We start from the raw sequence: 55,587 nt of genomic DNA on the forward strand, positions 1-55,587 counted from the left end.
TCTGCAGCGCTTGTTGCAGGTAGGTGACGATGGGCAGGGCATTCGACAGCAATTGGTCGTTGCTCGGGCCGCTGTAGAAAAAATTGCAAAGCAACTTGGCAGGATCACTGAGGCATTGCTAGATGATGAGAGTGGGTCTGCGCCAGTTGCATTTGTTCGCAAGGCACGCGAACTGGAGTCTCAGCAAACCGCGGCTCAACAGAAAGTCGCGCAGTTGGAATATGAATTAGCAGCAGTGTCCGGGACTTCTCAACCCGCCCAGGCAGGGCGATGGGAAGAACTGGCGGAGTTGGTGGAAGCAGGCGATTACAGCGCCAGAGAGAAGGTTCGTCAGTTGGTCATGGATACGTTTGAACGGATTGTCATCTACATGAGGGGCCTTGAACCTGACGGACGAAAAGGCCGCCTGATTGATGTGCAGTTGCTTTCTCGCACGGGACAACATCGGCTGATACAGATTGATCGGCGTAGTGGTCAATGGGTGTCAAGTGAGGATTGGGAATAGATTTAGGCTGTGATACTGTATACCCATACAGTAATGGCTAGGTGCTTTTATGCTTGTACATCCAGTTTCCTTTTCCCAATCGTCCACATCGTTTGAACAACTGAGTCAACGAATTCATCGTCAAGTTAACAGCTCTGTTGCACAGGCTAATCGGCGGACAGTGATTATGAGGCTGCCTGGCGAGGACACGGAAGATTGGGACAAGCTGATGGATCAGTTGGATGTTGAAGAAAGCGTGCGCGCAACGCGATTGATGGATGGCTCTGTTCAGTTGATTTGGACGAATCAGCATCTTAGTTAAATGCTCAAATGATCTTGTGGTTGAATATAAAAATTAACTAGCGGTATTGATAAAAATAATTACCTGCGGTTAATATGCTTTCATCAGTTCAGGTCTGCCTCGTCGGCTGGCCTGATCGCAAATGGAGGCTCACCACATGAACACCCTCATTCTTTCCCCTGATTCCCGGTCGAAATTGGCTGGGCAAGTCTCCCTCAACGGTGCATTCATTCACTCGCTACAAAGTGGCAATGGGGTGATTTGTGCTATGGCCAATGTTGTGATCGAGCAGTGCGACAGCGCTGTATCGGTACGAGTCGAATTGGGAGACAGCGTCAACAGCATCACCCTCAAGCGTCAGGAAAATACAGCTGAACGAATTGCCGTTCTCCTAGAGGAGCTGGCGAATGGGATTTCCCCCAGCAGCGTGCCCGAGGTTGAAGAATATCTGTTGGTGAGCGACATGGAGTCAATGCTGCGTGATGCAGTCCGGCAGCGTCAGGGAACGTATTACCTGCCAGCTGATGGGGTGGAGCAGCTTTGCCTGTCTTTGCGTACCAGTCGTAGCGACTCAACTCGGACAGTCTTTCGCTTTGAGTTGGACAGTGTCGGCCTGACCCTGCCGCTGCTATTGCCAAATGATGAGGAACTGGCCTACGACCTGCTTTCGGGGTGTGTGCAAGAGCTTATTGCAAACTACCGCTGTGCGGCATAAGGGGCAAGGCAATGGCGATTAACATCATAATTTCAGAACCAGATACCAAGCGATTGTTTGACCGGAGCATTACCGGTTACAGAGCCGCAAATGTTGCGCTTGATGCCGCCATAGATGGCGAAAACTGGAGCGCGATAAACCTGGCACAGAGCAATAGAGAATTGCACGCCAACACAATCGCTTTAATCGTAAATATGTACGCAGACACCACAGCAGGCCAAGGAGCGCAGTCATGATCGGCATTCCCAAGACAGGTACTCTGGAAAACGGTTGCATCAGTGCCAACGTTACCAGTGGCTACAAGCTCACTACCGCCGACGGTCGTTCTGCGCGGCTGGCAATTATCGATGACCAGGGCAACATCATAGAATCCGGTGATGCCGTAGCACGTGAGGCATGGAACGTGTGTATTGCAGTGATCAAGAACTTCAAGATTGGCCAAGGCCATATTGTGGTTCATAGCGAACCGCCTGGTTTGGTAAGGTCGCGGATAGCACCCACCACGACCCAGGCGCGTAATAACAGAGATTGATAATGCGCACCTACACACTGCTGCCGTGTCCTTGGTGCAAGTCGCCGGCCAAATTGGATCAAGATTGCAATGCTGGCTGGTATGTGAGCTGTTCCTTTGTGCGTTGTCCGGTCCTGCCGATCAGTGCCGACTACAAGTTTGCGCACATGGCGGCTATGGCCTGGAACTGTTGCGGCCAGTCCGACCGGTTGCCCGCATTGATGCCTGCGCCGACTGAAAAGCATGGCTCTTCGAACTAGTGCGTTACGAATAACGCGCTTAACCGAGAAGAACCCGCTGCCATTGCTCTTCACCAATGATGGCGATGGGAATGCCTTCCTCACGCAGCTCGACCGCGCGGAGAATTTTGGCGCCGTAACTGCTGTGAAGCCATTGCTCATTGCCGATGCTGCCGACTACCAGGTAGTCAACTTTCTTGCTCACGCCTGGGGCGATATTTGCACCAAGCTCGCGCACTAGGCGCTCACATTCCTTCCGCGGTCCAAAGGCCATGGTTCCGGTAAATACGAATGCTCGGCCCTCACAGACTATATTGGGTTCAGGACGGTTTAGAGGCAGCGGGTTAGGTGCACTGTAGGCTTCGGGTGTGGAACCTTTGGTGCTGAGACCGGCAAAGCCACGGAGGGTATCAAGAAGTTCGGCAGATTCTTCTTGGTCCAGTTCACCGTCCTGTAGCATCAAGTTGATGCGTTGATATAGCAAATTGATCACTGGATCATCTAAATGTGCAACTTGTGATTCGATCCATTGACGCAGGAACTTGGCCTCGTCAAGTGTGACTACGCCGTCAGCAGCGATACCAGCAGCCAGACCTGCCAGCACGTCTGCACTGCGACGATCCATGCGAGCGGCATTGAAAAAACGGCTGTTTTTAAACTCGTTATGGAGATCAGACATTATTCACTTTCCTTGTTAGGAGTTGAGCTACATGCCGGTTATCTTGGCGTCAATAGCCCGGCCGGTAATTTCCCAAGTGCCATCTAATGGGACGGTATCGTAATTAGGGTTAAGTGGTACCAAATAACCGACACCAGCGTCCCTAACGTATTGCTTAAAAGTATGCTCGCCGCTGATGGTGTGCTGCGCTATGTAGAATTTACCGCTGATAAGGTCAAAGCCCTCAGGCTGAATCAGAATCGGGGTGCCTTCCGGGAAGCTTGGCGGTGTATCCGATGTCATCGACCTGCCTTTGACTTTCAGCCAATAGCCATTCGGCCCGGCATTTTCGGTAGAGCTCAACCATTCTTCGGCAATGCCAGTTGGGTAGCTGTTCGCAGATTCAAGTCTTTCACCCGCAGCAACCCAACTGATGAGTGGGTACTCCCGGGCTTTCCGATGCGGCTGAAGCATTGGGACGACATTCGAGTGGTCGGTGAATGTTGCCAACTCAGCAATTTCGGCAGCTAAGCGCGGGCTAAAGCTATCGATAGACACGTTGATGAGCTTAGCTAGCGCCGATGCGAATTTGGCATTTAACGCGTTCGTGCCGTTCAGGTAATGAGCCACTGCTGCCGGAGAGATACCTACTGCGTCAGCAATTTTCCTTTGGTTCAGTTTGAGTTCGTTCTTTTTTGAAAGGAAAAGCTCATTAGCAGCCTGGCATTCAGCTAAAAGTTCGGGAGGGAGAGTTTTTTTCTTAGTCATTGGATGACTATAAACCGTTGGTTAATACAGTTCGTTTACCTGCGGTATTGATATTTACATTACCTGCGGTTAATATTCTCTGGTCTAGCCAGAGATTTCTCGTTATGAATCAATTCAAATTGCCTGACCTAGTCGTTCAGAAGGGTCAAGCATCAGTTGCTGAAGCCCTTGGCATTAGTCCTGCGGCCATTCATAAAGCGCTCCGATCTGGCCGTCAGATCATCGTGACAATCCATGAAGATGGTTCTTACACGGCCCAAGAGCTGCGACCTTTTCCGTCGCAAAAAACGTTACATGACCCAAAAGCAATAGGGAGGTGTATCACGCCCGAAAGGGTGAGTGCTCAGAGTATGAGCAGCCGCCTAACATGACTATGTCCAGCTCAGGACATAGATCCATTTCCCGTGACCAAGTGCTGGTGGCCCATGCTGCCGCCATGATTGCGCGCACGGGATTTAGCCAAGATGACTTCGCTCAATCACTGAGCAGCCATTTGCATCGTCTGATTCCAGAGAGGGCAGTCTGCAAGGATGTGCCCGACTTCAAAGCGATAGCCAAGGGTAACGACACCGCTGCCTTCCTGAGAGCGTCAGGGGCTTGGTTACGTCGCGTGAACCGCTGGTTAATTGGTGAGGTCGACTTGCCAACCTGGATCGAGGAGGCCTGGGTAGATTCATTGGAAGGTGACTTCCAAGAGTGCTGTCTTAACGAGCTGGCCAGCCGGCATGGCCTTACGGGTGCGCGAGCGCTGATCGGTGATGCCAATCCACTAGGTGTGTTTGGTGCACTGGTTGCCCGGCTGGGCCATACCGTCGTTCTGGGTAGTGAGATTCTGGCGGATGGTCGAATCGATAGAGAGGACCTGGACAAGCTCCCTGAATTTGTCGATCGCCTGCGTTCGGTTGAAGCGCGCTGCAGCGAACTGCGTTCGCGAGCAGAGGAAGTCCTGCGCGAGATGCCAGACGCTCACAGGGTGAATACGCCCCTGTGACTCTCCAGGATAAGGACATCAAATCTCGATCGGCAATAAGCCGTACGGACAGCCCCAAGAAGGGCCGGCCTACTGCCGTCCATCGCGATAAGAAAAATCCTCACGCCGCACTCAAGGCGCCAGTCCGTGCGCCTCGGTATTCAGCTCCGCGCCGATTGACAAGCCAGCAGCTAAAAAACCCGCTCCTGCGCATGGCCTTCTCACGACTGAGCACGATCGGCGACCTGCGCGGGCAGTACCTGCGCGACCTCGACACTATCCATGGCGGCCGCCGTACTCGCTCCGAGAAGTTCGACGCGTTGGCCAAGGCTTCTGAGCAACTGTTGCTGCGTTTGGATTTGGCCACCGGTGTGTTGGGATGGCTGGATATCGAACGCGGGCAGTACTTCTTAAATACCCAATGCGGTGTGGCCGAAGATAGCGGTATGTCACCAGCATCTCTTAATCGGCTCATGCATAGCCTTGAGTTGGCAGAATACGTTTACCGTCGTATCGAGAAGGTGCGGCTGGATGAAAAGGACGAGGCGGGGCTTAACCTGGTTCGGACACGTGTCCTGGTGCGGTTCACTGAAAAATTCTTTGCGGACCTTGGGGTCCGCTACCTTTGGTATAGGGCGAAGAAGGCCGCTTTAAAGCGCCGGGAAAGGGAACTGCGTGAGGTCACTGGGCTGCGTGCTGCCCGCCAAGAAAAGGCGTCATTGGAAGAGTTCCGTAGGCAGCAATCCCGTAGCAATTGGGAAAAGAACGAGGCGCGCAAGGCGTCTGACGCCCATAGAGAGTCACAAACACTGAACCCTTTTCGCTGTTCTGCCAGGGGCGCAAAACCTGCCCTTGAGCCTGACAAGAGCCCTGGCGGGCTGGGTGAGTCCATGGCACGCCTACTGCACAACGTCCAGATCAAGAAAGACATCTCCCCGAAGTAATCGCATCCCCTGCGAGGTCAGGCTACGCCTGGCGGTCGAAAAAACCTCCATCCCTCAAGTGAACCCTGTCGGCATGCTTCTTTTTGCATGCTCGCGGGCTCGTTAGCGCCCCTATTCTGACCTCATTTAGCACCTCCGCCGGCGTACGGGCTGGGCATCCTGAAGCCCCTTGAATTAAATGGAATTTTATACCCCCCTCAGCATCCCCAAAGGGTAAAAAAAGAGATTTTCGAGGTGTCCACAAGGTCTGTGTGTTGGGTACCAGATGATGCCTCGCGCACTTCGCGCCAGGGCGCGGCGCGAGCACACATCGCGGGCTACGCGCCCGCCCAGCGGCAGGGCAGTGCCCTGCACCCAAGCTGGATACCCGGCACAACGTGCCGGAGATCCAGCTGTCAACAAAGCGGTAATCGGGCGCGCCGAGGCGAGGTGCAAACTTCACTGAATCTACCCGCGAGCGTGATGGGGCGGTGCGGCCAAAATTTTTTGGTGTGATGTTGTCGGACTACCGGCCGCTTCGCGGGTACCGCCGCGCAGCATTTCGGGCCACACAGTTGAGATTGTGCAGGCGGCTTTTATGCCTGCGTTGCAGGCATGTGGAGTGGCGACATTAGATGCTGCGGTGCATAAGTCACACAGTTGACTGTGCCCCCAGTTGCTCAAACATTTCCTGCAACTGTGCCTTGGGCAGCTCTTTCAATCGGCCAAACAATAATTGGTCGACCATTTTTGCTGACGGGTGGGTCGTATGAGAAAAGGTCAGATGTGCTGCCCATTGGTGACCGCAGTTAGGGTCTAAACAAAAGCAATACAGTGTTCTGAAATCCGGTGATGTCTTGATGCTGGTTTTGATTTTTCCCTTGTGCCCGCATTTGCATGTAACTCGCATTGTTGTCCCTCCCCAGGGGCAAATAATCGCCATTATTTTGCCATAAATAGTAGTGTTATTTGCCGTCTGTTGAGTGTTTCTAAGTGTTTTCGCCTTACTTTCTAGCTTCCTTCCAGTTAAATCGTCTGTCTTCGCGTAGCAATGAGTTGACCTGGTCAAACAGCTGGCAGATCGGACGTATCTCGTTGCTGGTGTAGACCTGGTCGATCTTTTGGATATCGCCAAAGCCGGCGCTGTTTTCCGGGATGATGCCCGCCAGTGCCGGGTTCATTCGCCAAGCGGCTATCACGTCGTTGCGGGTGATGTTCTTGACCTTCTCCAGCTCGTCTTTGGCCTGAAAGTCGCCCACCGGGATGATCTGAATGGCGTTCTCTTTGCCGTTGGGAATGTTGACGAACATCGAGCGGAAGTTACCCACACCTTTGCTTGAGCTGATTTGTTCGCGCAGGTTGTCTTCGTCTTCTTCCGTCAGATCCGGGTCGTTGGTGTAGAAGATGTAGCCCGCGTGGGCGCCGTTGCTGTAGTAGCGGCGGCGGAACAGGGTCGCGGCTTCGTTGAGCAACAGCGCCTGCAGCCCGCCGAGGTAGTCCGGTATGCCGTAAATTGTCTGTTCGACGTCGTAGTCCATAACGTGCGCGATCTCGTCCTGGTCAAAGTCGATAAACTTGTTGTCTGCCTGCAGCATGCGATACCCACCGTCGACCTTTACCCGCATGTTGATCGCGGGCAGGTGCTCAAGCTCCAGGCATTCGCCGAACGCGTTGGGGTGGCGGTAGAAGAACGCATCGCCAAACACCATGTAGTCCAGCGCAGCACAGCCCATAGTGTGCGCGCTGCAGCCCGCTGACGGGATGAACTCACGCAGCAGCAGGTTGCGTTTGAACTTCGGAATGGCGCCGTGGTGCGCGTTGGCACGCAGCAGCTTGGCCAGGCCGGTACGCGACACCGGGGGCTTGTAGATATCGCCGTCGTCGCTGGGAAACACCCCTATGTACTCGCCGATGTTGCCGCTCAGGACCTGTTCCGGCTCGCCGAACGTGAACGCTCGCATGGGCTGCTTTTGCCCCTGCGGCTGAGTGACCTGGTGCTTGCTGCGTCGTTGTTTGGGCATTGTTTTCGCTCGTCACGTAGCGGCTGCGGCGCCGCCTGTTCGTATTCAAGGGTTCGTTGGCCAGGGCGTGCATGATTGCCCAGGCTATGTCGGCGTGGCCGGTGGCCTCGGTGCGCGAAGCGCTGTAGGTGATTTGGCCACTGCCGGTGGTGCCGCGCTTGATGGTCAGGAAGGCTTGGGCGACGTCCGTCCAGCCAGCATCCCACTCAATACGGCTGCCTTGGATCGTGTCCTGTGCCTTGAGAACCAGCGTGTTTTTGGCCTCAAGGCTGTAGTGAATCGGCGTTGCGCGCGGGTAGAAATCGCGCACCAGGTCGAACACGCCGTAACCGATGCCGGTGATATCGATCCCGATGTGCTGCACGTTGAAGCGCTCGGTGAGTTTCTTGACTTCCCCGGCCTGGAACTTGAACGACTGGCCCCGCCAACTGTGCTTTTCCAGGATGCGGAATTTCGCCCCTGGTTCCAGTGGCGGGGCAATGACCACACAGGTGGCGTCGTCGCGGGTTCGGCTGGGGTCGTAGCCAATCCATACCGGGCTGTTGCCGAAGGGACGATCCTCATCAGGCTTGTAGTCTTCCCACAACGTCAGGTCGGAATAGCAACGCTCTAGGTCTTTGAGGCCGAACGCGCTCTGCGTGCTGTCGATGAACTTGCAATAGAACAGCTGCTGGAACTTGTCTTCGTCGTACTCCAGCTGCAGCTGCTCAAGGTCGAACAGATCGCAGCCCCCGTCGATAGCATCCTGAATGGTGATGGTCTTGCGCCACTGGCCGTCCGGGCACAGCGCGCCTTGGGTGTAGGCCGCTTCGGTCGGCCAGGTACCGCCGGCCTTTTTCCCGCGCTTGCTGTTGCGGAACTCGTCGCCTGACCAGAACGGGTACGCCTGGTGCGACACCGCGCTGGGCGTTGAAAAGTAGGTTTTGCGCCACTTCTTGTGGGTGCCCATGGCGCTGGCCACGGTGCTGAGTTTTTCAAAGTCGCGGATCCAGAAGTACTCGTCCACGTAAACGTGGCCGTGGTAGCCCTGGGCGGTGCTGCTGTTGGTACTGAGAAAGCGCAGTTCGGCGCCGTTGCTGAGCACGATCGGGTTGCCGGTCAGCTCGATGCCAAACCACTCCTGGGCAAACTGAATGATGTAGCTGCGGAAAATTTCCGATTGCGATCGGCTGGCCGACAAGAACACCTGGTTGTCACCGGTTAACACCGCGTCCATGAACGCTTCGCCGGCGAAGTAGTAGGTCAGACCGACCTGTCGACTTTTGAGGATGTTCCGGATCCTGCAGGTCAGCGGGTTTTGCTTGGCCGCGAACAGTTCTTTTTGGTAGCCGTACATGCTACCGATGAACTGATCCAGAAAGTCGACCTCAGTCAGGCCGCTGATGTCGTTTTTGGGCTTCTTTTCCCGTCTCTTATCGGCGCTATCCCTTCGGCCTTGGCGTTCGCCACGCGGGCGCTGAGAGCGTTCCCGTGGGGCGTCCGGTTCGTCTGCCGTAGCCGCCGGTACTGCTGCCGGTTTGGCAGCCTGCTTAAGTAGGCGCTCACGTACGGTTGTCAGGCGGTCCAGCTCGTTCAGTTCGTCTTTGGTCAGGCTGCTGGCTTTGTCCAGTAGGAGGGTGATCCGCCGGCCAACCGCTGTCAGCGGTTCTTCGTCCGACAGCATGTCTTCCCATCCGCCCTGACGGATCCAGTAGTAGACGATCCGGATGTTAGGCAGGTGGAGTTGCGCCTGAATTTCCTTGGCCTTACAGCGGCGCAGAAACAGGCGTTTGGCGGCTTCTTTAACTTCGGTTGAATAGAACATGGGCCGCAGTCTATGCGGCGAAAACGTGGCTAACGCGCAGTTAAATTCCTCTTTTCTCCTAGATCGTGAAAATAGGAGGAAAGCGAAAGTAAACCGTTTGTTTGAGGGGTATCGGCTCCCTATCGTGTGGGCTACTTCACCGATTGAGCGCAGTTATCACTCATGCCCCGTTCCCTTGTTTCGTACTGGAAACGTGTCGCTGTCAGCGGCCCGACCGTCGATGGCCGCGAGATCCTTCCCCAGGAACTGCGTGATATCGCTGAGACCTACAAGCCTTCGCTTTACACCGCCGTAATCTGGTGTGACCACGAGCGCTGGTCCGGTTCATTTGGCACGGTGTTCGCCGTTCGCCTGGTTGAAGAAGACGACGAACTGGAACCTGGCCAAATCGCACTGGAAGCACAGCTTAAGCCAAATGATCGACTTCTTTCGCTCAACGACCAAGGTCAGAAGCTGTTCAGCAGCATTGAAATTTATCCGAATTTCCGTGGCACCGGCAAAGCGTACATGACCGGCATGGCCGTCACGGATGAGCCTGCCAGCACCGGCACTCAAGAGCTGTATTTCTCGAAAAAAACCAACAAAGCCGCGTACTACGCAGCCTCTATCGAGCTGGGCAACTTGAGCGAAGAAAAGCCACAAGGCGAGATGGGCAAGCTGATTGGTTTGCTCACCAACCTGTTCAAGCGTTTTTCCCTGGACAACAAACCCGCCGAAACCCCCTCAACTTTCACTGAGAGCAAAACCCCTATGGATGAAGCTACCGCAACGGCTCTTGCAGCCCTGCTGGAGCAGCTGTTAATCGTCGCTGCCGGTATTAAGGCAGTCATCGAACCAGCTGTTGAAGAAGCACCCGATCCCGACCAGGAACCGATCGACGACGTGAGCGATGCGGTAGGTGACATCGTGGCCACTGTCGAAGAAGAGCGCGAGTTCCGTCGCAACGGTGGCGGGAACAAGGCTGTGCTGTCTGCTCTGGCAGACCTCAAAAAGCAGTTCTCAACTCTGCAAAACACCCCAGCAGGTCGTCAGTTGCCACGCAACACCGGCCCGCAAAACCCTGCCAAAAAGCGGGTGCTCTAACATGGCCCAGCCACTGAGCGCTAATGGCGCCAAAAAATACAGTGCATTGCAGGCCGCTATCGCCGAGTCATACGGTGTTCAGCAGGCCAGCGAGATGTTCTCGGTCGAGCCGTCGATTGCCCAAGAACTGAACGACGCGATCACCGCCAAGGCTGACTTTCTGGAACGAATCAACATCGTTCCTGTGAGTGAAATCAAGGGCGAAAAGGTCTTTATCGGTGTGAACGGCCCGGTCACGGGTCGAACCGACACCAAGGAAAATGACCGTGTTGCCAAGGATGCATCGGCACTCGGCAACTCGCTGTACGAGTTGTTTTCAACTGAGTCCGATGTGGGCATGCCTTACGCCAAGATCGACGCCTGGGCGAAGTTCCCGGACTTCCACGATCGTTATTCTGCAGCCGTGCAAAAGCGTATTGCCCAAGACCGTATCGTGGTCGGTTTCCACGGCACGCATGCGGCGGTACAGACCGACATCAAAAAGTACCCGCTGCTTCAAGACGTCAACAGAGGCTGGCTGCAGCAATTGCGCGAGTTGGCGCCGCAACAGGTGCTCAAGGAAGGCAAAGAGCCGGGTAAGGTCACGCTGGGCGAGGGTGGAGACTATGCCAACCTCGACGCACTGGTGCATGACACCAAGCAACTGGTTGACGAGATCTTGCGTGAGGATGGGGATCTGGTCTCAATCATCGGTTCTGACCTGCTCGCCGCTGACAAAGCCAAGCTCTACACCAAGCAGGGCGCTACTCCAACCGAGAAAGAACGCATTGAAGACGCCCAGGTCATCGCGACCTATGGCGGTCTGCCGGCGTTCAGTGTGCCGAACTTCCCGGTGAACGCCGTGCTGGTCACCAGTTGGGACAACCTGTCGCTGTACTACCAGGATTCCAGTTGGCGTAAGCAGGCTGTCGATAACCCGAAACGTTCCCGCGTTGAGGATTACAACAGCCGCAACGAAGGCTACGTGATCGAGCAGATCGAGAAGATCGCTCTGACCGAAAACGTGGAGCTTCTGCCGTGAGCCTGGCCCTGGCGCACAAGCGCCGCCTGTTGGCAGCAGGCGCAGCCGCATTAGTCGCAGCAGCCAGTGCGCCGGTGGCCTATTCGCCGGAATCCGCCCTGACCAGCCCAGCCAATGCCCGCAAGAATCTGATGCTGCAGGAAGCAGCCTTGGATCAAGATCTTGAACGCCTCAGTGCAATCAATGGGTTGGCTGGTAAGCAGGCACTCAAGCGTGACGAGTTACTGCCCAAGTACCAGGACTATGTACAGCGCTATTGCGAGTCGGGTTTGAACTTCCCGAATCGCGTCCTGGTACAGGTGATGATTTGGCTGTTCGACACGGAAGAATTTGACGACGGCATGGAGCTGGCCCACTTCGCGATCGGGCAAGGGCAGCAGATGCCCGAGCTATTTAAGCGCGACATCCAGACCTTTGTTGCGGACGCCGTGTGCGATTGGGCCTATGCGGAGTACAAGGCCAATCGCAGCCCGGAGCCTTACCTGTCCGACTTGTTGCCACTTGTTGACGGTGAATGGCAACTGACTGAGCAGATCCCGGCCAAGTTTCACAAGTTGATCGGCATCCGGGCTATGGAAGGCAAGGAATGGGCAACTGCGCTGCTGCATTTCAATCGTGCCACTGAGTTGTATTCGAGCATCGGCGTGGGTGTTCGCGTCGAAAACTGCCTGCGTGCCCTGAACAAAAAACAGGCCAAACCGGCCACCGAATAACCGACTACCACCCCCGGCGAGAAACTGTGGATGTGAGCCAACCATTTATGGCCATGCCCCACTGAAACAGTTTCCTCGCCCCTATTTGAGCGGCCAGCGATGAGCTTTTCAGGCAACCCCACCACGTTTGTGGAGCGTCAGATCGAGAATGACGGCTTTTGGCCCGATCTCTCTCTGACTGAGTTTCAGAAGGCCTACCGCCTTCCAGGGGAATACCTGGTCGAAACGCTGGTCGTTGGCTTGATCTCGGCAATGACCGAGGTCAACGCAGACCTGGCCAAGTGCAAAGGCAAATGGCAGGCCGCAGGCGTGTCCTGCTTGAAATCTGCTGACCCTATGGTGCTGCCGGAGCGCACATTTCAAGCAGAGACGTACAAGCGCGCCGTGTATTGCCGCGCCAAAGCCGAACTGCTGCCCCAGTTCGCCACCATCACCCGCCGCGAGAGCGCCGAAAACACCGGCAAGGAAGCCCCTGAGCGCGCCGAAACCTTTTTGGCATTCAGCCAGGCCGCTGTCCGCTCGCTGCAGGGCCGTGGCCGCATCACGGCGGTGCTGCTGTGATCAAGCTTATTGCCCTGACCAAGTTCCTCAAAGAGTGCCAGTTAGTGTTGCCCGAACAGCTCGACAGCTGGACCGACCAGGTCACGCTCGATCTGATCTGGAAACCTGACGTTGACGGCTTGCACATGGGCGACATGCGCTACAGCGCAACGATCATTTTCGAGCGGTTCGCGGATCACCCGGGGCGCCTGATGGCGCTGGTGGGCAGTTGGCTGGAAAACAACGACTCCGATCGCGATCGCCGCTACGACCTGCCAGCGCCGAAGTTTGACGTCTCGATGCTGGACAACGATCTGGCTGACGTCGAAATCACCCTGGAATTCGTCGAGCCGCAGTATCTGGCTGAGGATCCCAACGGCGAGATCGAGGCCTTCGAAAAGACCTGGGCGTTTGTTCCATTCGATCTTTGGGTTGCCGAACACGGCGAGGTAGCCGCTCATGGCCACTAATCCGCTAAACCTCGATGTCCGGGGGCTGCTCAGCGTTGAAGCCCAAATGGCCTTGCTTGAGCTGTCGCCCCAGTTGCGCCGCCGCCTGCTGAACAACGTCAGCAAGCGCGTACGTACGCAGAGCCGCAAGCGTGTGCGCGAGCAACAGAACCTGGACGGCACCCCCTTCGCTGAGCGCAAAGGCTCGTCCAAGGGCAAAAAGAAGATGGAAGCCGGGTTGGCCAAGCTGCTGCAGGTGACCCGTGTCAGTTCCGATGAAGCCGAACTGGGCTGGAAAAACGCCCTGACGCGCTGGGTTGCCTCACAGCAGCACAACGGTGTCAGCGAACGCCGTACGGCTGCGCAGATGCGCCGCTGGAACAAAGTCCCGCCCGGTATTGCCTGCACCGATAAACAAGCCAAGCGCCTGCGCCAAGTGGGTTTTCGTGTGCACGTGAAGGGCAAAAAGGCCATGGCCAAGCCCTCTGTGGCGTGGATTCAAGAGCACGTGAACTACGCGAAGGCGGGGCTGCTGATCCGCATCTTGAACGATGAAAGAAAAGCGTCCTCGGGTGCGCAAAGCTGGGACATCACCTTGCCCAAACGCCAGTTCTTGGGCGTGAACACCGGCAATGAAACCAGCGATCTGGTTAACCAGGTCTTTCAACAAATCCTTAACTCACCCCGCTAACGAGGCACTGTATGGCACTCGGCCAAGTCACCGTTAACAATCTCAATCTTGGCCAGGGTGCCGTGACTGAGATCGAACGCTATTTCCTGTTTATCGGCCCCGGCGCGAAGAACGTCAACGAGCTGATCCCGTTGAACACCGACAGCGATCTGGAAAACGCCCTGGGCATTCCGGCCAATGACCTGAAAACCCAGATCACCGCCGCCAAGCTGAACGGCGGTGATCGCTGGGCCTGCCTGGCGGCGCCGATCGCTGCAGACGGTGACTGGGCCAAAGCGCTGGAAAAGGCTATGCAACAAGGCCATTCAGTTGAGGCTGTGGTGATCACCAAGCCGGTCAAAGCCGCCGCCGAACTGTCGACTATGCATGACGCGGCCATTGCGCTCAACAACACGTATGGCCGCCGGGTGTTCGTGATGGCGGCCAGTGTTGGCATCACCGCGCTGCAGACGTGGAATCAGTACCTCACTGAGCAGCGTGCCATCACCACGGGCCTTGTCGCGCCGCGTGTCCTGGTCGTACCTCAGTTGCACGGCAATGACCTGGGCGTGCTGGCCGGTCGACTGGCCAATGCTGCAGTAAGCGTTGCTGACAGCCCGATGCGTGTCGCATCCGGCGCGCTGCTGGGCTTGGGCGCTGTTGCTGTGGACAAAGACAGCGTGCCGCTTCCATCTGCGATCCGTGCCGAGCTGGACAAGGCCCGTTTCTCGGTTTCGCAGACCTATCCGGATTACCCGGGCGTGTACTGGGGCGACGGCAACATGCTCGATGCACCGGCGAGCGACTTCCTAGTGGTTGAGTACCTGCGCTTGGCTGACAAGGCTGCGCGTCAGGTACGCCCACTGCTGATCCGCCGTGTGGGTGACCGTCGCCTGAACAACACGCCCAACAGCATGGCCGCTGCTGTCAGCGCCTTCATGAAACCACTGCGCCTGATGGCCAAGTCCGTGACGTTCGCCGGCCAGGTGTTCCCGGGCGAGATCGAATCGCCCAAAGACGGCGACATCGTGCTGGTGTGGCTCAACAAAACCAAGGTTGAGATCTACATCAAGATCCGGCCACTCAACTGCCCGAAAGACCTGACGGCCAACATCGCCCTCGATCTTTCCACCGACGACTAGGAGTCACCCTTATGTCACGTATTGGCGGCAAGAACTTTGACGTGAACCTGGGCGATCTGCTGGTCCACGTTCAAAACTGCACCCTCGATATCACCGACAACACAGCCGTGGCCAAGAGCCGTGGCGTTCCCGATGGGCACGTGGACGGTGAAGTTTCGGCCAGCGGTGAAATGGAATTCGACACCAACAATTTCAACCTGTTGATCGAAGCGGCGCGCACTGCCGGCAGCTTTCGCAAGCTTGAGCCATTTGACAGCGTTTTCTTTGCCAAGGCAGGCGAAGAAGAACTGCGCATTGAGGCCTTTGGCTGCAAGTTGCGGATCTCCAACCTGCTCAGCATTGACCCCAAGGGCGGTGAAACTTCCAAGCACAAGGTGCCGTTTGACGTCACCAGCCCGGACTTTATCCGCATCAACGGCGTGCCGTACCTGGACGCTACCGAGATCGAGGGCTTGAGCTGATGGTCTGCCCGTTCGATCGCGCCCAAGCGCTGGAACAACGTGACCGTGACCGGGCGATTGCCCACCAGTTGGCCAAGTCGCGATCGGCCGGGCCGAGCCTTAGCGAATGCCTGGACTGCGGCGGCGATATCCCCAAGGCGCGGCAAGCGTTTGGCGGGATTGAGCGTTGTGTGGGATGCCAGACCATTTTCGAGAAAAGGACTACCCGATGAGCACAAATCAGGCCGCTCAGGACACGGCTATCGCTATCGCGAAGGCAGCGCCAGCCATTGGTGTGGCGGCGACCGGCGCAACTGGGACGGTCGACTGGACGTCAGTCGCCTACATGCTAACGGCGCTCTACATGGTGCTGCAGATCGTGCTGTTGGTGCCCAAGTACCGCCAGATGCTGCGCGATTGGAGGAATAAGTGATGAGCCTGCGTAACAAAATCGCGATCGGCGCGCTGACCGGCGTGCTGGGCATGACTGGTGCAGTGGTTGCCTGGTTTGAGGGGCGCTCGTTGGTGGCCTACCTCGATCCGGTGGGCATTGCGACTATCTGCGAAGGCGTCACCCAGGGCGTGAAGCTGGGCGATCGGGCGACACACGAGCAGTGCGACGAGCTGCTGCAGCGTGAATTGCGCATCGCGTTGACGGCTGTTGATCGCCAGGTACGCGTGCCGCTGCCTGAAACACGCCGCGCTGCCCTTGGGTCGTTTGTTTACAACGTGGGGGAGGGCCAGTTTGCCAGCTCAACGTTGTTGCGCCTGCTGAACGCGGGTGATGCACGTGGTGCCTGCGCCCAGTTGTCGCGCTGGACCTATGCCGGGGGCAAGCAATTGGCCGGACTGGTCAATCGCCGCGCCGCCGAACGTGAGCTGTGCGAGGTCGGCCTATGAATTGGCTCACTGCTGCCTTGTCGTGTCTGGTTATTTGGTTTGTTGCTAACGGCCTCATCGATGAGCGCGACAGCGCACGCATTGAACGCGACACCGCTCAACAGGAGGTGGCCGGACTGCGCGAAGCCGCCCGTATCAGCGGCGAAATGCTCGCCGATCGCGACGAGATAGATCGCACCCGCACCCAGGAGTTGAACCATGCACGTTCTGAAATCGCTGACCTGCAGCGCGCTGTTGACGCTGGCACTCAGCGGCTGTTCATCAAAGCAGCCTGCCCAGTCACTGTGCCCGCCAAAACCGGCACCGGCGGCGTGGCTGATGGAGCCGCCGCCGAACTCTCAGCAGACGCTCGATCGGATTATTTCACCCTCAGAGATCAACTCGCCGTCAGCCGCGAAATGATCCTGGGCTTGCAAGACCACATGCGCCGGATCTGCCTGCGCTAACCGCATTCCCTTTTTGATCACTGACCCTTTACTGGAGTAACCCCCATGACTGAACGCCGCGAAATCACCCTGGAAGTAGGCGACAAGGAATTCACGTTCACCGTGACCCCGCAGGACGCGACCAAGTACTTCAACAGCCTCACTCAGACCAGCAAGGTGGCCCCGGCCAACAACCTGCTGATGAACACCGTTAAGCAAGAAGAACGCGCCACGCTGAAAGAACTCCTAGCCAACCCTGTACTGATCATGCAACTGGCCGGTGCGCTCCTGGAAGAGTACGCCCCGGACGTTGAAATCATCGTAAAAAAGCACTCGACCACGCTGAGCGCCTAAGCGAAGACGGGCTGGGCCAGTTAATGGCCCTGACCAACCGCTGGATGCCCGGCGCCGAGCCCTCGATCGAGAACATGGGCACGGCCAAGTGGCTAGAAGACGAGTACTGGCGACGAACGGAAATCGCCGTGGCCAATGGCATTGCCATAGCACTGAACGGATAAACACACATGGCAGATCGCAGCGCCCGTCTGGCTTTCATTCTCAGCCTGACCGACAAGGTCACCGCGCCGTTGAGCAAGGTTAAAACCAGCTTTTCGGACTTGGCTGAGCAAGGCCAAAACAACATCAAGACCATGGGCCTTGGGCTTGGCGGTCTGGTGGGAGCGGGGGCGGCGATCAAGGCGTCACTGGAGCCTGCACTGGAGATGAATCGCGCCCTGGGCGAGGTTCGTTCCCTGGGCGTGGCCGAAGACGCGCTGGACGCGCTCAACCGCAAGTCGCTGGAGTTTTCGGTGGCCTACGGCGAAAACGCCCGGGACTTTGTCGCCTCGGCGTACAGCATCGAGGGCGCAATCAAAGGATTGAGCGGTAGCCAGTTGGCCACCTTCACCAACACCAGCAACCTGTTGGCCAAGGCCACCAAAACCGATGCCGGCACCATGGGCGACTACGTGGGCACCATGTACAACCTGTTCAAGAACCAGGCTGATGCGATGGGCAAAAGCCAGTGGGTCGAGAAGATGGGCGGGCAAACGGCCTTGGCGGTGCAGCTGTTCCGCACAGACGGCGCCCAGCTTAAGGATGCGTTCAAGGAGTTCGGCGCGATCGCGACCACTGCAGGTGTCGACCTAGCCGAGCAGTTCGCGGTGATTGGTTCGCTGAGCAGCACCATGGAAGGTGGCGACGCCGGCGGTATGTACAAATCGTTTTTCGAGAACATCGGCGCCGCTTCGCAGAAGCTTGGGATGAAGTTCACCGACCAGAACGGCAAGTTGCTGCCGATGCTCGACATCATGGACAAGCTGCAGGGCAAGTTTGGTGACCTGACCAGTGCGGCCAGTGGTACGGCGCTAACGGATGCTTTTGGCGGCGAAGGTGCGCGGGTGATTGGTGCGCTGGCCAAGGACACTGACCGGCTGCGTAACGGTCTTAATCAACTGGGCAATGTCCGTGGGCTTGAAAGCGCCCAAAAGATGGCTGAGGCCATGGTTGATCCATGGCAGCAGTTCGCTGCTGCAGTGGAAGCGCTGCGTATCGCGTTTGGTCAGGCCCTGATTCCGATTCTGGGGCCGCTGATGGCCAAGCTGACAAGCGTGGCGCAAACACTGACGCGTTGGTCGCAACTGTTCCCCAACATCACCCGCGTTATCAGCATTGCCTCGCTGACCATCCTCACGATCACTGCCGCCATGTCGGCGCTCACCTTGGTGGTGGGCATGAGCAAAATGGTGTGGCTGGGCATGGTGGTGGTCTGGAAAGTTCTCACCTGGACGGGTTACCGCAGCATTGCCATGTTCCTGTTCCACACCGCCATGGCTGTGGCGTTTGTGGCTGGGCTTGTCCTCATGTACAGCTGGATGGGCCTGGTTAAGGTCGCGATGCTGGCTTGGCAGGGTGCGATCTGGCTGGTCAACGCCGCCATGTATGCCAACCCGGTAGGGCTGATCATCGCTGGCATTGTCGCCTTGGTTGCGGTCGTCGGCGCCGCGATCTATTTCTGGGATGAATGGACGTCTGCGCTACTCAACAGCGCGGCGTTCAAGTGGGTCAGCGAGCAGCTCGGCGCGATGTCGGACTGGTTCAACTCCATGGGCGGCTGGTCGGGCATGGCGAAAGCCGCTTGGGACAGCATCGCCAACGTGTTCAAGCAGGCCATCAACGGCCTGATCGACATGATGAACAAGATCCCGGGTGTGAACATCGAAACCCGCTTTGGCGATCTGCCGCCGGTACCGGGCGCCGAAGCGGCGATAAAGGCCGCAGACACGGCCAGTTCAGCGGACAAAGCCCAGCAGACCATCAATGCGGCTATCCCAAGTCTTTCGCCGTCGCGACCTTCGGCTGTGCCCCGTGGCGGGCTGTTGACCAGCATTCAGAACACCAGCAACCAGACCAAGGGCACGCATGTGGAGAAAGTCGAAATCCACACCGCCAAGCCTATGACCCCGCTGGAGATGGAAAACATGGTCGCCATGGCGGTGGGCGGATGAGCCTCTATATCGATCTGCTGATCACCCACAACGATCTGACCCTGGACCCTTCAAACCAGCCCTTGCTGGTGGATGACCGTATCAGCATTGCCCAGGACATCGGCCACATGATCCGTGAGAGCGGGCTGTTGGTGACCTTGGTGGCCGAGCGTGATCGCTTTCGTCGTGCCGACTGCATTCAGCAACTGGAACTGCTGGTGGAGACGGACGTGCGCCTGGTACCGGGATCCGTGCACATCACCGAAGAAGGAAAGGGCAAGTACTTGGTAGGCGCAAAAACCGTTGATTTTGGATCTGTCGAGGTAGTGTTGTGAGCGACGTAGACTTTAAAAAGGCGCTGAGTGACGCCGGCATTCCGACCACCGAGGCCAAGCTGCGAGCCGCCTGGGAATCAGAAGTCGTCGCCCAGGGCAGTAAGTTGAGCAACACCAGTGCCTGGTCGCCGTTCTGGCGAGTCATCACCGCACTGGTGACCAAGCCTGTGATGTGGCTGATCGACTTTCTTGCCGGCACGGTGCTGCCCAACTTCTTTGTGAAGACGGCCATCGGTGCCTGGCTGGACATGCTGGCCTGGGCGGTCAACGTCACCCGCAAACCTGCCACCAAGGCCGAAGGCATGCTGCTGTTCACTCGCAGTGCCTTGGCGGGCCTGTTGGAAGTGCCAGCCGGTACCCGCGTGCAGTCGATTGCGATCAACGGCAACGTGTACGAGCTGGTCACCGTGGCAGCGGCCAGCTTTGAGGATGGCGAGTCACAGATCCGCGTGCTGGCACGGGCCAAGCAGGCGGGCAGCGGGTTCAATCTTGCACCTGGTTACTTTTCGATTCTGCCGGAGCCGGTGGCAGGCGTGGTTCAAGTGGTCAACGCTGACGGCTGGCTGACGCAACCTGGTGCAGACACCGAGCCCGACGACGAGCTGCGCTTGCGGGTGCGCAACCAGTTCTCGGCGGTCAACCAGTGGCACACCGATGCGGTATACCGCGCCATGATTTCAGGGTTCACCGGCGTGCAACCGGATGGTGTGTACTTTGAGCACAACGCGCCCCGGGGCCCAGGCAGTGCCAACGCACTGGTGCTGTTTGAAGCTGACTCGCCGGCAGACACCTTTTTGGCTGAGATCAACAACTACATTCGTGACCAAGGCAACCATGGCCATGGTGATGACCTGTTGGTGTTGGAGATGCCTGCCACGCAGCACAACGTGAAGCTGAGCGTCTGGCCCAAGGCCGAAGTGGGCACTGAGCGCTGGCCAGCGTTGAAGTCGGACATCGAGCTGTTCATCCGTGCCGCCTTTCGCGAGAGCACGGCCAGTGACTATCAACCCACACTGACGCACCCGCAGTCACGGTTTTCGTTTAGCCGTCTGGGCGAGGAACTGCACCAACAATTCGCCGGTATCGAGTCACTGCATTTTGACAACGCCGACATCCTGTCAGAACTGACCATCCCGCGCCTGGCTGGGCTTGAGGTGGTGCTCAATGCTTAAGCTGAGTTTGCCGTTTTGGCTCGATGGCCCTGAGTTGGCCAAGCTCCAAGCCGCTGCACAGTCGTGGTGGGGCAAGGTCGAAAACTGGCTCAACTGGCCACTGCTGCAGTTGGATGCCGAAACCTGTCACCTGAGCGTGCTCGATCTGCTGGCTTGGCAGCGTGACATTCAGCGGTTTCATGGCGAGCCCGAAAAACTCTACCGCCTGCGGGTCAAGTACGCGTTTATCAACGCCGTGGACGCGGGCAGTACCGCCGGCATGGTGCGCATCTTTGAGCGTCTGGGCGTTGGGTATGTCGAGATCCAGGAGCGCATGCCAGACCTGGACTGGGACGTGGTGCTGCTGCACCTGTCCGACACGCAACTGAGCGAAAACCCGGTGTTGCTGCGTGTGCTGATGCAGCAATACGGCCGCACGTGCCGGCGGTACGACTTCGTCACGATCACGCCGGTGAAACTCAACATCGCCGTGGCCGACTTCAACGATGACCAGCAGACCCTGATCGCCACCCTGGATGACAGCGCAAGCCGCCTTGTGGTGATCAACGAACTGGCCGTGCTCACCTTCTTGAATGACACCTTTTAGGAGCCCCCATGGGAGCTAGCATTACCTTTGCCGGCGAAAGTCTGATTGCCCAAAAACAGGGCGCCGGTGAAAAGCTCGACATTGCGCGTTTCGTCTTGGCCCTGGTGCCAGGGCTTGACCCTAATGCCCCTGTTGATCGTGCTGCCGGCAAGCCGCCTGCAGATCAAATCGTCTACACCAAGGGCTACGACCGCAAAGGCTATGTGAGCCCCAACCAGGTGATTTACAGCCTGATGGTGGGCTCAGACGTCGGCGATTGGGATTTTAACTGGATCGGTCTTGAAGCCGCCGAGGGCGTGCTGCTGGCTGTGGCCACCGTGCCGGTGCAGCAAAAGCGCAAGAACATCCCGCCGTTGCAGGTCGGTAACAACATCACCCGCAACTTTTTGGTGGAGTTCAACGGCGCCCAGGCTCTGACCGGCGTCACCGTTGACGCCAGTACCTGGCAGCACGACTTCACGGTGCGCCTGAATGGCATCGATCGGCGCGAGCGCCTGAGCAACCGTGACGTGTTTGGCCGTGCGTGCTTTTTGGCTGACAGCCTGCAAATGGAGCGCAGCTTTGGGCTGTACCAGGTCAAAGCGGGCATCGCCTACGTTGAGGGTGTACGGGTCGATCTGACAGAGCCTGTGCAGGCTCAATTGCCTGAACTTCCCGTTAAAGCCTGGTTGGACGTGGCACTGGCCCGAGAGGGTAGCGACAACGTGGCCACGTGGAAAGTGGTCTTTGGCGATGCCCAGGCCGACTACGTCGACAGCAACGGCACCGCCCATTATGTGGTGCAGCTGGCCAGCGTGGACGTGGCCGGCGACATTACCGATCTGCGGGCCAGCGAGCCGATCACCGGCGCCTTGGTCAAACAGTTCGCCTTGCGCAACGGAGACTACGAGCATCTGCGCGCCCGGGCTACGACCAAGGATGACGTAGATCTGGGGAACCTACCCAACGCCAAAAGCGACGATCCGGGTACGAACAGCAGCGAGATTCTGGCGACCACCAAGGCGCTCAACGCTTTGCGTCAAGCCATTGCTGATGCAGAAGTTGGCCGTATCGGTACATTTGCCATGGCAACGCCGCCACCGGGTTGGTTTCGGGCCAACGGTGCAGCGGTTTCGCGCACGGTCTATGCCGCGCTGTTTGCCAAGATCGGCACCACCTACGGGGCAGGTGACGGCGTCAATACCTTCAATCTGCCTGACCCACGCGGAAAGTTTATTCGTATCTGGGATGACGGCCGGGGCGTGGATCCCGGTCGGGCGTTGGGCAGCGACCAGGGCGACACCATTCGTAGCCACACCATCACAGGCACGACCAACCCGGGCGGGGCGCATACGCCCACGGCGCGAACAGGCGCCTCTGGCAAACATGCTCATAAAGTCCGATCGGGCGTGTTTACCCCTGATGGGGTTGACCAAGAAGGCGCCGACAGTGAGCCGCGCAACATCGTCAATTACGCCGATGCAGGGGTTCATGACAAGTCGACCAGTGAGGACGGCGAGCACACCCACACCGTTGTGGTCGATCCGGTACCCAACCACGACCACCCGTTCACAGCGACCTATGTGGGTGGGCTTGAAACGCGCCCGCAAAACATCGCCTTCCTTGCCTGCATTAAGTACTGAGGCCCCTCATGAGCACGAAAATCGTCTATCAAACCGATCACCTGGGCATCTACACCGGCACCACTGTGGCGGATGAATCGCCGTTAGAGCCGGGCGTTTGGCTGATTCCGGGCGGGTGCGTTGAAGTGGCGCCGCCGGCGGTACCGGAAAAAAAGGCTGCGTTGTGGGATGGCCGTAAATGGCAACTGGTCGACTCTTATCAGGGGCTAACCGTCTACAGCACAACCACCCGCGCCCCTGTAGTTATTGATCGAGCCGGTGCGCTGCCTGAAGGGTACACCCTTGAAGTGCCGGGTCCTGGTCAGGTCTGGAGTAATGGCCACTGGATCGATGACATGCCGACGGTGCTGGAGCTGCGCTATAGCGCTCAACTGGCAGCGGTGAACAAGGCGTGCCTGCAGGAGATCACTGGCGGATTCTGGTCAGCAGCGTTGGGCGAGCGTTTTTTCTATGACGCCCAGGTTGAAGACCAATTGAACCTGACCGGCTTGATTTTGCGCGGCTTGGGCGGTGGTTATGCCTGCCGCGATCAAGCCGGGGTACAGGACTTTCGCGATCACACCCACGAGCAACTGCTGCAGGTGAGCAACGAATTTACCGAGTTCAAGCTGCAGCGATTGGTTAGGGCCAACGACCTTAAGCAAATCTTGGCAGCAGCGCGAGCGGGTAAGGATCTGGACGCCATCAACGCCGTGGCGTGGGAGTCTGCAGCGCTATGAATTGGGCCCCCATTACCCTGCGCTGGCCTGAGCAGTCCACCCAGTGGCTGAGCGATCTCGATAACGCCAAGGACTTGGCCACCATCGAGCTGGCCAGCGCCGGGCAACGTCTTGAAGGTCTGGCGGACTTGGCCACCACGTCACCGGGCCCGGTCGGCACCGCTGCAGAAGCCGCCGTCGCCGCTGGCCGTGCCGGTCTAGCCGATGCCCTGGGCGAAGTACCGGCCTGTCTGGTGGTGACGCCGTTTCAAAGTGGTGTGGGGCAGGGCCGCGGCTACCAACGTTATCTGTCTGCCCCCAACTTGCTGCAGCAACTGGGCGAAAAGCTTGAAGACACCGGTGACGACAGCCGCCCGGCGGGCTCGCAATACGCCTTGGTGGTGATGTTCCTGGGCACGCGTTACGACAAATTTGCCGCGACCTTGTCCCGCTTCAATGCTGTGCTGCCCATGCCGGACCTGCAGCGCGCTGAACGTCGGGCCAAAAACCTGTTCGCCCTGGACGCCGAAAAGTGGGAGTTGCCCAACGCTGGCACCTTGCCGCGCTGGGGGGCTTTGCCGCTGGAGCGCTGCACCGTGACCAAAGCGGCCACCCAGGCGCTGAACAGCCAACTGTCTGCACTGGAGAGCTACGCCGACAGCTCGCCCATGGCCGACCTGGCCAAGTTGGCCAAGCGCAAGTCCAGTCAGGCACAGGCGCAGGCTCAGAAGCTGGCTGACCTCAAATCAATGTTCGACGGCGCCGCCGCTGATGACAGCATGCGCGCGCGGTTGATCGGGCCGGGCAATGCGGCCGAGTTGCGCCGGCAACTGCTGCAGGGCGATGCACCTGGTCACGAATGGGGCCTGGCCGCTGGCCTGATGCTAGTCGGTTCCCTCAAAGGGCTGAGCTTTGTTCAGGAACTGGTGGGCCTATGACCTTACTGCTCGATGGCGAACGCGTACGCGGCAAAAACATCAAGGTCACCGCCAACCTGCAGATCGAAAGTGATGACCTGTCGGGCCAGACCAGCAACACGGACTCGGCTCACAAGGGGTTCAAGCCCAAGACGCTGACAGTCACGCTGCAGATCCCGTTCGTCGACAGCGCGTATTTGCGCAACATCATGCGCCTGGCCGAAGCGACGGGTAGCGGTGGCCAGCGCAAAACCTATCGAGTGGTTAACGACACCGCATCAGCGTTTGGTGTGCGTCAGGTGGAGTTTTCTGACGGCGTCAGCGCCCGTGAAGACGACAACCTGCGGTCGTGGCAGGTGCAGTTCACCCTGTCGGAAAAGCTCTCAAACCCCGAGCGGGTCGAGACGCGCCGCGCCGGCAACGGCGTCACGCAACAAGGCGCCCAGGGTCAGTCTGTGACAGGTCCAAACACAGGGGCAGGCGGCACAAATGGCGAGTCCAGTCAGGAGTTGACCGGCTTTGAAGCCACCCTGAAAAAGCTGGATAACTACTTGGGCGGTGTCTTGTGAGCATGAAACTGCACAAGGTGCTGACCATCGGCGGTGTGGTCTATCCCCTGGTCAGCGATGACGTACGCCTTGAACTGCGAACACCGGGGCGTGCCACTGTGACCATTCAGGCGACGGCGCCGGTGAAAGGGCTGGTGACGCTGGACATCGGCTACAACGACAACCCGCTGCAGCGCCACTTCATCGGCTACGTCGAGCGCTGCACGTCGTCCAACGCGATCGAGCAGGTGCTGTTCTGCCGCGAGCTGGCCGCGATCCTGGCCAACCCTCTGCCGCTGAACCTGCGACACGCCGACCTGACCACTGTGCTGACCGAGATCAACGAGAAAACCGGTCTGAGCTTTCGCGTTCCGGACAAGGCATACGCCAAGGTTAAAGCCCCGTTCTTCTACAACCTGGCCGCCGGTTACCAGGCCATGGACAGTTTGCCCCGGGTTTTCGGCATCACGGACTTTATGTGGCAGCAGCAGGGCGATGGCGAAGTGTTTGTGGGCAGTTGGGCCGACAGCTTCTTTGGCGCCCGATCGCCGCTACAGCTGCCCGTGGAGCTGTTCAACGACTACCAAAACAACCAAAGCGCGATGATCGCGGCCCTTCCCGGGTTGCGACCAGGTGCATCCATCAACCAAGGCGAGCGCATCACTCACGTGACGCTCACTGGCAACCAAATGGCGATCCGATGGAAGACGCAATCCGCCGCAGTGTAGAGCGGCAATTTCCCGAACTCACCGGCGGTTATCACCTGCCGCGCTTTGCCCGGGTTGTCGGTATCGCTGACGCTCCGGCCAATGCCGGCATCTGCGACGACTTCCGTCCGCGCTTTGCGGTGGATCTGCAGCTGCTGGACGAGAACGATGAACCGGATACCGCGCTGCCCGTGCTGGCCGGTGTGCCGCTGCCATTGTCCGTGGGCGGCGATGAAATGGGCTTCTTGGGCTTTCCCGAAGAAGGCACCCGCGTTGTGGTGTGCTTTGCCTACGGCCTGCCCAACAAGCCCTACGTTCAAACGATCTTGCCGCACGGCTTGAGCCTGCCGAAGGTGCCCAAGGGTGACCAGGTGTGGCAGCACAGCGAAGGCGCACAGCAGCGCGTTGACGCCGATGGCAACTGGCTGCGCCAGACCGAGGGCCGGATCCGTGACAAGTCGATCGAACGCGACGTTGAGAGCCTGACCAACGCTGAACGCCACCAAAGCAGCACGGTAGAGGTTGAAGACCATTCAACGGAGTCAGTCGGCGGGGTCAAGACGATCGAGGCGGTCGGCGCACTCAAGCTGCTGTCAGGCGGATCCGCGAGCCTGGCCGCACTGGATGACCTGCACCTGGCCAGTGGCCGCGACCTTAACCAGGTTGTAGCGCAAAAACTCAACCTGACCGTGGGCGGCAACGTGCTGGAGCAAATCCAAGGCATGCGCCGCAGCCTGGCCACCACGACCTGGCTGGGCTCCGAAGGCGTGAACGTGCTGCAGATCCTGTGTGATCTGCTCGACCTGGTGCAGGCGATGAACACGCAGCTGGCCAGCCACACCCACGTGCCTGGCCCCGCGCCGAGCCCAACTGATGCCACTGGATTCACTGCGAAGGCCGCCCAGGCATTGGAGCTGGCCGCGCAGTTGAAACCCATCACCGCTTAAACAAAGGAATTCGAAGTGGAATTAAAAAACTTCTTTGCCCAGGACGACCAGGGCAATAAATTGGCCGGTGCGACCTGCTACCTGTACCAGCGCGGTACCGAAAGTCTGGTGGGCTCGCTGTACAAAGCCAATGGCTCGCCCTTGGCCAACCCGTTCACCACGGACACTAACGGACTGGCCCAGTTCGCAGCGGCCAATGGGCTCTATGATGTGCGCGTGGTCAGTGGTGGTCGTGATTACCGTCTCCCCATGCAGTTTAACGACGTTGCAGAAACGGTGATGACGGCCCAAGCAGCGGCCAGTCGTGCTGAGCAGGCAAGGGATGTAGCGCAGCAGTGGGTAGATATTTTCCCTAATACTGATGAAGGCTTGAAAAAAACCCTGACTGGAAAATATTTCAGCGTCCCGTCTGAAAGCAGTCGCGAATATCTCATTCTTTATCAGAACAACTCAGGTGTAGCGGTTGAAAAAAAAAGCTATCCGAGTGCCGAGAGCGTGGCGAGCGCGCGTGCGCAGTGGCTGGCTGGAGACGCTGAGTCGTCAAGTGCTGTCATTCCGATTATCGATGCAATCAGTGCACTGCGGATTAAAGGGGGCAGTAAGGCCAGAACTTATCGAATCATTATTGTTGCCAAAAACGACGCCATGTATGCGGATCGTCTGCAGATTGCGGATGACCTTGGCAACAACTGGTCTTTTACTGGAACTGCGGCGGGAAAGGATGACGGACCTGTCAGCGTGACACTCATCGGTACAGGTGGTGTCTCGTTTATTGCCACGATTGATTATCGAAAGATCACCACCGACGGTGTGGTTTTCAATAGTGCAGTCTCAATGGCTCTTAAGCTTTCACCACGGATTTTCGATTTGGCAGAATTTGATGCCAGCCTTGAAGTCGTTACTCATGGTGTAGAAACTGCCGTTACTGCTGCCGCCACTGCCAATGAGGGGGTAAGCGATGTGAGGGCACGCTTTCCTAACCCGTGGCGCGATTTATCCGCCGCAGTCACAACTAACACCAGTCAAGCCCAGGTACTTGCCGCTATCCTCGCAGTTCAAGCAAGAAACAGCGACAGAACAAAACAATATAAGGTTTCAGTGCTGTGCAAAGATGATTCAGCAGCTAAAGACCGCCTAATTATTCAAGACAACAGTGCGCCGCCTCGCAGTTGGTCTTTTAATGGTGAAATACCAGGTAAGACGTCCGGCCCTGTTTGGGTTAAAGCTGTCAGCGCCGACAACGATATAAGTTTCGATTTGCTAATTGATTACCGGCGGATCACAACCACCGGGATAATTCTTAATACAACTGGCGATCTGTTCAAACTTTCATCGCAAATTTTTGAGTTGGATCGTTTGCGCGCTGAAATTCCTAGTTTGCCCCCAGTTGTGCCGCCTGCGTCTGTAGCAGCTTTGGCGCGTGCAATTCGTGTTTCTGTTGCCGGCAGCTCGATCACGTGGGGCAACGGCTGGCTTGGCGAAGATTCATATGTCGGTGATGTAGAGCGCTACCTGCGTAACGAGCTGGCCACCACCTTACATGGTACGGACTTCGCTTTGACTGGCACGTCCGCAACGGTGAGCAACAAGCTTTTTTACAAAGGGGCAGCGCTGCGCCTGCAGGGCGTAAACACCGAGGCCCGCTTTGACCTGTACGGTGATGAGCTGTCTCTGTGTATTGCCCGAGAGCGCGGCAATACTGGGGCGTCCAGGGTTGAGGTTTACGCGGACGGCGCGCTGCTGGATACCTTTACCACCTGGAACGATGAACCGTTTGCGACTGGTCAGCGTGCGAGCTTTGCCGGCGACGGGGCAACACGCCAGTTTGATCTTGACCAAGCCTTTACTTATGGGCACAGCGTCACGGTGGACGGGGCAGCAAAAAACGTGCAAATGAATACAGGCGGCTACGGCGCTGGCTTCCCCGCCGGTGTTGATGCCCTGGTGATTCGCAAGCTGGTGACGGTAAGTGGTGTTGCGCAGGTGCGTCATTTCTTGTGGTTTGCTGTGGCGCCTGCCAGCGGAGCGGCAATTGCCGCCACCTTTTCGGCGGGAGAGTCGATCACTTATGTGCGCGGAACTGTCGGGCAGACCGCGCAAGCGCTGACCAGTGCCAACGAGTCGCCCTATGGCGACGGTAATGTAGCGTTTGATCCGGCCAACCCGGCTAATCTTTCGTCAGGCCTTGGCTTTCGCGAAACCGACCCGCGATCCGTGGTCAGCTGGAGTTTCAACACGACAGCTAAGCGCGCCTTTCGGGTAAAAATCGTCGACCTAGATCCTCGCGCAACTGGCACCCCGCAGCTCTATTTGAATGCGGCGACCAACCGCATGCACCATCTGCAGAACGCCGGCATTGGTGGCTGGACGGCTGCTTTGCTGCTCAGTGACAGCGGGCTCAACAACATTGCATCCGTTCAGCGCTTTCAGCCGGATGTCTTGTTGTTTGAGAGCTGCACCAACGACGACTGGCAGACTCATGTGGATCGGGCGTGGCGCAGCCGAACCGGCCTGACTGATGCTCAGGTGCGCGGCGAAGAGACCTCAAACTGGTTCCATGCTGTCACGTACGTGGGGCCCAACAATTACAACGTCGACGACAACCGTGTGTTGATTACGGCGATCACTGAAAACTCAGTGACATTCGATGGCGTTGGTGCCGCGTTCTCTGTGGTTCCGGGTGATGTTGTGATTTTGGGCGATTTCAAGGGTGACAACCGGCGTTTATCCTGCCGCGTGGTTAAGGGGTGGGATTCGACCAATCGGCGTTTGACCTGGGCCAGACCGCTGAACCCGCGTGAACTGATCCATATCAGCAGCCTGAATGACCTGGTTGGCAGCACCGCCATGGTTAAGGGCGCTCCGGCTTGGGTTTCCAGCGTGGAGGCGGTTATCGACGGAGTTCGCGCAGCACTGCCAGAGTGCGCTATCGCCATCGGTACAGGCGGTATTCCCAACTTCTACAACCGTCGTTTGGAAGGCTATCGCGAGTTGGCGGCTGATATTGCGCGGCGCAAGGCCGTGTTGTTTGAAGACTTCTATGCTCGCACTCTTGCTTGGCAGTACACCCAGCCTGCAACGGCCCAGCTGTATATCGATTCCAACCAGGGCACTGTGAGTACAGGGGCTAGCGCATACACGTTGTATTTGAGTGGCGGCAAGCCAAACCCGTTAACTGATAGCAATGCCAACCTTTATCGGGGCTGGTCTGTGAAAGTTGATGGTGTTGAGCGAATCAATCGCGGGTGCCACATCGCAGGCGGCTACAAGTCTGGCTGGCCAAGCAGTGTGACTCAAATGTCCAAAGGTAATGTAGGAGTTGTTGGGGATAACTATCGAGTGGTGTTTGAGTCAAACGCTCCTGCTGCAGGCGCGGTCATTGTGATCAAGCGTACTGCTGCGAAATGGGCAACGGATGACACTCACCCAGGAGCTTTTGGCATTCCTGTGTTTGGCCAGGCAGCAGTAACCGCTCTAGTATCAGCCGTGAATACGGCAGTTGGAAGTTTCGGATTAAAGCGTTGACCGTAAGCTAAGCCCAATCAGCCCGCCGCATGGCGGGCTTTTTCATGTCAGCCAAAAAGACAAAACTCCGCAGCGAGGCGGGGCTTCTATTTGGGTTGTTTGTATTCAGTATCGTCACCCTCTAATTATACGCTTCTTGAATAGATGTTGGGAGTATGTGAGCGCCCAGCCTGCAAATTTATTTAATGCCATTCAAGTGCGCTCGTGCGGGCTCTGCTGGGGTGTGTGGTGGGTCATTTGCACCTGGTGCGGCAGATACTTGCCCGATTGGCCGGCAAGTGGCGGCGTTGGCCTGAAAAATCGTCGCGGAAAGAAAAATTCCAAAGAAAAAGCACTTATCCCCCTCCCGCCGACGGGCCTTGTGTCCTTTTTTTGTGCAAATTCGAATGTAGTGCAAACCATCCTGCAGCCCAGGCGGTCCGTGGGGCTCTGCAGCCGATCGCCATTTGCACAGAATGCAAAGTTTTGACAAAAAATGCAGCGCGCTTGCACAGCGGCACACGGCGCGGTCAGTGAAGCGGTTGCGGCCAAGTGCCCGGATTCATTGGGCGAAACATTTTAAAACCCAGTTTTCAGTGTGTTTTCAAAAACGCGCTCGGTCTTTTTGCGGTGGGTATTGGTGATGAGCGGGGGAAGGCCGAACTCCCTGTAGGCCTTGTACTGCGTGGCTTTACGCTATATCGCTCGGTTGCACGGGCTTTCACTTTCAAGTATGGCTGTTTGAAAGGATTTAACGTCAGAGACGCAAAGCTCAGAGATGAAGGTCTATGTGGTTAAGAGGGATCATCATCATCAATCGTGCTCTTGTGGATATGAGCTTGATTGATATCCTTGAGGCTATTCATCATTTGATAGTGGTAAAAAATATTTGCGATTCTGTCTGCGTTCGTATCCTGTAGGTGATTATTAGTTGTATTTTCTAAGTCTTTTTTAAAGATCGCGAGTGTTTGAGCTGCTTTTTCTAACTTCTCGTTCTCCGAAAAGATACTGAGTTTTTTATATTCCTCATCAAGATTGTAATTCATGTTGGGGTATAAATGTCTGGAAAGGTTGTACTTTTCGGCTTCTAGTAGTGCATTTCTATACTTTTCCATGATGAGCGAAGTGCTATCGGTTGCCAAAGTATCATAGTTCATTAATCTTTGGGTCTGATTTTTGATGGCGTCCTTTATAGAGCTGTCATGTAATTTTACGTTGAGTGCTTTTTGCGCATTGTTTAGAAAGTCAGATGTAGAATACATGTGAAAAAATTCTACCGCAGAATCATTGTAAATCTCACTTCTAAGTGCTTCTAGAGGGCCTATGATTTTTGATCCAGAGGATTTCATAATCTCCCACCAGTCTTCCTTCGTGTCATCGGTTATGAAGAAAACATTTTTTATTAGGGGGGTACTGGCGTGTTCAGTAATTTGTCTCCAGATTATCAGGTCGCCAAATTTGCGCTCATAAGTTAAGTTGTTGTGGTAAAACATAGGCTTTGAACCAGTTGCACTGTCCTTTCCCGTGTCCTTGAAGCCAGGTGGTATTCGTTTTTCATATCTATTTTTTCCTTCTAGATAGAGTTCATCCAGCCATTTTTGATCTTTAGGGGGAGGGCCAACTCGACCTTCAGTGATGCTATATATTTTTTGTAATACTTCATCGTGGGAGCGAACATCGGGCTGTTTTTTGTCCCAAGGGTCGACCTTTTTTTTAAATTCATTAATTGCGGACTCTATCGAGAGAATAAGCTGCTGGGATAGTTCTTGTATTTTGGGGAACTTTTTTTGTAACTGGTGCCCAGATAACTCTGTCTTAAGGTTGCTCAGGAGTTGTTCAGGTTTGCTTTTGAGATCTTGAAAAATTTTCTTCTCGCGACTAATAATATTCAATCGCTGATTATGAAATTCTAGTCCCTCATGAAACGGTATCCAAACCTTGTCTTCAATTTTTTGAACTGCAGCAAAAAAATCCTTTCTAGTCTGCTGCTCAAATCCATACAAATTCAGAAGTACATTTGTATCGAAAACGAATATGGTTTCGTCACTTTTCCATGCTGTTTGAATCGCGTCATCTGATGGCGGCGTAAAGCTCTTAAACAGGCTTTTCAATTAATACCCCTATGCATACTGAGCAAATGGGTAACGCTACTCCTCAAAGGCAGGTGTTGTCTAGATGGGCTCTAATTCGATACCCAATGCTTTGCTTGCGTTCTATGGCTTACCAAGACATCCAGCTGGCGAGGCAGACGGACCCTACACGATTTGTTTGCTGGATACCTACATGGTGAGTGCTTTCTAGCCCAGAAATGCTGCGGCTTGATGGATATTTCATTGCGTATAGGTTTGATATCTTAGGCGCAACCCAAGGAAACAAAGCCAACCTTAGGGTTGGCTGGCGTGGTAACGGTGGACATGGCGAACCTCGGTATGTAGTGACGTTACATGCCCGTAAAGGCTGCACGACGAACGGGCGCTTGGAGTTTGCGCGCCTCTGATCAAAAAAAGTGCGCAATTTTAGCTATGGTGAACGCACTTGACCAGCGTTATACGGGGATTTACGACGAGTGCTGCGCTATGCTGCGCGCCGTTGCGAAACCCGCTTTTTAACGAAGCTGATTTCGTAGGTAAAAGTCGTGGCTAACAGTCAGGAAATCAGAGCATGCTGCACACCAAATGCGGCGCTCGCCATTAAGAAACACGGTCCAAAGTCGTAGGAGTGGTTAATGGGGCATGTCAGTAGTCCGGCAACAGAAGACGGTCACTCAAAGGCAAAACCTATCGGAATGCTGGTTGCCGCGGTTGGCGTGGTATATGGCGATATCGGTACCAGCCCGCTGTACACCCTTAAAGAGGTGTTTACCGGCGGGTATGGCGTACAGGTTAACCACGATGGTGTCTTCGGCATTTTGGCGTTGATCCTGTGGTCGCTGATCTGGGTGGTCTCGATCAAGTACGTGCTGTTTATCCTGCGCGCCGACAACGAAGGCGAGGGCGGGATCATGGCCCTTACTGCGCTGGCGCGCCGCGCGGCCTCGCCTTATCCCAAGTTGCGCACGGTGCTGGTAATTCTGGGGTTGATTGGCGCTTCGCTGTTCTATGGCGACAGCATGATTACCCCGGCCATTTCCGTGTTGTCGGCGGTTGAAGGTCTGGAGCTGGCGTTTGCCGGGTTGGATCGCTGGGTCGTGCCGCTGGCGCTGATTGTGCTGATCGCGCTGTTTTTGATTCAGCGTCGCGGCACGGCCACACTCGGCAAGCTGTTCGGGCCGATCATGGTGCTGTGGTTTGTGGTGCTCGGTGGCCTGGGGATTCATGGCATCGCTCAGCACCCGGAGGTGCTTAACGCGCTGAACCCGGTGTGGGGCGTGCGTTTCTTTGTCTCGCACCCGGGCATGGGGGTGGCGATTCTGGGCGCGGTGGTGCTGGCGTTGACCGGTGCTGAAGCGCTGTACGCCGACATGGGCCACTTTGGGCGCAAGCCGATTGCCCGCGCCTGGTTCATTCTGGTGCTGCCTGCGCTGGTGCTCAATTACTTCGGCCAAGGGGCTTTGCTTCTGGAAAACCCGGAAGCGGCGCGTAACCCGTTCTACCTGCTGGCACCAAGCTGGGCGTTGATCCCTCTGGTGGGGCTGGCCACGCTGGCCACCGTTATTGCCTCTCAGGCAGTGATTTCCGGGGCCTTCTCGTTGACCCGCCAGGCCATTCAACTGGGCTACATCCCGCGCATGCACATTCAGCACACGTCCAGTGCCGAGCAGGGGCAGATCTATATCGGCGCGGTGAACTGGTCGTTGATGGTCGGGGTTATTTTGCTGGTGTTGGGCTTTGAGTCGTCGGGCGCCCTGGCGTCGGCCTACGGTGTGGCCGTGACCGGGACCATGTTGATCACCAGTATTCTGGTGTCGGCGGTCATGCTCATGCTGTGGAAGTGGCCACCTGTGTTGGCGGTGCCGGTGTTGGTCGGCTTTCTGCTGGTTGACGGCCTGTTCTTCGCCGCCAACGTACCGAAAATCGTCCAGGGCGGTGCCTTCCCGGTTTTGGCGGGGATCGTGCTGTTTATCCTGATGACCACCTGGCGGCGTGGCAAACAATTGCTGGTGGATCGTCTGGATGAAAGCGCGTTGCCGCTGCCGCTGTTTATCAGCAGCATCCGTGTTCAGCCGCCGCATCGGGTGCAAGGTACAGCGGTGTTCCTGACCGCCCGGCCGGACGCAGTGCCGCACGCGCTATTACATAATCTGCTGCACAACCAGGTGCTGCATGAGCAAGTGGTTTTGCTCACCGTGGTCAACGAAGACACGCCGCGCGTGCCTGCGCAGCGGCGGTTTGAAGTGGATGCTTACGGTGAGGGGTTCTTCCGGGTCATCTTGCACTTTGGCTTTATGGATGAAACGGACGTGCCCGAGGCGCTCAAACTGTGCCATCTCGACGAGCTGGACTTCAGCCCGATGCGCACGACCTACTTCCTGAGCCGCGAGACGGTCATTGCTTCCAAGCTGGTGGGTATGGCGCGTTGGCGGGAAGGGTTGTTTGCCTTCATGTTGAAGAACGCCAACAGCAACTTGCGCTTCTTTAACCTGCCGGTAAACCGGGTGATCGAACTGGGAACCCAGGTCGAGATGTAAGCCGTCCTGTAGCGACGTTAAAACTCTGTAGGAGCGAGCGTGTCTCGCGATCTTTTAAGATCAAAAGATCGCGAGGCAAGCTCGCTCCTACAGGGGTTGCGTGTGTTACGGGGCAGTAGCCTGATGCTTTTTGATCATGTCTACCAGGCGTTGAGCCAGGGCCGGGTAGTTTTCGTCGAAGTGGTGACCGCCTGGCAGCTTGACGCTTTCGCCTACAGTCGTTTTGGCCGTGCAGCCGCTTTCGTCTGTCTCTTCGGCGCCATAGATGCACACCACTTTGTTGGCTGGCAGCTTGGACATCTCTTCGCCGGTATCGGCTTCAGCGCCTGCTTTGCCGAGCCAGCCATCAACGTGAATCTCAAAGCTGCCACTGCGGGCGAAGGCCAACAGGATAATCGCGTCTACGCGTTTCTGTTCGGCTTCAGGCAGGCGATTGAACGTGGCCGGCAGAACGTCTGCACCAAATGAGTAGCCGACCAGAACAAAGCGCTGGGTGCCCCACTTTTGACGGTAGTGCTGCATCAATTCAGTCAGGTCGGTAGCGCTTTGTTCCGGAGTCTTGTGCTGCCAGTAGTAACGCAGCATGTCGATACCGACCACCGGATAACCGATCTTGGCCATCTCGCCGGCCACGTCACGGTCCAGGTCGCGCCAGCCGCCATCACCCGACAGGAACAGCGTCACTGTGCTGTTTTGCTGGCCTGCAGGCACTTCAACCACAGGCATGTTCAGCCCGCCGTTGTTGTCGCCAACCAGAATCTTGCGCAGTTCGTTGCTCAATACCTGAGGGAAGTGAATGTCATAGTCGCTGATGCTGGTCTGAGCGTTCGGCTGATCACGTACGAAAGCAGCGCTAGGGTCGTCAGGGTTGTCGTTCCAGGCCACCAGCCAGTTACCGTGTGCAGCAGATTTAGGCACGGGCAGCGTGCAGCCAGGTTGCTCAAGCGCAAAACCTACCGACACGGCTTGCGCCTTGTCGTTGGTTTGCTCGGCCAGCCAGCGCCAGGCCAGGGTTGCGCCAGGGCCGATGCCGCTAACCAGCGTAGGTGGGCCTTTCAACTGTTGCAGTGCCGTTTGCAGGGCTTGCTGCTGCAGGGTGCAGTCTTCCTTGGGCAGAATGACCTGTACCAATTGCGCTTTGCCGCCACGGCTCAGCGCCGAAAGTTGAGCGTCGGTCAGGGCTTCTTCGGCCGGTGTTGCAATCACCACTTGGGCCCGCGCGGTCTGGCCAGGTGTCACTTTGGTCAGGGTCGAGCCATCGGCTTGGCTCAGGTGCTCAACCGTCGGCTCGGGGGCCGGGCGATTCCAGAACCAATAGCCGCCGGCTGCCAGCGCAGCCAGTATCACCAGAATTAACAGCAAAAAACGCCAGGAACGATGTTTCATTAACGTTTCACCAATCCAGTCAAGCCGCCTGCAATCAGGGCGGCGGTATCAGCCAGCGCTACCAGCGGGTCAAGTCCGGCAGGCACGGCCATATAACGAGGTTCCCAGTCGGGCTGGAATTTGTCTTTAAAGCGACGCAAACCCTGGAAGTTGTACAGGTGCTCACCGCGCTGGAACAACATTGACCCTAGACGCTGAGTCAATGGCGCGCCACGACGGGGTTGGAGGCCAGACAATGGGACCATTCCCAGGCTAAAACGTGCGTATCCATGCTTTTTATAATGCTGAATCAGGCCGACCATCATGTACTCCATGGTCAGTTTCGGCGCTTGCGGGTGGGCGCGCATCAAGTCGAGGCTCGACAGCTCATGGCTGTGAGTCTCAAGCAAGTTGGCAAAGGCCACGGGCTTGCCTTCAAAACGGATGATGGCAACGCGGAAGTGCTTGATGTAATCCTCACTGAAGCGTCCGAGCGAGAAGCCTTTTTCCCGGACATTCTTGCCGGTCAGCCATGCATCGGAAATAACCTTCAGCTCATCCATGGGCGCTTCGCCCGGTTCGTGGATCTCCAGCGACAGGCCGTCACGGCTGCCGCGGTTCCAGGTGTAGCGCAGGTCTTTCATCTCTTTGCCCTTGGCGTCGAGATCAAAGCGGTGCAGATCAACCCGGGCTTCTTCGCCCAATTTGATCGCGGTCAGGCCGATGTCCATATAGAACGGCAGGTTCTCGGCGCGCACTTGATAAAACACGGGGCGGGCGTGGAAGGTGTCGCACAAGTCACGGAACTGCCAGATCAGCTCGGCGCGCTGTTGCGCAGGGCCGATGGGGTCATACAGCGCAACCAGGCTGCGGCCGCGGCGAGCGTACATCAAGAACGCGCTGTCGTCCGGGTGGAAGAGCAAGGCTTTGTCGCCGGTCAGGGCCAGGCCGCCATCTGGCTGGTCTGAAGCCAGCAAGATCTTCTCGGCGCGCTCCAGTTCACTGGCATCCGGCAAGTGGATGGTAGGGCGCGCCGTGCGCAGCAACCAGGTCAGCGCCACGATCACCAGCAGCACCGCCGCGCCCATCAGCGAGCGCAGGCCGCGTGGGGCATCCGAGTCGAGAGTGAATTGCCACCAGAGCTGATGGCTGTAGGGCACATCCTGATAGGCAAACAGCAGCAGCCACACCGAAGCGCCGAGTACGCAGGCACTGGCCACCAGATACAACGGTGAAAACGGCAGCTCGGTCAGGCGGCTCGGGCGATAGAACGAGCGGCGGAACAGGCCCAGCAGGCTTGCGGTCAGGACCAGAATGCACGCCTCTTCCCAGTCGAAGCCTTTAAGCAGAGACAATACGGCGCCGACCAGCAGCAGGATCGTGGTCAGCATCCAGGCGGCCGACAGGCGCCGACGCAGGCCTTGGGCCAGCAGCAGGCAGAGCACGCCGATCAAGCTGGCGCCGAAGTGCGAGGCGTCAATCAGGCGGTGCGGGATCAGAAAGCCGATGTGTTCAAGACGGGTATCGATTTCCGGAGTAGCCCCGGAAAACAGCAGAACCACGCCCGACATGAACACCAATACCGCCAGAATCGGCGCGGCAAGGCCGGAGGCCACGCGCAAACTTTGGCGGGTCTGAATCAGGCGCTGGGCTTCATTGATCAGCAGCATCAGGCAGGCAAGCAGCAGCGGCAAGATCACGTAGATCAAGCGATACAGCAGCAGCGCGGCGGCCAAAGGTGCAGCGCCGAGTTTGTCGGCAAAGGCAGCCAGCAAAATCGCTTCAAAAACTCCGACACCGCCCGGTACGTGGCTGAGTACACCGGCGGCCAGCGCCAGCAAGTAAACCAGCATGAAGGCGCCAAACGGCGGCGCTTCGGGAAGCAGCAAATACAGCACCGTGGCTGCTGCGGCGACGTCCAGCGCGGTAATCACCAATTGCAGCAGGGTCAGCCGTGCGCTTGGCAGGCGCAGGGTGCGGCGTCCAGCTTTGACCAGCAGGTTGTCCGGGATGGGTTGTTCAGGCAGGCGACGGCGATAAATGCCTAGTGCCAGCAAGCCAAACAGCAACAGCACGGCGACTGAGATGGCCGCCAGAATGTAAACCGGAATATGCAGGGCGGCGGAGGCGGCAGGCAGGTTGCTGAGGGTTGCCAGCGCAGCGAGCGGCGGCAAGGCGCAGCCCAAAGACAAGCTGGCAAACAGCGTCATGTGCGCGACTTCAGAGGCCCCTACGCCATGGCGTGCGTACAAACGATAGCGCACAGAGCCGCCGGACAAGAGCGACAGGCCTATGGCGTTACCAATGGCAAAGGCGGTAAATCCGCCCAGTGCCAGGGTTCTGGGCGGCAGTTTGACGCCGGCATAGCGACTGGCAGACCACTCGTACCCGAGCAAAATCACAAAACCTACAGCTGTTGCAGCCACGGCACCGAGCAGGGCGGGCCTGGGGACGTCCATGATGGAGTCGTGCAAGGCGTACAGGTCGAGTTCGCTGAGCAGATGGCGGCAGGCAATCAGGGCTATGGCGAACAGAAGCAGGGTGAGCGCGAGTCCAATGGGTTGGCGGTACTTGCTCAGCAGGTCCAGTAAATGCAGGCGTTTGGCTGCAATCGGGTGGGCTGCTGAAGCGGGTTCTTTAAGTTCTGGCGAGTTATCGGGCATCAATCACCTCGTGAATCGTGCGCGATAGGATGGAGGCATAGACTCAAGTTACCAATCCTTTTGGTCAAAATATTTCAAAATACTTTCAACTGTTTGCTTGATGTTCAGGTTTGGCATGTGAAAAAAAGGTAATTGCTACCGCTCAGCATAGACGAGCCAATCTTCAGATAGATGACAGAACCTTTAATCGCAGGAGAGAAATACTTTTTGATCACGCACAAAAAAGGCCACTCTTTCGAGTAGCCTTTTTCGATGTTTGGTTGCGGGAGCCGGATTTGAACCGACGACCTTCGGGTTATGAGCCCGACGAGCTACCAGACTGCTCCATCCCGCGTCTGTGTGGGCGCATTCTACAGAGGCGCGCTGAGTTGTCAACCTTAAATCACCTAAGCGATTGAATTATCCGGTTTTAATGCCTTTCTCCCGGCTACGGGAGGAGGGTGGAAAACACTCAGGCACAAAAAAGGCCACTCTTTCGAGCAGCCTTTTAATGTTTGGTTGCGGGAGCCGGATTTGAACCGACGACCTTCGGGTTATGAGCCCGACGAGCTACCAGACTGCTCCATCCCGCGTCTGTGGTGCGCACTTTACAGTGATGAGCGAGTGAGTCAACCTTTAATGCATAAATGGGCCAAATAAGTTGTTAGCGGCAAGCGGCAAGCGGCAAGCGGCAAGCATAAGAGCAGGTTGCGGATGTTGCGAGCACGGTTTGTACTTGGCTTGCAGCTTGCAGCTTGCAGCTTGCAGCTTGCAGCTTGCAGCTTGCAGCTTGCAGCTTGCAGCTTGCAGCTTGCAGCTTGCAGCTTGCAGCTTGCAGCTTGCAGCTTGCAGCTTGCAGCTTGGGCCAAAGGCCTGAAAACCAACGCGCACAAAAAAGGCCACTCTTTCGAGTAGCCTTTTTCGATGTTTGGTTGCGGGAGCCGGATTTGAACCGACGACCTTCGGGTTATGAGCCCGACGAGCTACCAGACTGCTCCATCCCGCGTCTGTGGGGCGGATTCTACAGCGATACACGGGGCTGTCAAACGTTAATTTCAAAAAAAGTCTTCTGCTTCAATTGGTTAGGCATTAAACGGCGCTGTTTAATCGGCTACAGCCCCTGTAGGGCAAGGGGTGTGGCGCAATTAGATCCTTTTCACTCCGGTCACAAAAACAAAGGCAAGGTTGAGAGCGCTGCATTTGTCGGCTTACCGAACACTACTGGTGCTATATACAGTTCTCGGTGACATACTGGCGTTCTGTTTTACCTACATCCTGAAGAACCATGCCTGACATAACGCAGCGCAAAATCATCCACGTCGACTGTGACTGTTTCTATGCCGCTATTGAGATGCGCGATAACCCGAGCCTGGCGAACAAGCCCATGGCGGTCGGCGGCTCGGCTGACCGGCGCGGTGTGATCTCGACGTGTAACTATGAAGCGCGTGCGTATGGCGTGCGTTCGGCGATGGCATCCCGGCATGCACTCAAGCTGTGCCCGGAGCTGATCATCGTGAATGGCCGGATGGATGCTTATAAAGAAGCGTCAAAAGAAATCCACGGCATTTTGCGCGATTACACCGAACTCATAGAGCCGCTGTCGTTGGATGAGGCGTATCTGGATGTCTCTGACAGCCCGCATTTTGGTGGCAGCGCCACACGTATTGCTCAGGACATTCGGCGTCGGGTGTCGAATCAGTTGCACATCACCGTTTCGGCGGGAGTAGCGCCGAACAAGTTTCTGGCGAAAATCGCCAGTGACTGGAAAAAGCCCAACGGTTTGTTTGTGATCACTCCGGATCAGGTCGAAGACTTTGTCTCGGCGCTGCCGGTCAACAAACTGCACGGTGTCGGCAAGGTGACAGCGGACAAGTTAGGGCGCCTGGGTATTGAGACCTGTCAGGACCTGCGTGACTGGAACAAGTTGGCGCTGGTGCGTGAATTTGGCAGTTTTGGCGAGCGTTTGTGGGGGCTGGCGCGCGGGATTGATGAGCGCTTGGTGCAAAGCGATAGCCGACGCCAGTCTGTCAGTGTTGAAAACACCTACGACACGGATTTACCGGACCTGGCTGCGTGCCTGGACAAACTGCCCGAACTTCTCGATACCTTGAACGGGCGTATCGCCAGAATCGACAGCAGCTATCGCCCCGGCAAGCCTTTCGTCAAAGTCAAATTCCACGACTTTACCCAAACCACCCTGGAGCAGTCCGGAGCGGGGCGCGATCTTGAGAGTTATCAGGGGTTAATGAGTCAGGCGTTTGCACGCGGTGCCAAGCCCGTCCGATTGTTGGGGCTTGGCGTGCGTTTACATGATTTGAGTACCGGGCATGAGCAACTGGAGTTGTTTGCCAGGCACCCGTAGAGGCGCTTTAGCTAACCCCGGGGTCCGCCACCAGTCGACCGGCGTTCTTGGTCAGCGACTGCAAAAACTCACGCTGCAACTCAGGGTCGTTGCGCGTCAGTTCAATCAGGCTTTGCTCCAGTTCACTGGCTTCTTCTTCAAGACCCAGTTCTGACAAGCGCTTGACCCGATGTACCCATTGGTTGACGTCGTCACCCTCAAGGTCGTCGTAGATCAAGTTGTGCGCTTCGAGCAATTTGCCACGCAAATTACTGCTGATCGACAGGGTTGAGTCGGAATGCGCTTCGTCCTGAGCATCTTCGACCGTGATGGTCAATTTACTCACGCGATTCAAGTCTTGCTCGGCAAACGGGCTGTCGAGCAAATTGAGGCGCAGCACACCGTTACGGTCCGTGGTCATTTCATGGCTTTGCTTGCCAGCACTGACGATGACCGGGCGTTCTGCCCACGGCAAGCTTGAGTACTCCATGCGCTTGTCGCGCTGGATCTCTTCGATGCCGGCCAGGTTCTGCTCGGCGCGGCCGTGAGATTGCACGTTCATCGCCGGGTTGAGGCCGTCGACGCCGTAAGTGATCCAGTCTTTGGTCACGCTGTCAGGCAATTGCCCGAACATGAACACGTTCAGCACATTCGCACCCACACCGGCCACAACCGCTACCGCGCCCAGCGGCATCTCATAGACTTTGCGCCAGGGTTGGTAGGGGGTGTAACGGTCGTAATGACGGGTGACATCGAACTCAGTGACCTCAAAGGTCTTTTGTTCATTGATGCGCACACGGCGTTGCGGCAACTCCATGGCAGCCGGCGAACCGACGTCTATGTGCAGGGTGTGGGCGAGCAGTTTGCGCTCAATGCGCTCTTCATGCTCGCTGCGTTGTGACATGTGATTGGCGCAGCCGCTCAACAACAGGGCGCCGCATATGGCGGCGCCCGTCAAGGTACTTCGATTGAACATGACGTCTCTATGTGGGTTCAGCGACGGATACGTGCCTGAAGGAAAGCCAGGGCGTCAGCAACGGGCAGGGCTTGTGGCTCTGCTTCGGTGCGGCTCTTGTATTCCAGGTTGCCTTCGGCCAGGCCACGGTCACTGACGACGATCCGGTGTGGAATACCGATCAGTTCCATGTCTGCGAACTTGATGCCCGGGCTGGTCTTTTTGTCACGGTCATCCAGCAGTACTTCAAAGCCTGCGGCGGTCAACTGTGCATACAGCGCGTCGGTGGCTTCACGCACGGCGTCGGTTTCGTAGCGCAGCGGTACAAGGGCGATCTGGAACGGTGCCAGGGCATCGCTCCAGATAATGCCGCGCTCGTCGTTGTTCTGCTCGATGGCAGCCGCCACCACTCGAGAAACGCCAATGCCGTAGCAACCCATGGTCAGGGTCACAGGCTTGCCGTTTTCGCCCAGTACCTGGCACTTCATCGCTTCGCTGTACTTGGTGCCCAGTTGGAAGATGTGGCCCACTTCGATGCCGCGTTTGATTTCCAGCGTGCCTTTACCGTCCGGGCTTGGGTCGCCAGCGACCACGTTGCGCAGGTCGGCAACGGTAGGTACAGGCAAATCACGCTCCCAGTTCACGCCGAAGTAGTGCTTGTCGTCGATGTTGGCGCCGACCGCAAAGTCGCTCATCAGCTCGACCGAGCGGTCGATGATGCAAGGCAGTGGCAGGTTCAGCGGGCCCAGGGAGCCTGCGCCGGCGCCGATGGCGTCACGCAGTTCAGCGTCCGACGCCATGGTCAGTGGGCTGGCCACCAACGGATGGTTGCCCGCCTTGATTTCGTTGAGGTCGTGGTCGCCACGGATCACCAGAGCGATCAGCTTGCCTTCTTCGGCGGCGTGAACGATCAGGGTCTTGACGGTTTTTTCGATTGGCAGGTTGTGGCCTTCTACCAATTGAACAATGGTCTTGGCGTCAGGCGTATCGACCAGGCGCAGCTCTTCAGACGCTGGCGCACGGGAGGTTTCGGCAGGAACAGCTTCGGCCTTTTCGATGTTGGCTGCGTATTCGGAGCCATTGCTGAACACGATATCGTCTTCGCCGGACTCGGCCAGTACGTGGAATTCGTGGGAACCCGCGCCACCGATGGAGCCGTTGTCCGCTTCTACCGGGCGGAACTTCAGCCCCAGGCGAGTGAACACGTTGCAGTAAGCCTGGTGCATGCGGTCATAAGTGACCTGCAGCGATGCCTGGTCAGCGTGGAACGAATAGGCGTCCTTCATGATGAACTCGCGGCCACGCATCAAGCCGAAGCGCGGGCGGATTTCGTCACGGAACTTGGTCTGGATCTGGTACAGGTTGATCGGCAACTGTTTGTAGCTGTTCAGCTCGTTGCGGCACAGATCGGTGATGACTTCTTCGTGGGTCGGGCCCACGCAGAACTCGCGGCCGTGGCGATCTTTAAGGCGCAGCAGCTCCGGACCGTACTCTTCCCAGCGACCGGACTCTTGCCACAGTTCAGCCGGTTGAATGCTCGGCATCAGCACTTCCAGAGCGCCAGCAGCGTTCATTTCTTCGCGAACAATGACTTCGGCCTTGCGCATGATCCGCAAGCCCATGGGCAGCCAGGTGTACAGGCCCGAGGCCAGTTTGCGAATCATGCCGGCGCGCAGCATCAGCTGGTGGCTGATAACGACCGCGTCCGAAGGCGTTTCTTTCTGTGTGGCGAGCAAATATTGACTGGTGCGCATGGGTAGTCGTTGCCGTTGCTGATGACTAAATTTGACTGACCATTGTACGGGCGAGATTTGATTGCGTACAGACCGGGGGAGGGAGGCAGGCTCCCTCCGCTCAATCGGCGCGTTTGTCGAGGTCTGCCGTGGGGTTGAGGCGGGCTTTACGGGTTTCCTGGTACCAGTGCAGGCTGATCAGCAGCAGGGTCGGGATACCCATGATGGCGGTGATGATAAAGAAGTTGTGATAACCGAACTTCTCGACCATGACCCCGGAGTAGCCGCCCATCAACCGCGGGAGCAGCAGCATGATCGAGCTGAGCAACGCGTATTGGGTGGCAGAGAACTTGAGGTTGGTCAGGCTCGACAGGTAGGCAACAAACGCAGAAGTGGCGAGGCCGGAGCTGAAGTTGTCGAGTGAAATCGTGACAATCAGCATCTGCAGGTTCGGGCCCATGTCGGCCAGCAGCATAAACAGCAGGTTGGTCGCGGCGGATGCCGCCCCGCCAATCAACAGGATCGGCAAAATGCCGAAACGTACGATCAGCAACCCGCCCATGCCTGCACCGAACAGGGTCATGAACAGGCCGAAAATCTTGCTGACACCGGCGATCTGGTCCTTGGTAAAGCCCTGATCGATATAAAACACGTTGGCCATCACGCCCATGACCGTGTCAGACATGCGATAGGTGGCAATCAGCCCCAACAGCAAAAGCGCCTGCCAGCGATACCGCACAATAAAGTCGTTGACCGGCGTCAGCACGGGGGCGAGCCCGCGTCGCCCCATGGTGGACAGGCACAACCCGGTCAGCAGGATATAAAGGATGGCGCGCAAAAAGGCGCGGTCTTCCATCAGCAGCGTCATCGGGCTCATGCCCTCAAACAGCACGCCCGCAAAATTGGTGTTGTACAGCTGGGTGAACATCGCCGGCACCGACACCAGCAGCACAATCAGCACGAACACCGAGGCCAGTTGATGGACGAAGCTATAGCGGCCTACTGAAAGCTGAGTACGCAGGGTGACCGGCGGTTCGCGCATGAAAAAGGTGGTCAGCAACGCGGGGATCATCAGCACGCCGAACAGCACATAGGTGCCGGTCCAGGCCGAATGCTTATAGTTGAAGCCGGTCGAGCCGAAACCCTCAGCAAAAAACAACGCCCCGGCCGTGGCCAGCAGGGCGGCTACGCGGTAACCGGACATGTAACTGGCGGCGAGGGCAGCCTGGCGGCTGTCGTCGGCAATTTCCAGGCGGTAAGCGTCGATCGCGATGTCTTGGGTGGCGGAGGCAAATGACACGATAACGGCAATCGCAATCAGCCATGACAGGTGCTTTTGCGGGTCGCAAAAGCCCATGCCGATCAGGCCCAAAATCACCAAAGTCTGCGACAGCACCAGCCACGAGCGGCGTCTGCCCAGCTTGCCGAGCAATGGCAGGCGCCATTGGTCGAGCAACGGAGACCATACCCATTTAAAGGCATAAGCCAGGCCGATCAGGCTGGCATAACCGATGGTTTCGCGGGCCACACCTGCTTCGCGCAACCACACAGACAGCGTTGAAAACACCAGCATGTACGGCAAACCGGCGGCGAAACCGAGCAACAACAGCACAAGGGTTGAGGGGCTGGAATAGGCAGCTAGCGCTTCGCGCCAGGTTTTACGGGGCATGGACTCGAGTCTGCCTCTGATTGCGGAAACAAAGGGCGCACTCTAACCGCAGTGCTCTATCGGGCGCCAGCCATGGCGTCGTATATCCACACGATTATTAACAATGCTTAATCCTTCGCCGCGCAGACGCGCTCGCTGTTCATCACCGCTAGGGCTGCCCGCTGGCAAACTGATCCTGCCGCCTGCGGCCAAAACCCGATGCCAGGGCAGGCGGGTATCTTCGGGGAGCTGGCTCAGCGTGCGGCCGACCCAGCGAGCGGCCCGACCCAGGCCTGCCAGCTCGGCGAGCTGACCGTAGGTGACGACTTTGCCATCGGGCACTTGCATCAAGGTCGAGTACAGGGCCGTTCGTCGAAGCTCGGCAGGCGATGGCGATGCACTGTCGGGTGAGTTCATGGGGGCGAAAACCGTGGGTTTAAAATAAGACGTTTCCGTCGCGGGCTATGGCAAAGGAACTACATGAAAAACACCGGGTCTTTCTTTGCCTGGGGTGTGTCCTTCTGGATAATGCCGTCATTCTTTCGTAAAACCGAGTTTCGCATCTGCTTATGTTGTCCAGAACCTTGTTATGCCTTGCTGTCTTGAATGTGTCCACGCCTTTGCTCGCCGATACGGTCTGGTTAAAGAACGGCGACCGTCTGTCCGGCAAGATAAAAGTGTTTGATGGGGGCAAATTGCTGATTCAGACCGATTATGCAGGCGCTATTCCGATTGACTGGAAGCAAGTCAAAACCCTGGAAAGCGATCAGGAGCTGCTGGTCAAACAAGATGCCTACGTAGGCGAAAAAGCCAAATCACTCAAAGCTGCCGAAGACGGCAAGGTCATCCTGGCCAATGGCGAGGCGCCTAAAACTGTTGAGCTGGCGAGCATTCAGCAAATCGTAAAGCCCAAACCGCTGATCGAAGACTTTGTCTGGAAGGGTAATGTCGACGTCGCGCTTGACTACAAACGCGCCGACAAAGACACCGACGACTACGACATCGACCTCAAAACCTCGGCGCGTCACGGCGCTTGGCGTCACAACGCCGAAGCTTCCTACAACCGTGAGGCCCAGAACGATGTGGTTACCACGAACAACTGGAATGCTGAATACGCGCTTGACCACTTTATTGATGAGCACTGGTACTGGCAGGGCCGCTTGAACTACACCCGCGACAGAATCGAAGACATTTCCCGTCAGCGCACCGTAGGTACTGGTCCTGGTTATCAGTTCTGGGATGACGAGCTGGGCGCGTTTTCCTTGGGCTCACTGCTGAACCGTACCGACTATGAATACTCGGATGGCGGTAAAAGCAACTTCTACTCGCTGGCCATGAAGTGGGATTACAACCGTTACCTGGTAGGTAAAACGGTATCGATCTTTACCAACGGTGAACTGGGCAAGCCGCTGGGCGGGGATTCAGACTACAGCCTCGATGCCGAAATTGGCTTGCGCTACAAAGTCACTGAATGGGCATCGCTCAACCTCAAAGCTGAAAAAGACCTGATCGGCAGTAGCAGCGGCAAAGACAACGCACTCAACAAAACCCGCTACACCGCAGGTTTCGGCGTGATGTGGTAACCACACCACCACCACCCTTTTGTAGGAGCGAGCTCGCCTCGCGATCTTTTGATCTTGAACGTCAAAAGATCGCAGCCTCGGCCGCTCCAGCTGGGCGGGGGGTTAAATCCTTAAACCGCCATCCAGCTCCAGGATTCGGCCGCTGTAATAGTCGTTTTCAAAGATATATGCCGCTGAATGGGCGATTTCTTCGACCTTGCCCATACGTTTCAACGGGATGCCCGCGGTCATTTTTTCCAGGGCTTCGGGCTTCATACCCAAGGTCATTTCAGTTTCGATAAACCCGGGAGCAATGCCCGCCACACGGATACCGTAACGCGCCAGCTCTTTGGCCCAGGTCACGGTCGCAGCTGCCACACCCGCCTTGGCGGCCGAATAGTTGGTTTGGCCAACGTTGCCAGCGCGTGAGATGGAAGAAATATTGATAATCGCGCCCTGGCTGTTGAGTTCGACCATCTTCGCCGCCACTTCACGGGTGCACAGGAAAACCCCGGTCAGGTTGACGTCGATAACAGCTTGCCACTGCGCCAGGCTCATTTTGCTGACTACGCCGTCCTTGACCTTTAACAGCAGGCCATCACGCAAGATCCCGGCGTTGTTCACCAGACCATTGATCGCGCCAAAGTCTTCAGCAATTTGCCCCACGGTTTGTGTAACCTGCTCTTCATCGGCGACGTTGCACAAATAAGCCCGCGCTTGAACCCCGTGAGCCTGGCAGGCCGCAACCGCGAGCTCGAGTTTTTCCGGGTTGAGGTCCACCAAAGCCAGCTTGGCGCCCTTGGCAGCCAGGTACTCGGCCATGGCGCGACCTAGCCCTTGGCAGCCGCCAGTGATAATGATTACTTTGTCTTTTAGTTGCATGAGTGCCCTGATCTCGACCGTTTCGACGGATTTTTATTAAGGAGTCATAAGTTGAGCGTTGAAGTAGCCAAGCATGCCCGAGAATTATTGCTCAAGGAATACCGTGGAGCGTTGGCCACGCTCTCCAAGGCAATGCCAGGGTTCCCCTTCGGATCGATGGTGCCTTATTGCCTGGATGAGCAAGGGCGGCCATTGATCCTGATCAGCCGGATCGCTCAGCACACCCACAACCTGCGCAAAGACCCCAAGTGCTCACTGATGGTGGGTGAGCGTGGCGCCGAAGACGTGCAGGCGGTAGGGCGTCTGACCTACCTGGCCGAAGCCGAGCAAATTACAGACCCCGCGGCTATTGAAGCCGCGGCTGAGCGTTACTACCGCTATTTCCCTGAATCGCAGAGCTATCACACCGCCCATGATTTCGACTTTTGGGTGCTAAACCCGGTTCGCCATCGTTATATCGGTGGTTTTGGTGCGATTCACTGGGTGGATCAACTCAACCTGGCCAACCCTTTTGCCGGCGCGGTCGAAGTGCGCATGGTCGAGCACATGAACGACGATCACGCCAACGCCATCGCTCATTACGTTGAGCTGGCCGGGCTGCCAAAGACTGAGCCTGCAGAAATGGTCGGCCTGGACAGCGAAGGCATGCATCTACGCATTGGCCAGAGTGTGTACTGGCTGGCCTTCCCAGAAGCTTGTAATACTTCGACACAAGTGCGCGAAGCGCTGGTTTTGCTGGCTCGCGCAAGTGAATGGCCTAAAAAAGAAACGGCATAACCTTGAATTCACAAAGGCGCGCCGTCATCTAAGCTGTGTTGGAAGATATTCTTCCGGAGAGGAATCATTTGATGCGCGCTTTTTTATTGCTCTTTCTGTTGTTTCCAGTGCTAGAGCTGTACGTCTTTTTCAAGGTCAGCACCGCTATCGGGTTTTTCCCGGCGTTGCTGCTGATCATCGCAGGCTCCTTGTTTGGGGTTCTGGTAGTACGCGTTGCGGGCTTGGCCACCGCCTTGAGTGCGCGTGAAAGCCTCAATCGTGGTGAGCTGCCAGCTCAGCAAATGCTTCAAGGCCTGATGGTGGCGTTGGGTGGCGGCTTGCTGGTACTGCCGGGTTTCATCAGCGACATCGCCGGTCTGCTGTTGCTGCTCCCGCCGGTTCGTCATTTTCTGGTCAATCGCTTGCGCAAACGTGCAGAAGAGCAAGCGATGCGCCAGCGTGCCTTTGCCGAGGAATTTGAAGCGGCACATCGCCCCGGCACGCATCAACCCGTGGGTCGTGAACCCAATGTGATCGAAGGCGAGTTTGAACACCGCGACAAGTAAGTTTCCCTGTAAAGGCTTAAGCACGGCACTCAAGAGTGCCGTGTTTGTTTTTGCGCGGTGCGAAAGGTAAAAAAATTCGTCAGGGCGCTCTTGTAATCACTGGATGCGCCCTTATGTAACTGGCACCGCAGGGTTTTGCTGGCAACAGCAGGCACCCTTCAGCGATTAACACCCGGCATTTCCGGACTTGCAAACCCAGCCGGTATTGACACCGGCCGATGAACACCACAATTAGGAGAGATCGACAATGAAGCTTCGTCCTCTGCATGACCGCGTCGTAATCCGTCGCAGCGAAGAAGAAAAGAAAACCGCTGGCGGTATCGTTCTGCCGGGTTCAGCTGCCGAGAAAGCCAACAGCGGTGAAGTCATTGCTGTGGGTACTGGCCGCGTTCTGGACAACGGTGAAGTGCGTGCGCTGGCCGTGAAAGTGGGTGACAAGGTTGTGTTCGGCCCTTACTCCGGCAGCAACACTGTGAAAGTCGACGGCGAAGACCTGCTGGTAATGGCTGAGAACGAGATTCTCGCTGTTATCGAAGGCTGATTTCCCGCTCCTTTTCCCGTTACTACAAAGTATTTAAGGAAGAACGAACATGGCTGCTAAAGAAGTTAAATTCGGCGATTCCGCCCGTAAAAAAATGCTCGCCGGTGTCAACGTCCTGGCTGACGCAGTAAAAGCAACACTGGGCCCTAAAGGCCGCAACGTGATCATCGAGAAGAGCTTCGGCGCTCCGACCATCACCAAAGACGGTGTTTCGGTTGCCAAAGAAATCGAACTGAAAGACCGCTTCGAAAACATGGGCGCGCAGCTGGTTAAAGACGTTGCCTCCCGTGCGAACGATGACGCTGGTGACGGTACTACCACTGCAACCGTTCTGGCTCAGTCGATTGTCAACGAAGGCCTGAAAGCCGTCGCTGCCGGCATGAACCCGATGGACCTGAAACGCGGTATCGACAAGGCGACCATCGCCATTGTCAAAGAACTGCGTGAACTGTCCAAGCCATGCGCTGACAGCAAGGCAATCGCTCAGGTGGGTACCATCTCTGCCAACTCCGACAGCTCCATCGGCGACATCATTGCTGAAGCCATGGCTAAAGTCGGCAAAGAAGGCGTGATCACTGTTGAAGAAGGCTCGGGCCTGGAAAACGAACTGTCTGTGGTTGAAGGCATGCAGTTTGACCGTGGCTACCTGTCCCCTTACTTCGTTAACAAGCCAGACACCATGGTGGCTGAGCTGGACGGCCCGCTGATCCTGTTGGTTGACAAAAAGATCTCCAACATCCGCGAAATGCTGCCAGTACTGGAAGCCGTTGCCAAAGCCGGCCGTCCACTGCTGATCGTGGCTGAAGACGTTGAAGGCGAAGCCCTGGCGACTCTGGTTGTGAACAACATGCGCGGTATCGTTAAAGTCGCTGCTGTTAAAGCACCTGGCTTCGGCGACCGTCGTAAAGCAATGCTGCAGGACATCGCTGTTCTGACTGGCGGTACCGTTATCTCCGAAGAGATCGGCCTGAGCCTGGAAAGCACCACTCTGGAGCACCTGGGTAACGCCAAGCGCGTAATCCTGTCCAAAGAAAACACCACCATCATCGACGGTGCTGGCGTTGAAGCGGACATCCAGGCACGTGTGACTCAGATCCGTGCTCAAGTGGCTGACACCACCTCGGACTACGACCGTGAAAAACTGCAAGAGCGTCTGGCCAAGCTGTCGGGCGGCGTAGCAGTGATCAAGGTTGGCGCTGGTTCCGAAGTTGAAATGAAAGAGAAGAAAGCCCGCGTTGAAGACGCCCTGCACGCTACCCGTGCAGCCGTTGAAGAAGGCGTGGTACCTGGCGGTGGCGTGGCACTGGTTCGCGCTCTGCAGGCAATCTCTGACCTGAAAGGCGACAACGCCGATCAGAACGTTGGTATCGCGCTGCTGCGTCGTGCTGTTGAAGCACCTCTGCGCCAGATCGTTTCCAACTCCGGCGACGAGCCAAGCGTTGTAGTCGACAAAGTGAAGCAGGGTTCGGGTAACTTCGGTTACAACGCTGCCACTGGCGAATACGGCGACATGATCGAAATGGGTATTCTTGACCCGGCTAAAGTGACTCGTTCGGCTCTGCAAGCGGCTTCGTCGATTGCCAGCCTGATGATCACCACTGAGGCGATGATCGCTGAGATCCAGGAAGACAAACCAGCTGGCGGCGGCATGCCAGACATGGGCGGCATGGGTGGTATGGGCGGCATGATGTAAGCCAGCCTTACCCCGATACGCAAAAGCCCCGCCTGAGTGATCAGGCGGGGCTTTTTTGTGCCTGATGAGCATCCCGTAGGAGCTGCCGCAGGCCGCGATCTCTTGATCTACCCCCCACAAAACACCTGTGGGCGCACGAGTATGCAGTCGCTGTTGTCGGTAGTGTGTGAGCGTCGAGTGAAAGACTCGTCAACATCGCGCGGGCGTTAACTAAATCGTGTAAACGCCCTACAACGCTGGCTCTGCGCGGCTCTTGGCCTTAAGCTGCCGTGGCCGAGATGGCCGTTACTGCGTACGGAGAAAAGTGCCCATGCGAATTTTATTGGTTGAAGACAATCGCGATATCCTCGCCAATCTGGCGGACTACCTGGGGCTTAAGGGGTATACCGTTGACTGCGCGCAGGACGGCTTGTCCGGGTTGCATCTGGCCGCGACTGAACACTATGACTTGATCGTGCTCGACATCATGCTGCCGGGCATTGATGGCTACACACTGTGCAAGCGCCTGCGCGAAGACGCCCGTCGCGACACGCCGGTCATTATGCTCACGGCCCGCGACCAGCTGGATGATCGCCTGCAAGGCTTCAAGTCCGGTGCTGATGACTACCTGCTCAAACCTTTCGCCCTATCCGAGCTGGCAGCGCGCATTGAGGCCGTGCTGCGCCGTGCGCAAGGCGGCGGCCGTCGCGAGTTGCAGGTCGCAGACTTGCGCTACGACCTCGACACCCTGGAAGTCACCCGCGAAGGGCGCATGCTCAAGCTCAACCCGGTCGGCTTGAAACTGCTGGCCGTGTTGATGCAAAAAAGCCCGCATGTGTTGCGCCGTGAAGTGCTCGAAGAGGCCCTGTGGGGCGATGACTGCCCGGACAGCGACAGCCTGCGCAGCCACGTTCACCAGCTGCGTCAGGTAATAGACAAACCGTTCGACAAGCCCTTGCTGCAAACGGTGCATGGCGTGGGGTATCGCCTCGCCGAGAGCCGTGATGGAGTTTAAACAAAGCCTTGCCCAACGAATCATCATCGCCTTTGCGCTGATGAGTGCGCTGGTGGCCGGGACGTTCGCCATGGGCATTGTCGCCACGGTGCACCTGGTCGAAGAAAAACTGATTTCAGCAGGCTTGGGCGGTGATCTTCAGCGTTTACTGTTGATGGATAACGTCAGCGACTGGAACCACCGTCCAGAGCCCGATCAGCTGTTTTATTACAGCGGCGGGCGCGGTGATTTTGCCTTGCCCAAAGACTTGCGCCACCTGGAACCGGGCTTTCATGAGGTGTTCCGTGACCAACTGTCGTATCACGCGATGGTCGAGGTGGTCGACGGGCGGCGCTACGTGTTGCTGCAAGACCAAAGTGATTTTGAAGAGCGCGAGCGCGTGCTGTTCGCCGTGGTGCTGGTCGGGTTTGTGCTGGCGCTGGCGCTGGCGGTTTTCCTCGGTTGGGTCCTGGCGCGCAGGGTAATGGCGCCGGTGGTACGGCTGGCACGTCAAGTACGCCATCGAGAGCAATTACTGGGCCTGGCCCCGCCGCTGGCGCCCGACTATGCCGCCGATGAGGTGGGCGAGTTGGCCGTGGCCTTTGACGCCACCTTGGGCCGGCTGCGTGACACCTTGACCCGCGAGCGGCTGTTTACCAGTGACGTGAGCCACGAATTGCGTACACCGCTGATGGTGTTGGCGAGTTCCTGCGAACTGTTGCTCGAAAGCCCGTCGCTGGATCAGCGCAGTCGCTCACAAGTGGAGCGAATTTCCCGCGCCTGTGAAGAAATGCGTGAACTGGTGCAGACCTTCCTCATGCTCGCCCGTGCACAGCATGAAGACTCCACCATGTCGCCGACGGTCACCCTGATGACCGTGGCCGAGGGCTTGATTAGCCTGTGGCGGGGGCCTATCGAAGCGAAAGGGCTGACACTGATCTATGACCCCGGCAACCCGCTCGATACCCGCTACAACGCGACGTTTTTGCATGCGGTCATGGGCAACCTGTTGCGTAATGCTTTGCACTACACCGACATCGGGTTCATTCGCTTGAGCCTTGAGCCCACCGGGTTTGTGGTCGAGGACAGTGGTGTGGGCATCCCCGAAGAGAAGCGCCAGGCCATGTTTCAGCCCTTTGTGCGGGGCGGCGAAAAACGTGGTGAAGGGCTTGGGTTGGGCCTGTCCTTGGTCCAGCGCATCTGCGACAGCCAGGGCTGGCGAGTGACGCTGACGACCATGGAGCCCAACGGTTGCCGCTTCCACGTAGAGCTCAATCCCACCGACATCTGAGCTATCCATTCGTGACCTGCGGCCTGCAGGTCACTTCTCCTACGGCTCATTAGTCCGTAGAGTGGCCCCGAGCCAGTATCTTGTGTCTGTAAAACCCTACAGCGTTTATGGACTCGCTCGTACATTTTTTTCACCTCATGATGACCTGATGCGCACGTTCTCTTGGTTAAGGTGGCCTGTAATTGCTTCAGGAGAGCCACCATGAGTACCGCGATCAAACTTGAATTTGCTGAAAAATATGACCTGCAACACGCCATCGAGTACTTGCTTAAACATCAAGATGGCTTCGCACGACGCCTTTCGCATAAACGCGATGTGCAACTGGCGCGCAAAGCTTTGGCATTGGCTGGAGATCCGGGCGTGGTGTTAGACCTGCCTTGCGGGGCGGGGCGGTTTTGGCCGCTGCTGGCTGAAAAACACAACCGCATGATCATCGGCGCAGACAATTCGGCGTCCATGCTCGAAGTGGCATCGATAGCCCAGCCCGCTGATGTGGTTAAAAGGGTACGGCACTTGCAGACATCTGCATTTGATATCGACCTGCCGGACAACGCAGTCGACAGCATTTTTTGCATGCGCCTGCTGCATCACATAGGCGATGCAACCCACCGGATGGCTCTGTTAAAGGAGTTTCACCGGGTTAGCCGAGACAGCGTGATTGTTTCGCTGTGGGTCGATGGCAACGTTAAGGCCTGGAGACGCAAGCGTCTTGAGCGTCTACGGGTTGAGGATGCTGGGGCCGACGGTTACCAAAACCGCTTTGTGTTACCGGCTGCTACTGTTGAAGCCGAGTTTGAAAAGGCTGGCTTCAGCGTTCAACAACATTTGGACTTTATCCCGCTCTACGCCATGTGGCGGGTTTACATACTGCGCAAGAGGTAATGCATGACCGTTGATTCCGTATCGCCATCCCACACCGCGACTGAAAACCGCTTTGAGTTCTACTGGCAGCAGCAAGGCGAGTGGGTAGAAGAACCGAATCAGCGTCGTGGCGGTGAAAGTGGTGTACAGCGGATTCACGAGGCCAATGGCCGCTTGCTCTATGTCAAACGTCAGGTCGGACACACCTACCGCAGCTGGCGTTACCCGTTGGGTCGCCCGACGGTATTGCGTGAGCGTGACGCGCTGCTGGCGTTTAACCGTTTAGCGGTGGGCGTGCCAGAACTGGTGTATTGCGGGGCGCAACAAGGTGCAGATAAACAATGGCGCGCATTGTTGGTTACCGCAGCGCTGGAAAATTTTATTGAAATAGACAACTGGTACGCTGCCGGTGAACGTGAAATTCGCGGTGAAGCGGTACATGATCGGGTGCTTGAAACCATTGCCACGACCTTGGCACGCATGCATCTGGGCCGATGGCAGCATGGCTGCCTGTATGCCAAGCATGTGTTTGTCCGGGTGACCGGCAAGGGTGAAAGTGCTCAAGTCGATGTGGCGCTACTGGACCTTGAAAAGAGCCGACAACGGCTGACGGCCCGCAAGGCGGCCGCGCACGACCTCAAACAGCTGCGCCGCCATTCGTCGTGGAACACCGACGACTGGAACAAACTGAACTACTTTTATGAAAAGGTGTTTGGCAGCGCCATCAAAGGGTTACGGTGATGAAGCGAGAAATAGCACGAGGTTTGTTTTTGTTGGGCTCTCTGGCCATTGCCACGGCGGCAGTGGCGGCGTGGCAGCCGCCCGTGATGCAGGTATTGAGCAGTGCGCAAT

At 57.0% G+C, this 55,587-nt stretch carries 58 protein-coding genes and 3 tRNA genes (2 of these 61 cut by a window edge); 45 read left to right on the plus strand and 16 right to left on the minus strand.

Features of this window, described 5'->3' with window-relative positions:
* The 5 genes from TU84_RS13045 to TU84_RS13065 form a co-directional block, all read left to right on the plus strand.
* Window positions 1–505, plus strand: the 3' portion of a protein-coding gene (locus TU84_RS13045; RefSeq protein WP_048369867.1) for a recombinase family protein. The gene continues 1,115 nt to the left of window position 1, outside the view; only the last 505 of its 1,620 coding nucleotides appear in the window; its start codon lies off the left edge, out of view; the stop codon is at window positions 503–505.
* Window positions 506–554: 49 nt separating this feature from the next.
* On the plus strand, window positions 555–806 hold the full coding sequence (locus TU84_RS26755; RefSeq protein WP_048369534.1) for a DUF1654 domain-containing protein: 252 nt from the start codon (window positions 555–557) through the stop codon (window positions 804–806).
* 136 nt (window positions 807–942) lie between these two features.
* Window positions 943–1,500, plus strand: a complete 558-nt coding sequence (locus tag TU84_RS13055; protein ID WP_048369536.1) for a hypothetical protein — start codon at window positions 943–945, stop codon at window positions 1,498–1,500.
* An 11-nt stretch (window positions 1,501–1,511) separates the two neighbouring features.
* A complete protein-coding gene (locus tag TU84_RS13060) occupies window positions 1,512–1,736 on the plus strand; it encodes a hypothetical protein (protein WP_048369537.1) in 225 nt (74 codons plus the stop codon).
* Window positions 1,733–2,032, plus strand: coding sequence for a hypothetical protein (locus TU84_RS13065; RefSeq protein ID WP_048369539.1), 300 nt, complete (start codon window positions 1,733–1,735; stop codon window positions 2,030–2,032). Before TU84_RS13060 ends, TU84_RS13065 begins: the two co-directional genes overlap by 4 nt.
* A 258-nt stretch (window positions 2,033–2,290) precedes the next feature.
* Here the strand turns inward: TU84_RS13065 and TU84_RS13075 are convergent, their stop codons facing one another.
* Both TU84_RS13075 and TU84_RS13080 read right to left on the minus strand, forming a co-directional pair.
* Window positions 2,291–2,929 carry a BRCT domain-containing protein gene (locus tag TU84_RS13075; protein WP_048369542.1) on the minus strand — a complete coding sequence of 213 codons (639 nt, stop codon included), beginning with the start codon at window positions 2,927–2,929 and terminating at the stop codon, window positions 2,291–2,293.
* A 27-nt stretch (window positions 2,930–2,956) separates the two neighbouring features.
* Window positions 2,957–3,676, minus strand: a complete 720-nt coding sequence (locus tag TU84_RS13080; protein ID WP_048369544.1) for a LexA family transcriptional regulator — start codon at window positions 3,674–3,676, stop codon at window positions 2,957–2,959.
* Between the two features lie 104 nt (window positions 3,677–3,780).
* Here TU84_RS13080 and TU84_RS25565 point away from each other — a divergent pair, with 104 nt between their 5' ends.
* From TU84_RS25565 to TU84_RS13090, 3 genes are all read left to right on the plus strand, one after another.
* On the plus strand, window positions 3,781–4,047 hold the full coding sequence (locus tag TU84_RS25565; RefSeq protein WP_082148716.1) for a Cro/CI family transcriptional regulator: 267 nt from the start codon (window positions 3,781–3,783) through the stop codon (window positions 4,045–4,047).
* The gene (locus TU84_RS13085; protein WP_048369546.1) at window positions 4,044–4,667 is read left to right on the plus strand and encodes a hypothetical protein; all 624 of its coding nucleotides are present in this window, start codon (window positions 4,044–4,046) and stop codon (window positions 4,665–4,667) included. The genes TU84_RS25565 and TU84_RS13085 overlap by 4 nt, the downstream gene beginning before the upstream one ends.
* A 191-nt stretch (window positions 4,668–4,858) precedes the next feature.
* Window positions 4,859–5,590: a hypothetical protein gene (locus TU84_RS13090; RefSeq protein WP_053225232.1), complete on the plus strand. Its 732-nt coding sequence runs from the start codon at window positions 4,859–4,861 to the stop codon at window positions 5,588–5,590.
* A gap of 631 nt (window positions 5,591–6,221) precedes the next feature.
* Here the strand turns inward: TU84_RS13090 and TU84_RS25570 are convergent.
* From TU84_RS25570 to TU84_RS26480, 3 genes are all read right to left on the minus strand, one after another.
* Window positions 6,222–6,512, minus strand: a complete 291-nt coding sequence (locus TU84_RS25570) for an ogr/Delta-like zinc finger family protein (protein ID WP_338152549.1) — start codon at window positions 6,510–6,512, stop codon at window positions 6,222–6,224.
* A 61-nt stretch (window positions 6,513–6,573) separates the two neighbouring features.
* Complete coding sequence (locus tag TU84_RS13095) at window positions 6,574–7,425, minus strand: phage portal protein (RefSeq protein WP_048369549.1); 852 nt, start codon at window positions 7,423–7,425, stop codon at window positions 6,574–6,576.
* A complete protein-coding gene (locus TU84_RS26480) occupies window positions 7,337–9,394 on the minus strand; it encodes a terminase large subunit domain-containing protein (protein WP_048369552.1) in 2,058 nt (685 codons plus the stop codon). Before TU84_RS26480 ends, TU84_RS13095 begins: the two co-directional genes overlap by 89 nt.
* 162 nt (window positions 9,395–9,556) lie before the next feature.
* Between TU84_RS26480 and TU84_RS13105 the strand changes: the two genes are divergently transcribed.
* The 25 genes from TU84_RS13105 to TU84_RS13225 all read left to right on the plus strand — a co-directional run bounded on the left by TU84_RS13105 (window position 9,557) and on the right by TU84_RS13225 (window position 30,320).
* The gene (locus TU84_RS13105; RefSeq protein WP_048369553.1) at window positions 9,557–10,477 is read left to right on the plus strand and encodes a GPO family capsid scaffolding protein; all 921 of its coding nucleotides are present in this window, start codon (window positions 9,557–9,559) and stop codon (window positions 10,475–10,477) included.
* 1 nt (window position 10,478) lies between these two features.
* On the plus strand, window positions 10,479–11,498 hold the full coding sequence (locus tag TU84_RS13110) for a phage major capsid protein, P2 family (protein ID WP_048369554.1): 1,020 nt from the start codon (window positions 10,479–10,481) through the stop codon (window positions 11,496–11,498).
* Window positions 11,495–12,211, plus strand: a complete 717-nt coding sequence (gene gpM, locus TU84_RS13115; RefSeq protein WP_048369556.1) for a phage terminase small subunit — start codon at window positions 11,495–11,497, stop codon at window positions 12,209–12,211. The genes TU84_RS13110 and gpM overlap by 4 nt, the downstream gene beginning before the upstream one ends.
* Window positions 12,212–12,310: 99 nt before the next feature.
* Window positions 12,311–12,772: a head completion/stabilization protein gene (locus TU84_RS13120; RefSeq protein WP_048369559.1), complete on the plus strand. Its 462-nt coding sequence runs from the start codon at window positions 12,311–12,313 to the stop codon at window positions 12,770–12,772.
* Window positions 12,769–13,221 carry a phage tail protein gene (locus TU84_RS13125; protein ID WP_048369560.1) on the plus strand — a complete coding sequence of 151 codons (453 nt, stop codon included), beginning with the start codon at window positions 12,769–12,771 and terminating at the stop codon, window positions 13,219–13,221. Before TU84_RS13120 ends, TU84_RS13125 begins: the two co-directional genes overlap by 4 nt.
* The gene (locus tag TU84_RS13130; RefSeq protein WP_048369562.1) at window positions 13,211–13,891 is read left to right on the plus strand and encodes a phage virion morphogenesis protein; all 681 of its coding nucleotides are present in this window, start codon (window positions 13,211–13,213) and stop codon (window positions 13,889–13,891) included. The genes TU84_RS13125 and TU84_RS13130 overlap by 11 nt, the downstream gene beginning before the upstream one ends.
* Window positions 13,892–13,902: 11 nt before the next feature.
* Entirely contained in the window at window positions 13,903–15,012 is a 1,110-nt protein-coding gene (locus tag TU84_RS13135; protein WP_048369564.1) for a DUF2586 domain-containing protein, read from the plus strand.
* Window positions 15,013–15,023: 11 nt separating this feature from the next.
* Window positions 15,024–15,473 (plus strand): phage protein, encoded by a 450-nt coding sequence (locus TU84_RS13140; protein ID WP_048369567.1) that lies wholly within the window; start codon window positions 15,024–15,026, stop codon window positions 15,471–15,473.
* Window positions 15,473–15,685 carry a TraR/DksA family transcriptional regulator gene (locus tag TU84_RS13145; RefSeq protein ID WP_048369569.1) on the plus strand — a complete coding sequence of 71 codons (213 nt, stop codon included), beginning with the start codon at window positions 15,473–15,475 and terminating at the stop codon, window positions 15,683–15,685. Before TU84_RS13140 ends, TU84_RS13145 begins: the two co-directional genes overlap by 1 nt.
* Window positions 15,682–15,885: a hypothetical protein gene (locus TU84_RS13150; RefSeq protein ID WP_048369570.1), complete on the plus strand. Its 204-nt coding sequence runs from the start codon at window positions 15,682–15,684 to the stop codon at window positions 15,883–15,885. The genes TU84_RS13145 and TU84_RS13150 overlap by 4 nt, the downstream gene beginning before the upstream one ends.
* Window positions 15,885–16,352, plus strand: a complete 468-nt coding sequence (locus TU84_RS13155) for a lysozyme (protein ID WP_048369572.1) — start codon at window positions 15,885–15,887, stop codon at window positions 16,350–16,352. Before TU84_RS13150 ends, TU84_RS13155 begins: the two co-directional genes overlap by 1 nt.
* Complete coding sequence (locus tag TU84_RS13160) at window positions 16,349–16,798, plus strand: lysis system i-spanin subunit Rz (RefSeq protein ID WP_048369574.1); 450 nt, start codon at window positions 16,349–16,351, stop codon at window positions 16,796–16,798. Before TU84_RS13155 ends, TU84_RS13160 begins: the two co-directional genes overlap by 4 nt.
* A 45-nt stretch (window positions 16,799–16,843) precedes the next feature.
* Window positions 16,844–17,131 carry a putative phage tail assembly chaperone gene (locus TU84_RS13165; RefSeq protein ID WP_048369575.1) on the plus strand — a complete coding sequence of 96 codons (288 nt, stop codon included), beginning with the start codon at window positions 16,844–16,846 and terminating at the stop codon, window positions 17,129–17,131.
* A 23-nt stretch (window positions 17,132–17,154) separates the two neighbouring features.
* Window positions 17,155–17,295, plus strand: a complete 141-nt coding sequence (locus TU84_RS26295) for a DUF6890 family protein (protein WP_048369577.1) — start codon at window positions 17,155–17,157, stop codon at window positions 17,293–17,295.
* A 6-nt stretch (window positions 17,296–17,301) separates the two neighbouring features.
* Window positions 17,302–19,284 carry a phage tail tape measure protein gene (locus TU84_RS13175; protein ID WP_048369579.1) on the plus strand — a complete coding sequence of 661 codons (1,983 nt, stop codon included), beginning with the start codon at window positions 17,302–17,304 and terminating at the stop codon, window positions 19,282–19,284.
* Complete coding sequence (locus TU84_RS13180; protein WP_048369581.1) at window positions 19,281–19,598, plus strand: DUF2590 family protein; 318 nt, start codon at window positions 19,281–19,283, stop codon at window positions 19,596–19,598. Before TU84_RS13175 ends, TU84_RS13180 begins: the two co-directional genes overlap by 4 nt.
* Window positions 19,595–20,770: a baseplate J/gp47 family protein gene (locus TU84_RS13185; protein ID WP_048369583.1), complete on the plus strand. Its 1,176-nt coding sequence runs from the start codon at window positions 19,595–19,597 to the stop codon at window positions 20,768–20,770. The genes TU84_RS13180 and TU84_RS13185 overlap by 4 nt, the downstream gene beginning before the upstream one ends.
* Entirely contained in the window at window positions 20,763–21,356 is a 594-nt protein-coding gene (locus tag TU84_RS13190; RefSeq protein WP_048369586.1) for a phage tail protein, read from the plus strand. Before TU84_RS13185 ends, TU84_RS13190 begins: the two co-directional genes overlap by 8 nt.
* Window positions 21,357–21,364: 8 nt before the next feature.
* Window positions 21,365–22,978, plus strand: a complete 1,614-nt coding sequence (locus tag TU84_RS13195; RefSeq protein WP_048369588.1) for a phage tail-collar fiber domain-containing protein — start codon at window positions 21,365–21,367, stop codon at window positions 22,976–22,978.
* An 8-nt stretch (window positions 22,979–22,986) separates the two neighbouring features.
* Entirely contained in the window at window positions 22,987–23,697 is a 711-nt protein-coding gene (locus TU84_RS13200) for a DUF4376 domain-containing protein (protein ID WP_048369590.1), read from the plus strand.
* The gene (locus TU84_RS13205) at window positions 23,694–24,614 is read left to right on the plus strand and encodes a hypothetical protein (protein WP_048369593.1); all 921 of its coding nucleotides are present in this window, start codon (window positions 23,694–23,696) and stop codon (window positions 24,612–24,614) included. Before TU84_RS13200 ends, TU84_RS13205 begins: the two co-directional genes overlap by 4 nt.
* Window positions 24,611–25,162: a baseplate complex protein gene (locus TU84_RS13210; protein ID WP_048369595.1), complete on the plus strand. Its 552-nt coding sequence runs from the start codon at window positions 24,611–24,613 to the stop codon at window positions 25,160–25,162. The genes TU84_RS13205 and TU84_RS13210 overlap by 4 nt, the downstream gene beginning before the upstream one ends.
* Before the next feature lie 2 nt (window positions 25,163–25,164).
* Complete coding sequence (locus TU84_RS13215) at window positions 25,165–25,869, plus strand: hypothetical protein (protein ID WP_082148718.1); 705 nt, start codon at window positions 25,165–25,167, stop codon at window positions 25,867–25,869.
* The gene (locus tag TU84_RS13220; protein WP_048369598.1) at window positions 25,842–26,795 is read left to right on the plus strand and encodes a hypothetical protein; all 954 of its coding nucleotides are present in this window, start codon (window positions 25,842–25,844) and stop codon (window positions 26,793–26,795) included. The genes TU84_RS13215 and TU84_RS13220 overlap by 28 nt, the downstream gene beginning before the upstream one ends.
* 15 nt (window positions 26,796–26,810) lie before the next feature.
* A complete protein-coding gene (locus TU84_RS13225; RefSeq protein ID WP_048369601.1) occupies window positions 26,811–30,320 on the plus strand; it encodes a hypothetical protein in 3,510 nt (1,169 codons plus the stop codon).
* Window positions 30,321–31,093: 773 nt separating this feature from the next.
* Here the strand turns inward: TU84_RS13225 and TU84_RS13230 are convergent.
* Window positions 31,094–32,410 (minus strand): PIN-like domain-containing protein, encoded by a 1,317-nt coding sequence (locus TU84_RS13230; protein WP_053225233.1) that lies wholly within the window; start codon window positions 32,408–32,410, stop codon window positions 31,094–31,096.
* A 614-nt stretch (window positions 32,411–33,024) separates the two neighbouring features.
* Between TU84_RS13230 and TU84_RS13235 the strand changes: the two genes are divergently transcribed.
* Window positions 33,025–34,926 (plus strand): potassium transporter Kup, encoded by a 1,902-nt coding sequence (locus TU84_RS13235; RefSeq protein WP_048369602.1) that lies wholly within the window; start codon window positions 33,025–33,027, stop codon window positions 34,924–34,926.
* Window positions 34,927–35,031: 105 nt separating this feature from the next.
* Here the strand turns inward: TU84_RS13235 and TU84_RS13240 are convergent, their stop codons facing one another.
* The 5 genes from TU84_RS13240 to TU84_RS13260 form a co-directional block, all read right to left on the minus strand.
* Entirely contained in the window at window positions 35,032–36,312 is a 1,281-nt protein-coding gene (locus TU84_RS13240) for a virulence factor family protein (RefSeq protein WP_048369610.1), read from the minus strand.
* Window positions 36,312–38,954, minus strand: a complete 2,643-nt coding sequence (gene mprF / locus TU84_RS13245; RefSeq protein ID WP_048369612.1) for a bifunctional lysylphosphatidylglycerol flippase/synthetase MprF — start codon at window positions 38,952–38,954, stop codon at window positions 36,312–36,314. The genes TU84_RS13240 and mprF overlap by 1 nt, the downstream gene beginning before the upstream one ends.
* 257 nt (window positions 38,955–39,211) lie before the next feature.
* Window positions 39,212–39,288 (minus strand) — tRNA-Met (locus TU84_RS13250).
* Window positions 39,289–39,449: 161 nt separating this feature from the next.
* A tRNA-Met gene (locus TU84_RS13255) sits at window positions 39,450–39,526 on the minus strand.
* Between the two features lie 336 nt (window positions 39,527–39,862).
* Window positions 39,863–39,939 (minus strand) — tRNA-Met (locus tag TU84_RS13260).
* A gap of 279 nt (window positions 39,940–40,218) precedes the next feature.
* Here TU84_RS13260 and dinB point away from each other — a divergent pair.
* Complete coding sequence (dinB, locus tag TU84_RS13265; RefSeq protein ID WP_153391895.1) at window positions 40,219–41,295, plus strand: DNA polymerase IV; 1,077 nt, start codon at window positions 40,219–40,221, stop codon at window positions 41,293–41,295.
* A gap of 7 nt (window positions 41,296–41,302) precedes the next feature.
* Here the strand turns inward: dinB and TU84_RS13270 are convergent, their stop codons facing one another.
* The 4 genes from TU84_RS13270 to TU84_RS13285 form a co-directional block, all read right to left on the minus strand.
* Window positions 41,303–42,250 (minus strand): hypothetical protein, encoded by a 948-nt coding sequence (locus TU84_RS13270; RefSeq protein ID WP_048369614.1) that lies wholly within the window; start codon window positions 42,248–42,250, stop codon window positions 41,303–41,305.
* A gap of 17 nt (window positions 42,251–42,267) precedes the next feature.
* Window positions 42,268–43,983 (minus strand): proline--tRNA ligase, encoded by a 1,716-nt coding sequence (locus TU84_RS13275; RefSeq protein ID WP_048369616.1) that lies wholly within the window; start codon window positions 43,981–43,983, stop codon window positions 42,268–42,270.
* A gap of 100 nt (window positions 43,984–44,083) precedes the next feature.
* Window positions 44,084–45,631, minus strand: a complete 1,548-nt coding sequence (locus TU84_RS13280) for an AmpG family muropeptide MFS transporter (RefSeq protein ID WP_048369618.1) — start codon at window positions 45,629–45,631, stop codon at window positions 44,084–44,086.
* Between the two features lie 42 nt (window positions 45,632–45,673).
* A complete protein-coding gene (locus tag TU84_RS13285; RefSeq protein ID WP_048369620.1) occupies window positions 45,674–46,027 on the minus strand; it encodes an MGMT family protein in 354 nt (117 codons plus the stop codon).
* Between the two features lie 152 nt (window positions 46,028–46,179).
* On the opposite strand from TU84_RS13285, the gene TU84_RS13290 reads away from it, so the two are divergent.
* The gene (locus tag TU84_RS13290) at window positions 46,180–47,193 is read left to right on the plus strand and encodes a DUF481 domain-containing protein (RefSeq protein WP_048369621.1); all 1,014 of its coding nucleotides are present in this window, start codon (window positions 46,180–46,182) and stop codon (window positions 47,191–47,193) included.
* A gap of 102 nt (window positions 47,194–47,295) precedes the next feature.
* Here TU84_RS13290 and TU84_RS13295 read toward each other — a convergent pair whose 3' ends face one another.
* Window positions 47,296–48,054 (minus strand): SDR family oxidoreductase, encoded by a 759-nt coding sequence (locus TU84_RS13295; RefSeq protein WP_048369623.1) that lies wholly within the window; start codon window positions 48,052–48,054, stop codon window positions 47,296–47,298.
* A 51-nt stretch (window positions 48,055–48,105) separates the two neighbouring features.
* Between TU84_RS13295 and TU84_RS13300 the strand changes: the two genes are divergently transcribed.
* From TU84_RS13300 to TU84_RS13340, 9 genes are all read left to right on the plus strand, one after another.
* Complete coding sequence (locus tag TU84_RS13300) at window positions 48,106–48,831, plus strand: HugZ family pyridoxamine 5'-phosphate oxidase (RefSeq protein ID WP_048369625.1); 726 nt, start codon at window positions 48,106–48,108, stop codon at window positions 48,829–48,831.
* Window positions 48,832–48,902: 71 nt separating this feature from the next.
* Window positions 48,903–49,376, plus strand: a complete 474-nt coding sequence (locus TU84_RS13305; RefSeq protein ID WP_048369627.1) for an FxsA family protein — start codon at window positions 48,903–48,905, stop codon at window positions 49,374–49,376.
* A 247-nt stretch (window positions 49,377–49,623) separates the two neighbouring features.
* Entirely contained in the window at window positions 49,624–49,917 is a 294-nt protein-coding gene (locus TU84_RS13310) for a co-chaperone GroES (RefSeq protein WP_016779794.1), read from the plus strand.
* 49 nt (window positions 49,918–49,966) lie between these two features.
* Entirely contained in the window at window positions 49,967–51,610 is a 1,644-nt protein-coding gene (gene groL, locus TU84_RS13315; RefSeq protein WP_048369629.1) for a chaperonin GroEL, read from the plus strand.
* A 310-nt stretch (window positions 51,611–51,920) separates the two neighbouring features.
* Complete coding sequence (gene colR / locus TU84_RS13320) at window positions 51,921–52,604, plus strand: two-component system response regulator ColR (protein ID WP_048369631.1); 684 nt, start codon at window positions 51,921–51,923, stop codon at window positions 52,602–52,604.
* Window positions 52,594–53,874 (plus strand): sensor histidine kinase, encoded by a 1,281-nt coding sequence (locus TU84_RS13325; RefSeq protein WP_048369633.1) that lies wholly within the window; start codon window positions 52,594–52,596, stop codon window positions 53,872–53,874. Before colR ends, TU84_RS13325 begins: the two co-directional genes overlap by 11 nt.
* 201 nt (window positions 53,875–54,075) lie before the next feature.
* Window positions 54,076–54,756, plus strand: coding sequence for a class I SAM-dependent methyltransferase (locus TU84_RS13330; protein ID WP_048369635.1), 681 nt, complete (start codon window positions 54,076–54,078; stop codon window positions 54,754–54,756).
* A gap of 3 nt (window positions 54,757–54,759) precedes the next feature.
* A complete protein-coding gene (locus TU84_RS13335; protein WP_048369636.1) occupies window positions 54,760–55,476 on the plus strand; it encodes a lipopolysaccharide kinase InaA family protein in 717 nt (238 codons plus the stop codon).
* Window positions 55,476–55,587, plus strand: partial view of a hypothetical protein gene (locus TU84_RS13340; RefSeq protein WP_048369637.1) — the 5' portion only. The gene runs 110 nt beyond the window's last position; only the first 112 of its 222 coding nucleotides appear in the window; it begins with the start codon at window positions 55,476–55,478; its stop codon lies off the right edge, out of view. The genes TU84_RS13335 and TU84_RS13340 overlap by 1 nt, the downstream gene beginning before the upstream one ends.

It is taken from the genome of Pseudomonas helleri, from assembly GCF_001043025.1.
In the GTDB taxonomy this organism is placed as follows: Bacteria; Pseudomonadota; Gammaproteobacteria; order Pseudomonadales; family Pseudomonadaceae; genus Aquipseudomonas; species Aquipseudomonas helleri.

Excerpts from the sequence above, each read along its gene's own strand:
- TU84_RS26755 (WP_048369534.1), top strand. The coding sequence starts at position 555 with ATGCTTGTACATCCAGTTTCCTTTTCCCAATCGTCCACATCGTTTGAA.
- TU84_RS13160 (WP_048369574.1), top strand. The coding sequence starts at position 16,349 with ATGAATTGGCTCACTGCTGCCTTGTCGTGTCTGGTTATTTGGTTTGTT.
- TU84_RS13060 (WP_048369537.1), top strand. The coding sequence starts at position 1,512 with ATGGCGATTAACATCATAATTTCAGAACCAGATACCAAGCGATTGTTT.
- TU84_RS13295 (WP_048369623.1), bottom strand. The coding sequence starts at position 48,054 with ATGCAACTAAAAGACAAAGTAATCATTATCACTGGCGGCTGCCAAGGG.
- TU84_RS13135 (WP_048369564.1), top strand. The coding sequence starts at position 13,903 with ATGGCACTCGGCCAAGTCACCGTTAACAATCTCAATCTTGGCCAGGGT.
- TU84_RS13155 (WP_048369572.1), top strand. The coding sequence starts at position 15,885 with ATGAGCCTGCGTAACAAAATCGCGATCGGCGCGCTGACCGGCGTGCTG.
- TU84_RS13290 (WP_048369621.1), top strand. The coding sequence starts at position 46,180 with ATGTTGTCCAGAACCTTGTTATGCCTTGCTGTCTTGAATGTGTCCACG.
- TU84_RS13215 (WP_082148718.1), top strand. The coding sequence starts at position 25,165 with ATGAAACTGCACAAGGTGCTGACCATCGGCGGTGTGGTCTATCCCCTG.
- mprF (WP_048369612.1), bottom strand. The coding sequence starts at position 38,954 with ATGCCCGATAACTCGCCAGAACTTAAAGAACCCGCTTCAGCAGCCCAC.
- TU84_RS13310 (WP_016779794.1), top strand. The coding sequence starts at position 49,624 with ATGAAGCTTCGTCCTCTGCATGACCGCGTCGTAATCCGTCGCAGCGAA.
- TU84_RS13150 (WP_048369570.1), top strand. The coding sequence starts at position 15,682 with ATGAGCACAAATCAGGCCGCTCAGGACACGGCTATCGCTATCGCGAAG.
- dinB (WP_153391895.1), top strand. The coding sequence starts at position 40,219 with ATGCCTGACATAACGCAGCGCAAAATCATCCACGTCGACTGTGACTGT.
- TU84_RS13180 (WP_048369581.1), top strand. The coding sequence starts at position 19,281 with ATGAGCCTCTATATCGATCTGCTGATCACCCACAACGATCTGACCCTG.
- TU84_RS13080 (WP_048369544.1), bottom strand. The coding sequence starts at position 3,676 with ATGACTAAGAAAAAAACTCTCCCTCCCGAACTTTTAGCTGAATGCCAG.
- TU84_RS13140 (WP_048369567.1), top strand. The coding sequence starts at position 15,024 with ATGTCACGTATTGGCGGCAAGAACTTTGACGTGAACCTGGGCGATCTG.
- TU84_RS13270 (WP_048369614.1), bottom strand. The coding sequence starts at position 42,250 with ATGTTCAATCGAAGTACCTTGACGGGCGCCGCCATATGCGGCGCCCTG.
- TU84_RS13280 (WP_048369618.1), bottom strand. The coding sequence starts at position 45,631 with ATGCCCCGTAAAACCTGGCGCGAAGCGCTAGCTGCCTATTCCAGCCCC.
- TU84_RS13190 (WP_048369586.1), top strand. The coding sequence starts at position 20,763 with ATGCTTAAGCTGAGTTTGCCGTTTTGGCTCGATGGCCCTGAGTTGGCC.
- TU84_RS13085 (WP_048369546.1), top strand. The coding sequence starts at position 4,044 with ATGACTATGTCCAGCTCAGGACATAGATCCATTTCCCGTGACCAAGTG.
- TU84_RS13325 (WP_048369633.1), top strand. The coding sequence starts at position 52,594 with ATGGAGTTTAAACAAAGCCTTGCCCAACGAATCATCATCGCCTTTGCG.
- TU84_RS26480 (WP_048369552.1), bottom strand. The coding sequence starts at position 9,394 with ATGTTCTATTCAACCGAAGTTAAAGAAGCCGCCAAACGCCTGTTTCTG.
- TU84_RS13220 (WP_048369598.1), top strand. The coding sequence starts at position 25,842 with ATGGAAGACGCAATCCGCCGCAGTGTAGAGCGGCAATTTCCCGAACTC.
- TU84_RS13195 (WP_048369588.1), top strand. The coding sequence starts at position 21,365 with ATGGGAGCTAGCATTACCTTTGCCGGCGAAAGTCTGATTGCCCAAAAA.
- TU84_RS13305 (WP_048369627.1), top strand. The coding sequence starts at position 48,903 with ATGCGCGCTTTTTTATTGCTCTTTCTGTTGTTTCCAGTGCTAGAGCTG.
- TU84_RS13165 (WP_048369575.1), top strand. The coding sequence starts at position 16,844 with ATGACTGAACGCCGCGAAATCACCCTGGAAGTAGGCGACAAGGAATTC.
- TU84_RS13330 (WP_048369635.1), top strand. The coding sequence starts at position 54,076 with ATGAGTACCGCGATCAAACTTGAATTTGCTGAAAAATATGACCTGCAA.
- TU84_RS13235 (WP_048369602.1), top strand. The coding sequence starts at position 33,025 with ATGGGGCATGTCAGTAGTCCGGCAACAGAAGACGGTCACTCAAAGGCA.
- TU84_RS13275 (WP_048369616.1), bottom strand. The coding sequence starts at position 43,983 with ATGCGCACCAGTCAATATTTGCTCGCCACACAGAAAGAAACGCCTTCG.
- TU84_RS13055 (WP_048369536.1), top strand. The coding sequence starts at position 943 with ATGAACACCCTCATTCTTTCCCCTGATTCCCGGTCGAAATTGGCTGGG.
- TU84_RS13120 (WP_048369559.1), top strand. The coding sequence starts at position 12,311 with ATGAGCTTTTCAGGCAACCCCACCACGTTTGTGGAGCGTCAGATCGAG.
- TU84_RS13205 (WP_048369593.1), top strand. The coding sequence starts at position 23,694 with ATGAATTGGGCCCCCATTACCCTGCGCTGGCCTGAGCAGTCCACCCAG.
- TU84_RS13200 (WP_048369590.1), top strand. The coding sequence starts at position 22,987 with ATGAGCACGAAAATCGTCTATCAAACCGATCACCTGGGCATCTACACC.
- TU84_RS26295 (WP_048369577.1), top strand. The coding sequence starts at position 17,155 with ATGGCCCTGACCAACCGCTGGATGCCCGGCGCCGAGCCCTCGATCGAG.
- TU84_RS13090 (WP_053225232.1), top strand. The coding sequence starts at position 4,859 with ATGGCCTTCTCACGACTGAGCACGATCGGCGACCTGCGCGGGCAGTAC.
- TU84_RS13105 (WP_048369553.1), top strand. The coding sequence starts at position 9,557 with ATGCCCCGTTCCCTTGTTTCGTACTGGAAACGTGTCGCTGTCAGCGGC.
- TU84_RS13075 (WP_048369542.1), bottom strand. The coding sequence starts at position 2,929 with ATGTCTGATCTCCATAACGAGTTTAAAAACAGCCGTTTTTTCAATGCC.
- colR (WP_048369631.1), top strand. The coding sequence starts at position 51,921 with ATGCGAATTTTATTGGTTGAAGACAATCGCGATATCCTCGCCAATCTG.
- groL (WP_048369629.1), top strand. The coding sequence starts at position 49,967 with ATGGCTGCTAAAGAAGTTAAATTCGGCGATTCCGCCCGTAAAAAAATG.
- TU84_RS13335 (WP_048369636.1), top strand. The coding sequence starts at position 54,760 with ATGACCGTTGATTCCGTATCGCCATCCCACACCGCGACTGAAAACCGC.
- TU84_RS13130 (WP_048369562.1), top strand. The coding sequence starts at position 13,211 with ATGGCCACTAATCCGCTAAACCTCGATGTCCGGGGGCTGCTCAGCGTT.
- TU84_RS13175 (WP_048369579.1), top strand. The coding sequence starts at position 17,302 with ATGGCAGATCGCAGCGCCCGTCTGGCTTTCATTCTCAGCCTGACCGAC.
- TU84_RS13110 (WP_048369554.1), top strand. The coding sequence starts at position 10,479 with ATGGCCCAGCCACTGAGCGCTAATGGCGCCAAAAAATACAGTGCATTG.
- TU84_RS13145 (WP_048369569.1), top strand. The coding sequence starts at position 15,473 with ATGGTCTGCCCGTTCGATCGCGCCCAAGCGCTGGAACAACGTGACCGT.
- TU84_RS25570 (WP_338152549.1), bottom strand. The coding sequence starts at position 6,512 with ATGGCGATTATTTGCCCCTGGGGAGGGACAACAATGCGAGTTACATGC.
- TU84_RS13065 (WP_048369539.1), top strand. The coding sequence starts at position 1,733 with ATGATCGGCATTCCCAAGACAGGTACTCTGGAAAACGGTTGCATCAGT.
- TU84_RS13210 (WP_048369595.1), top strand. The coding sequence starts at position 24,611 with ATGACCTTACTGCTCGATGGCGAACGCGTACGCGGCAAAAACATCAAG.
- TU84_RS13285 (WP_048369620.1), bottom strand. The coding sequence starts at position 46,027 with ATGAACTCACCCGACAGTGCATCGCCATCGCCTGCCGAGCTTCGACGA.
- TU84_RS13240 (WP_048369610.1), bottom strand. The coding sequence starts at position 36,312 with ATGAAACATCGTTCCTGGCGTTTTTTGCTGTTAATTCTGGTGATACTG.
- TU84_RS25565 (WP_082148716.1), top strand. The coding sequence starts at position 3,781 with ATGAATCAATTCAAATTGCCTGACCTAGTCGTTCAGAAGGGTCAAGCA.